General features: G+C 62.2%; 46 protein-coding genes, 2 tRNA genes and 1 riboswitch (1 of these 49 running past the window's edge). Of the genes, 24 read left to right on the top strand and 24 right to left on the bottom strand.

What is annotated here, in order from left to right:
* Positions 1-2,903, bottom strand: partial view of a BTAD domain-containing putative transcriptional regulator gene (locus AC3EA7_RS14025; RefSeq protein WP_488614683.1) — the 5' portion only. Its footprint begins 535 nt before the window's first position; the window shows 2,903 of its 3,438 coding nt (coding positions 1-2,903); its start codon is at positions 2,901-2,903; the stop codon falls past the left edge of the window.
* 300 nt (positions 2,904-3,203) lie between these two features.
* Between AC3EA7_RS14025 and AC3EA7_RS14020 the strand changes: the two genes are divergently transcribed.
* From AC3EA7_RS14020 to AC3EA7_RS13995, 6 genes are all read left to right on the top strand, one after another.
* Positions 3,204-3,278: transfer RNA gene (locus AC3EA7_RS14020), tRNA-Gly, on the top strand.
* A gap of 172 nt (positions 3,279-3,450) precedes the next feature.
* Positions 3,451-4,005, top strand: a complete 555-nt coding sequence (locus tag AC3EA7_RS14015; protein WP_488614682.1) for a CvpA family protein — start codon at positions 3,451-3,453, stop codon at positions 4,003-4,005.
* 45 nt (positions 4,006-4,050) lie between these two features.
* Positions 4,051-6,558, top strand: a complete 2,508-nt coding sequence (locus AC3EA7_RS14010) for an endonuclease MutS2 (protein WP_488614681.1) — start codon at positions 4,051-4,053, stop codon at positions 6,556-6,558.
* Positions 6,559-6,565: 7 nt separating this feature from the next.
* Positions 6,566-7,198, top strand: coding sequence for a LysM peptidoglycan-binding domain-containing protein (locus tag AC3EA7_RS14005; RefSeq protein WP_488614680.1), 633 nt, complete (start codon positions 6,566-6,568; stop codon positions 7,196-7,198).
* Positions 7,195-7,710, top strand: coding sequence for a YcxB family protein (locus AC3EA7_RS14000; RefSeq protein WP_488614679.1), 516 nt, complete (start codon positions 7,195-7,197; stop codon positions 7,708-7,710). Before AC3EA7_RS14005 ends, AC3EA7_RS14000 begins: the two co-directional genes overlap by 4 nt.
* A 24-nt stretch (positions 7,711-7,734) precedes the next feature.
* Positions 7,735-8,811 (top strand): polysaccharide deacetylase family protein, encoded by a 1,077-nt coding sequence (locus AC3EA7_RS13995; RefSeq protein WP_488614678.1) that lies wholly within the window; start codon positions 7,735-7,737, stop codon positions 8,809-8,811.
* Positions 8,812-8,935: 124 nt separating this feature from the next.
* Here AC3EA7_RS13995 and AC3EA7_RS13990 read toward each other — a convergent pair whose 3' ends face one another.
* The 14 genes from AC3EA7_RS13990 to AC3EA7_RS13925 form a co-directional block, all read right to left on the bottom strand.
* Positions 8,936-10,150, bottom strand: a complete 1,215-nt coding sequence (locus AC3EA7_RS13990; RefSeq protein WP_488614677.1) for a TRAP transporter substrate-binding protein — start codon at positions 10,148-10,150, stop codon at positions 8,936-8,938.
* A 340-nt stretch (positions 10,151-10,490) separates the two neighbouring features.
* Positions 10,491-10,712 carry an Eco29kI family restriction endonuclease gene (locus AC3EA7_RS13985; RefSeq protein ID WP_488614725.1) on the bottom strand — a complete coding sequence of 74 codons (222 nt, stop codon included), beginning with the start codon at positions 10,710-10,712 and terminating at the stop codon, positions 10,491-10,493.
* A 389-nt stretch (positions 10,713-11,101) separates the two neighbouring features.
* On the bottom strand, positions 11,102-11,380 hold the full coding sequence (locus tag AC3EA7_RS13980) for an HU family DNA-binding protein (protein WP_488614676.1): 279 nt from the start codon (positions 11,378-11,380) through the stop codon (positions 11,102-11,104).
* Positions 11,381-11,508: 128 nt separating this feature from the next.
* Entirely contained in the window at positions 11,509-14,427 is a 2,919-nt protein-coding gene (locus AC3EA7_RS13975) for a type IV secretory system conjugative DNA transfer family protein (protein WP_488614675.1), read from the bottom strand.
* Positions 14,424-14,843 carry a hypothetical protein gene (locus tag AC3EA7_RS13970; RefSeq protein WP_488614674.1) on the bottom strand — a complete coding sequence of 140 codons (420 nt, stop codon included), beginning with the start codon at positions 14,841-14,843 and terminating at the stop codon, positions 14,424-14,426. The genes AC3EA7_RS13975 and AC3EA7_RS13970 overlap by 4 nt, the downstream gene beginning before the upstream one ends.
* Complete coding sequence (locus tag AC3EA7_RS13965; RefSeq protein WP_488614673.1) at positions 14,830-15,072, bottom strand: helix-turn-helix domain-containing protein; 243 nt, start codon at positions 15,070-15,072, stop codon at positions 14,830-14,832. Before AC3EA7_RS13965 ends, AC3EA7_RS13970 begins: the two co-directional genes overlap by 14 nt.
* Positions 15,073-15,830: 758 nt before the next feature.
* On the bottom strand, positions 15,831-17,120 hold the full coding sequence (eno, locus tag AC3EA7_RS13960) for a phosphopyruvate hydratase (RefSeq protein WP_488614672.1): 1,290 nt from the start codon (positions 17,118-17,120) through the stop codon (positions 15,831-15,833).
* A 316-nt stretch (positions 17,121-17,436) separates the two neighbouring features.
* Positions 17,437-18,510, bottom strand: a complete 1,074-nt coding sequence (locus tag AC3EA7_RS13955; protein WP_488614671.1) for a phosphotransacetylase family protein — start codon at positions 18,508-18,510, stop codon at positions 17,437-17,439.
* 68 nt (positions 18,511-18,578) lie between these two features.
* A complete protein-coding gene (acs, locus tag AC3EA7_RS13950; RefSeq protein WP_488614670.1) occupies positions 18,579-20,675 on the bottom strand; it encodes an acetate--CoA ligase alpha subunit in 2,097 nt (698 codons plus the stop codon).
* Positions 20,676-20,776: 101 nt separating this feature from the next.
* Complete coding sequence (gene leuS / locus AC3EA7_RS13945; protein WP_488614669.1) at positions 20,777-23,491, bottom strand: leucine--tRNA ligase; 2,715 nt, start codon at positions 23,489-23,491, stop codon at positions 20,777-20,779.
* 42 nt (positions 23,492-23,533) lie between these two features.
* Entirely contained in the window at positions 23,534-24,358 is an 825-nt protein-coding gene (locus tag AC3EA7_RS13940) for a class I SAM-dependent DNA methyltransferase (protein ID WP_488614668.1), read from the bottom strand.
* Positions 24,359-24,574: 216 nt separating this feature from the next.
* Positions 24,575-24,886, bottom strand: a complete 312-nt coding sequence (locus tag AC3EA7_RS13935) for a DUF5615 family PIN-like protein (protein WP_488614667.1) — start codon at positions 24,884-24,886, stop codon at positions 24,575-24,577.
* A gap of 20 nt (positions 24,887-24,906) precedes the next feature.
* Entirely contained in the window at positions 24,907-25,137 is a 231-nt protein-coding gene (locus AC3EA7_RS13930; protein ID WP_488614666.1) for a DUF433 domain-containing protein, read from the bottom strand.
* A 155-nt stretch (positions 25,138-25,292) separates the two neighbouring features.
* Positions 25,293-26,321: a ribose-phosphate diphosphokinase gene (locus AC3EA7_RS13925; RefSeq protein ID WP_488614665.1), complete on the bottom strand. Its 1,029-nt coding sequence runs from the start codon at positions 26,319-26,321 to the stop codon at positions 25,293-25,295.
* Between the two features lie 767 nt (positions 26,322-27,088).
* On the opposite strand from AC3EA7_RS13925, the gene AC3EA7_RS13920 reads away from it, so the two are divergent.
* A complete protein-coding gene (locus AC3EA7_RS13920) occupies positions 27,089-28,123 on the top strand; it encodes an aldo/keto reductase (RefSeq protein ID WP_488614664.1) in 1,035 nt (344 codons plus the stop codon).
* Between the two features lie 21 nt (positions 28,124-28,144).
* Positions 28,145-28,960, top strand: coding sequence for a hypothetical protein (locus AC3EA7_RS13915; protein WP_488614663.1), 816 nt, complete (start codon positions 28,145-28,147; stop codon positions 28,958-28,960).
* Positions 28,961-29,030: 70 nt separating this feature from the next.
* Here the strand turns inward: AC3EA7_RS13915 and fusA are convergent, their stop codons facing one another.
* Together fusA and AC3EA7_RS13905 are read right to left on the bottom strand one after the other, a co-directional pair.
* The gene (fusA, locus tag AC3EA7_RS13910; protein WP_488614662.1) at positions 29,031-31,136 is read right to left on the bottom strand and encodes an elongation factor G; all 2,106 of its coding nucleotides are present in this window, start codon (positions 31,134-31,136) and stop codon (positions 29,031-29,033) included.
* Between the two features lie 169 nt (positions 31,137-31,305).
* Complete coding sequence (locus tag AC3EA7_RS13905; protein ID WP_488614661.1) at positions 31,306-32,670, bottom strand: bifunctional folylpolyglutamate synthase/dihydrofolate synthase; 1,365 nt, start codon at positions 32,668-32,670, stop codon at positions 31,306-31,308.
* A 116-nt stretch (positions 32,671-32,786) separates the two neighbouring features.
* Between AC3EA7_RS13905 and AC3EA7_RS13900 the strand changes: the two genes are divergently transcribed.
* From AC3EA7_RS13900 to AC3EA7_RS13865, 8 genes are all read left to right on the top strand, one after another.
* Positions 32,787-33,098 (top strand): nucleotidyltransferase family protein, encoded by a 312-nt coding sequence (locus AC3EA7_RS13900; protein ID WP_488614660.1) that lies wholly within the window; start codon positions 32,787-32,789, stop codon positions 33,096-33,098.
* Positions 33,079-33,426: a HepT-like ribonuclease domain-containing protein gene (locus AC3EA7_RS13895; protein WP_488614659.1), complete on the top strand. Its 348-nt coding sequence runs from the start codon at positions 33,079-33,081 to the stop codon at positions 33,424-33,426. Before AC3EA7_RS13900 ends, AC3EA7_RS13895 begins: the two co-directional genes overlap by 20 nt.
* On the top strand, positions 33,423-35,516 hold the full coding sequence (locus tag AC3EA7_RS13890; RefSeq protein ID WP_488614658.1) for a molybdopterin-containing oxidoreductase family protein: 2,094 nt from the start codon (positions 33,423-33,425) through the stop codon (positions 35,514-35,516). Before AC3EA7_RS13895 ends, AC3EA7_RS13890 begins: the two co-directional genes overlap by 4 nt.
* Positions 35,513-36,055, top strand: coding sequence for a shikimate kinase (locus AC3EA7_RS13885; RefSeq protein WP_488614657.1), 543 nt, complete (start codon positions 35,513-35,515; stop codon positions 36,053-36,055). Before AC3EA7_RS13890 ends, AC3EA7_RS13885 begins: the two co-directional genes overlap by 4 nt.
* 134 nt (positions 36,056-36,189) lie before the next feature.
* The gene (locus AC3EA7_RS13880; protein ID WP_488614656.1) at positions 36,190-37,128 is read left to right on the top strand and encodes a hypothetical protein; all 939 of its coding nucleotides are present in this window, start codon (positions 36,190-36,192) and stop codon (positions 37,126-37,128) included.
* 393 nt (positions 37,129-37,521) lie between these two features.
* Complete coding sequence (aroB, locus tag AC3EA7_RS13875; RefSeq protein WP_488614655.1) at positions 37,522-38,622, top strand: 3-dehydroquinate synthase; 1,101 nt, start codon at positions 37,522-37,524, stop codon at positions 38,620-38,622.
* 100 nt (positions 38,623-38,722) lie between these two features.
* Positions 38,723-39,061: a nucleotidyltransferase substrate binding protein gene (locus tag AC3EA7_RS13870; protein ID WP_488614724.1), complete on the top strand. Its 339-nt coding sequence runs from the start codon at positions 38,723-38,725 to the stop codon at positions 39,059-39,061.
* A complete protein-coding gene (locus AC3EA7_RS13865; protein ID WP_488614654.1) occupies positions 39,058-39,396 on the top strand; it encodes a nucleotidyltransferase domain-containing protein in 339 nt (112 codons plus the stop codon). The genes AC3EA7_RS13870 and AC3EA7_RS13865 overlap by 4 nt, the downstream gene beginning before the upstream one ends.
* 280 nt (positions 39,397-39,676) lie before the next feature.
* Here the strand turns inward: AC3EA7_RS13865 and AC3EA7_RS13860 are convergent, their stop codons facing one another.
* Positions 39,677-41,728 carry an ELWxxDGT repeat protein gene (locus tag AC3EA7_RS13860; protein ID WP_488614653.1) on the bottom strand — a complete coding sequence of 684 codons (2,052 nt, stop codon included), beginning with the start codon at positions 41,726-41,728 and terminating at the stop codon, positions 39,677-39,679.
* A 797-nt stretch (positions 41,729-42,525) separates the two neighbouring features.
* Between AC3EA7_RS13860 and AC3EA7_RS13855 the strand changes: the two genes are divergently transcribed.
* On the top strand, positions 42,526-43,881 hold the full coding sequence (locus AC3EA7_RS13855) for a Stp1/IreP family PP2C-type Ser/Thr phosphatase (protein ID WP_488614652.1): 1,356 nt from the start codon (positions 42,526-42,528) through the stop codon (positions 43,879-43,881).
* A 72-nt stretch (positions 43,882-43,953) separates the two neighbouring features.
* Positions 43,954-45,846 carry a DNA mismatch repair endonuclease MutL gene (mutL, locus tag AC3EA7_RS13850; protein WP_488614651.1) on the top strand — a complete coding sequence of 631 codons (1,893 nt, stop codon included), beginning with the start codon at positions 43,954-43,956 and terminating at the stop codon, positions 45,844-45,846.
* On the opposite strand, the gene AC3EA7_RS13845 is transcribed toward mutL, so the two are convergent.
* The 6 genes from AC3EA7_RS13845 to AC3EA7_RS13820 form a co-directional block, all read right to left on the bottom strand.
* A complete protein-coding gene (locus AC3EA7_RS13845; RefSeq protein ID WP_488614650.1) occupies positions 45,839-46,549 on the bottom strand; it encodes a metal-dependent transcriptional regulator in 711 nt (236 codons plus the stop codon). The two genes, mutL and AC3EA7_RS13845, sit on opposite strands and share 8 nt — an antisense overlap.
* A 29-nt stretch (positions 46,550-46,578) precedes the next feature.
* The gene (locus AC3EA7_RS13840; RefSeq protein WP_488614649.1) at positions 46,579-46,932 is read right to left on the bottom strand and encodes a DUF952 domain-containing protein; all 354 of its coding nucleotides are present in this window, start codon (positions 46,930-46,932) and stop codon (positions 46,579-46,581) included.
* Positions 46,919-48,439, bottom strand: coding sequence for an FGGY-family carbohydrate kinase (locus tag AC3EA7_RS13835; RefSeq protein ID WP_488614648.1), 1,521 nt, complete (start codon positions 48,437-48,439; stop codon positions 46,919-46,921). The genes AC3EA7_RS13840 and AC3EA7_RS13835 overlap by 14 nt, the downstream gene beginning before the upstream one ends.
* A 131-nt stretch (positions 48,440-48,570) precedes the next feature.
* The gene (fabG, locus tag AC3EA7_RS13830) at positions 48,571-49,311 is read right to left on the bottom strand and encodes a 3-oxoacyl-ACP reductase FabG (RefSeq protein ID WP_488614647.1); all 741 of its coding nucleotides are present in this window, start codon (positions 49,309-49,311) and stop codon (positions 48,571-48,573) included.
* 30 nt (positions 49,312-49,341) lie between these two features.
* Complete coding sequence (locus AC3EA7_RS13825; RefSeq protein WP_488614646.1) at positions 49,342-50,460, bottom strand: PHA/PHB synthase family protein; 1,119 nt, start codon at positions 50,458-50,460, stop codon at positions 49,342-49,344.
* 47 nt (positions 50,461-50,507) lie between these two features.
* Positions 50,508-51,107, bottom strand: coding sequence for a hypothetical protein (locus tag AC3EA7_RS13820; RefSeq protein ID WP_488614645.1), 600 nt, complete (start codon positions 51,105-51,107; stop codon positions 50,508-50,510).
* A gap of 397 nt (positions 51,108-51,504) precedes the next feature.
* Positions 51,505-51,671, top strand: a riboswitch (M-box (ykoK) riboswitch).
* A 463-nt stretch (positions 51,672-52,134) separates the two neighbouring features.
* Here AC3EA7_RS13820 and AC3EA7_RS13815 point away from each other — a divergent pair.
* The 6 genes from AC3EA7_RS13815 (at position 52,135) to AC3EA7_RS13790 (ending at position 57,534) form a co-directional block, all read left to right on the top strand.
* Positions 52,135-52,362 (top strand): hypothetical protein, encoded by a 228-nt coding sequence (locus tag AC3EA7_RS13815; RefSeq protein ID WP_488614644.1) that lies wholly within the window; start codon positions 52,135-52,137, stop codon positions 52,360-52,362.
* A 32-nt stretch (positions 52,363-52,394) separates the two neighbouring features.
* Entirely contained in the window at positions 52,395-52,781 is a 387-nt protein-coding gene (locus AC3EA7_RS13810; protein ID WP_488614643.1) for a ferritin family protein, read from the top strand.
* Positions 52,782-52,942: 161 nt separating this feature from the next.
* The gene (locus AC3EA7_RS13805) at positions 52,943-54,958 is read left to right on the top strand and encodes an ABC transporter permease (RefSeq protein ID WP_488614642.1); all 2,016 of its coding nucleotides are present in this window, start codon (positions 52,943-52,945) and stop codon (positions 54,956-54,958) included.
* A 17-nt stretch (positions 54,959-54,975) separates the two neighbouring features.
* Positions 54,976-56,313: an ABC transporter ATP-binding protein gene (locus tag AC3EA7_RS13800; RefSeq protein ID WP_488614641.1), complete on the top strand. Its 1,338-nt coding sequence runs from the start codon at positions 54,976-54,978 to the stop codon at positions 56,311-56,313.
* Positions 56,314-56,555: 242 nt separating this feature from the next.
* Positions 56,556-57,401, top strand: coding sequence for an MgtC/SapB family protein (locus AC3EA7_RS13795; RefSeq protein ID WP_488614640.1), 846 nt, complete (start codon positions 56,556-56,558; stop codon positions 57,399-57,401).
* Positions 57,402-57,457: 56 nt separating this feature from the next.
* Positions 57,458-57,534 (top strand) — tRNA-Glu (locus AC3EA7_RS13790).
* The last annotated feature ends 137 nt before the right edge of the window (positions 57,535-57,671 follow it).

Genomic DNA, 57,671 nt, shown 5'->3' with positions numbered 1-57,671 from the left:
TCGAGCGCTTTGCTCAGCCGGTTGATCGTAACGCGCAAATTATTGATCGCCGCATCGATCTCCATGTCGGGCCAGAGCGCCTCAACCACCCGTTCGCGCGGCAGCGCCCGTCCCCGTTCCGTCAGCAGCAACTGCAACAACTGACGCGCTTTACTGCTGCGCCATTCACGGTCGCGGATCTCGTGATCGCCTCGCCAGACGGTGAAGGCGCCAAGCATACGAATGCGTAACACGTAGGGTGGGCGATACACCAGGCGGTTGAGTGCTTCTTCAGCGATCTGGCGCACTGCCGGATTGCGATCCTTGAGCAACGCCCGTAATGCCGGATAAGCGACCGCCGTGCCGGTTTCACCAAGCAGCCGCGCCGCCTGCGCACGCACCTCCGGCGACGAGTCCCCCAATGCGTCTTGCAAGAGGTCCACAGTCTCATCGCCGAGATGAAGGGGCAGGATGCGCCCAAGCACGTCCCCCCCTATCCCGGCGCGCAATGCAGCCACCGCCACATCTTTCAGGGCTGCGGCGGGCATCATGGGCAGGAAACGGCAGCGGTCCTCGCCGGCAACCGACCATCCGGTGCGGAGCCATCCATCGCGCAGCGCCGCAGCGCCGCAGCGCCCGGCAAGGTATGCGCCATAGAGGCAGGCAGACGCCAGAAACAGCCGATAACCACGATGCTGCATCTGTTGAACGGTCGTTTTCAGCAGGTCGAGCGCCTGCCGATCCTCACCCGCCTCGCCAAGCACAATTGCGAGCAGAAGACGCAGACGCAGATCGGGCGCCATGCCTTCCACTTCATCGAGACGGCGTACAAACGCAGTGGCGGCGGTGGCGGCGCGCGCCGCCTGACCGCGCCGCAGTGTGTTGTACAGTTCGATGGCTTGCAGCGACGCGAGCGGCGCCAGCGCGCCAAGGTCGTGAAAGGCGGCGCGCGCCTGCGCAATGTAGATCGCCGCTTCATCGAGACGCCCCTGCAGTGAGAGGAGCAACGCCAGTTGCGCTGCGCTCACGCCGGCCGTGCCGTCGCGGTAGTAGTCCAGCAGGTAGCGATGAGCATCGAGCGCCAGGGCAAGCGCCTCGGCGTGCTGGCCAAGGAGATAGAGCGCCATCGCCCGCTGACGCAGGAGATTCTGTCGCATGCGGTCGTTGCTGTCGATCTGCTGCAACTGGAGCGCTTCATCGACCACTGCCAGCGCATCGGCGGGACGGCCCAGCTGATTGTGGATCGACGTGACAATCATCGCCAGCAACCAGTGCCACGCCGGATTGAGCGGATGAGCGGCCGCATGGTGGGCAACGCGAAGCGCAGCCGGGAGACGCCCGCGAATAGAGAGCATCGCAGCAGCGCACGTCAGCGCGGCGCCACGCGACCAGGCATCACGCGCCTGGTTGGCGGCGCGGATGGCGCGCACGCACACGGCGGCGAAATCGGTCGGGCGCGCCTGCCAGAAGAGCAGCGCTGCAAGATCGGAGTACGCGCGCAACTCGCGTGCCGGCGCCTCCGCCCGGCGGAACAGATCGGCAGCCCGTTCGATAATCTGCGCCGCAAATGGCGGATTGGCGACGATCTGGCTGTATCCCCACATATACAACAATTCGGGGTTGGCATCGCGTCGCTCCGCCGGTATCTGTTCAATCCAGCGCCGCACAGTACTCCGACGTGGTGAATTGAGCAGGGGCCAGGCGTGTTCGAGCAGGGCGCGTTCGAGATCATCGATGCTGTTGGCGCGGGCATAATGATCGAGCGCTTCCTCGAGTTCGCCGCGCAGCTCGAACTGCCGCCCGAAGCGGCGATGGAAGGCGGCAAGGGTTTCGTCGTCTACCATCTCGTGAATATCACGCAGCAGCAATTCGCGCCAGAGCGGATGGAAGCGTAAGCGATCACTTTGCGGATCGATCGGTGTCAGCGGCAGACCCAGTGAGCGAATACGGCGCAACAGGTATGGGACATCCTCACGCAACAGCGCCTCTGCCAGCAGGTCGGCGTCGAAATGTGGCGGAAGCGCAGCAAGGCGAAGAAACTCCAGCACATCGGCAGGAAGATCGGCGAGCACCTCTGCTGCCAGATACGCCAGCAACTGCTCGCTTCCACCGCCTAATGCAGCCACGAACTCACTGCGGCGCTCAACCGGCTGTTCGGCGAGCACCCGGGCAGCAAGCTGCAAACTCAGCGCCCATCCCTCGGTACGCGCCAGCAGCGTCGTCAGCTCCTCATCCGAGAGTGTCACGCCCTGGATCGCCAGTAACTGGCGCGCCTGCTCTGGAGACAGATAGAGATCGGATTGACGCACCTCGACAATACGACCTTCCGTGCGCAGGCGCGCCAGCGGCGGGATATGCAACTCGCGTCGTGAGGCAATCACGATATGCAGAGAAGGCGGCGCGGCGCGCAGCAGATAGCCAAGAATCTGCCCGATGACCGTCGCGTCGATCACCTGATGCAGATCATCAAGGAACAGAAAGGCTGCCGACAACACATACCGCTGCAAATCGCTGCACAGCGCCCCGGCGACCAGCGGCCAGTCGCGTTCGAGATTCGCGGCGCTCGACAACACCCGCACTGCATCCTGTCCGATGGCGGGAAATGCCGTCTGAAACGCACGAACCAGGTACGCCAGAAACAATGCCGAGTCGCGTTCGCCGGCATCGAGGGTCAACCAGGCGACCGGCGCAGCAGTACGCCCCAACTCCTGCGCCCATTGCGCGATCAACGTCGTTTTCCCATATCCGGCTGGCGCTATCACGAGGGTGAGCGGTTGCAACCGCACTTCCGCCAGCAACGCCTGCAGATCGGGTCGAAGGAGAACTCCCTCGCGCAGGGGCGGGAGAGTCAGTTTGAGCGGCAGCAGCGCCTGCGCTACGCGGCTGGGATTTCTTGATTCGATGCTGTGGTCAGGCGCACCCATACCGTTCAGACTATCGTTGTGCCTGGCACAATGTCATCTCTTCATGCTCGCATGTCAACATTCGTGAGCATGGTATCACACTATGCACGATCGCGCTTCCCTGCTCCATCCGCCAAACGCACCTCGCAGTCAATGCGAGCATAGATCCTTTCTGATGCATATTGTACACGGAACGTCAACTTTTGCCTATGATCCGGGACTTAAGAACTATTTTTCCCGGCTCATGGACTACTCCCCCTGACCCAAGCGCGCATGGCGATCTTGACAGAAGTCGCCGAAACTGCTACAGTATCAGTGTACGCGGGAGTGGCGCAACGGTAGCGCATCTGCTTCCCAAGCAGAGGGCTGCGGGTTCGAATCCCGTCTCCCGCTCCACAATCAGGGCGGCACACCGGCAAACCCCACTGACCGCACAGTGGGGTTTGCATTTCGGCGGAACATCGCGTGCCGTTCGCTCCCGACCGCACTGTGTTGACATACGAGAAGCATCGCGCGTCGATATGCTATAATACGTCCTGCGCCGTCGGATAACGGATAGGAGGGCGCATTGAATCTGATCGACATTCTGTTTTTGCTTGGCGTGCTTGGCGGGCTTGCCCTGGGGTTCTTTCAGGGTACGATCCGGCTGGCGATTGCGATTGTTTCATTCTATGTCAGCATCATCCTGGCAAGTCTCTACTTCCAGGCGCTTGGGCGTTTCTTTCGTGAACGCTTCGGCACATCGTTCGATGTGGCACAGATCGTCGCGTTCGGCGTCATCCTGCTGGTTGCATTCCTGTTGATCACCACTGCCGGGCTGTACACGTTTCGCTACGCCACGATGCCGGCCAGTCTCGACTTCATCGATAAAATCGTCGGCACACTCCTTGGTCTGGTGCTGGGAGCATTGTTCCTGGGCATGCTTGCCATTCTGCTCGAGCAACTGTTTGTGTTTCGCGATACGGCAGGGACGGTGACGTTTCCGATTGTCAAGGCGATACAGAGCGGGGTGCGCGGCTCGGTGCTCGTGCAGTTCTTCGCCAATAATATTCTGCCGCTGATCTATCAGTCGGTGAAGCCCATCCTGCCGCGCGAAACCGAGATCATCTTTCTCATTCGATAATCACTCAGGCAGCGCCCTCCTGCCTGCGTTGTTGAGGTCCTTCCTGTGGCTATCGCCCTCCAGACGCTCGAAACCCTTGAGTTTCCCAAAGTTCGCCAGCAACTTGCGCGCTCCACGGCGTTCTCGGTGTCGCGCGACCTGGCGCTGACTCTGGCGCCGTCGGTCGATCCGGTCGATGTGCGCCGTCGCCTGCGCCTGACCGATGAGGCGCGTCGTTTGCTCGACGAGATGCCCGATCTCACTATCGGCGGTGCGCGTGATGTGCGCCCTGCGGCCGGTCTGGCTCGGCGCGGCGGGGTGTGCGATGCGGCGACGCTCCTCGAGATTGTCGCTACCCTTGCAAGTGCACGGCGTCTGCGCACAACATTGCTGAAACTCGACCCGGCCATGTTCCCGCTCCTCCGCAAGATCGCCGCCGATCTGCCGCTCCTGCCGGAGATCGAAGATGCGATTACACGCGCGATCGGTGACGATGGCCAGGTGCTCGATAGCGCAAGCCCGAAACTGGCGCGGCTGCGCGCCGAGGTGCGCACTGCATTCAACCGCCTGCAGGAAAAGCTCCACAATCTGATCATGTCCCACGGCGATGCGCTGCAAGAGCCGATCATTACAGTACGCAACGGGCGCTATGTCATTCCGGTGAAAGCCACACACCGACGCACTGTGCGCGGACTGGTGCATGACCAATCGGCAAGTGGCGCCACACTGTATATCGAGCCGTTGACCGTCGTCGATCTCAACAATACCTGGCGCGAATTGCAACTCGCTGAGCACGAAGAAGTCGAACGCATTCTGGCGGAACTCTCGACGCAGGTCGGCGATCACGCCGACGCGATCGTTACCGGTGTCGAGGCGCTGGCAACCCTCGATCTGGCGTTTGCCATGGCACGGTATGCCGTCATGATGCGCTGCGTCATGCCGGACATTGTCGATGCGCCTCCGCCTGATGAGCCGTTTCTGCTGCTGACCGCCGCGCGCCATCCGCTGATCGAGCCGCAGCACGTCGTGCCGATCGCTATGCGCCTCGGCGGTCCGTTTCGCATCCTATTGATCACCGGTCCTAATACTGGCGGCAAAACGGTCGCCCTCAAGACGACCGGCCTGCTGGCGTTGATGGCGCAAGCCGGAATGCACATTCCTGCGTCTCAGCCCTCGCGCCTGCCGGTGTTCCGGCAGATATTCGCCGACATCGGCGATGAGCAGAGCATCGAGCAGAGCCTCTCGACGTTTTCGTCGCATATGACGAACATCATTCGCATCCTGCGCGCACTGGAGGGTGAACCGGATGCGGAGCGCGCCGACGTATCGGAGACGGAGCGTTTGACCAACGGGCGCGCAATCGATACCGATGCCTCGCCGGGATCAGCCCCCGCCGACCGCCTGCCGGCGCTGGTGTTGCTCGATGAACTGGGCGCGGGCACCGATCCGGTGGAGGGGTCGGCGCTGGCGCGTGCCATTATCGAGCGTTTGCTCGAACTCGGCGTGCTCGGCGTCGCCACCACGCACTACGCCGAGTTGAAATCGTTTGCCTACGCCACACCCGGCGTCGAAAACGCATCGGTCGAGTTCGATGTCGAGACCCTCGCGCCCACCTACAAACTGACCATCGGTTTGCCTGGGCGCTCGAATGCGCTGGCAATCGCTGCGCGGTTGGGGCTGTCGCCGGCATTGATCGAGCGTGCCCGCGCCAGCATGGCGCGCCAGGATGTGCAGGTCGAGGATCTGTTGGCGGGCATCCATCGCGAACGCGATGCTGCTGCGGCAGAATTGCAGCGTGCGACGGAGGTGCGCATCGATGCCGAGAAGTATCGGGAACGACTTGCTGCCGAGTTGCGTGAGTTCGAGGCGCGGCGCAACGAGGCCTGGCAATCTGCACGCGATGAGATCGAAGCGGAGTTACGTCAGGCACGCAGCGAGGTGCGGCGCTTGCGCGATGAGTTTCGTTCGGTGTCGGTCTCGCGCCAGTGGCTCGAGGAGGCGGAACGGCGACTGCAGGAGACGCGCGCCAGCCTTCCCGAAACCCCGCCAGGCAAACCTGCCGAACGCACGACGATGACCGTCGTTGAGCAGGGTCCGCGCCCGCTGCGCCCCGGCGATGTCGTGCGGGTGCGTTCTGTCGGGTTGACCGGCGAGATCCTCTCGATCGACGAAGAAGAGCAAACTGCCGAGGTGCAGGTTGGCGGGTTCCGGATGCAGGCCGATCTTGCCGAACTGACGCGCGAAAAGCGGAGCGACGGGCAAGAGGGTCCGCCTGTCCGCCCCGCATACGAATCGCGTGGCACGTCGATCCCTGCGCCGCGTGACGTCTCACTTGAGCTCGACATGCGCGGTTGGCGGGCTGCCGATGTGCGTGACCGGCTCGATCACTACCTGAACGATGCCTATCTCGCTGGATTACCGTGGGTGCGCATCATTCACGGCAAAGGCACCGGCGCACTGCGGCAGGCGGTGCGCGAATTTCTTCAGCAGCATAAACTGGTTGCATCGTTCAGCAGCGCCAGTGCAACGGAAGGTGGCGACGGCGTTACCATCGTGCGTCTGCAAGAACGGTGACCCGGCTATGTCGCAGTGGATGCTGATCATACTCCTTCTGACTGCGCTCCTGTTGCCGCTGATCGGCGCTGTTGCGCTGCGCCTGACGCGGCAACGCCTCGATGAGCGGGTGCGCCTCACGCTAGCGGTCGTCATCTTTGGCGCGGCTTTTGGTACAGTCTTTGCCCTGGCGCGCAGCAATATATCGAGCCTGCGCATCGCCGATCTGACCGTTATGCAGCCGATTGCCGCTCCCGCCGAAGCGCCTGCGCTGCAGCCAACCGACGTTCTATCGCCAGAAGAGATCACCGCCACACCAGTGGCGCCAACCGCCGAGCCGACCGCGACGCCGGAACCGACCGCTGAGCCGACTGCGACGCCGGAACCGACCGCTGAGCCGACCGCGACGCCGGAACCGACTGCCGAGCCGACTGCGACGCCGGAACCGACCGCGACGCCGGAACCGACCGCGACGCTGGAACCGACCGCCACCCCCGTACCACAGGCGGGTCCACGGCGGTATGTGGTACAACCGGGAGACACGCTGCGCACGATCGCAGAACGCAACGGCGTGACCGTCGAAGCGCTCCTGCGCGCCAACAATCTGACGCCTGCCGCTGCCGACAACTTGCGGATTGGACAGGAGTTGATCATCCCATGACAGCCGCCACGCCAGTAAACGCACAACGTATGACGTTGCAGTACACCCACACACTCGATGAACAACTGCATGCCTGTCGGCTCTATCAGCGTTCGACGCGCAAGCATCTGTTCTACAAGTTCGTTGCGATTGTCGCCATCTTCACTGCTGTCTGGATTGCATTTACTGCGGGAGTGCAAGCGGCGGCGTTGCTGCTGCTGGCGCTTGGGCTGTTCACCTGGTTCGATCCTGTGCCGTTATTGCTGGTCTGGTCCACGTTCCGCAGCAGTCCAGCATTGCGCCAGCCGATTGAGACTGTCTTCGACCGGCAGGGTGTCCATTTTCGCTTCGGAAAGGAACGGGTCAGCAGAACCTGGGATCGTTATCAGTCGTTTGTAGAAAGTGACCGTGTGTTCGTCTTGATCCATGGCCGTTGGGCGTATTCGGTTGTGCCAAAACGCGCCTTTGCCGATCAGAAAGCCATCGATGAGTTTCGGGAACTTCTACGCGCAAACATCCGTCGATCTTCGTGAGAAGATCAGACACTGGTGGATGGTATGGAACAGCGCAGCACCAGTCTCCCGCTCATTCTACTGACCCTGTTGACAGGGATCGCGCTTGGTTGGTTCCTCAACGACCTGATGCGCCGCCCTGCGCCGCCGCTGGCGCTCGAGTCGCCTACGCCACTTTCCACAACGGCGCCGACCGCTATCGTGTCAGCCGGGCTGACTGCCACCGTGCCGACCGCGCCGCCATCACCGCCAACCGCGTCTCCTGCCCCCACCGTTACGCTCCCGCCGCCAACATCCGAGTCGCTGCCCACAGCCACGCCCCTGCCCCCGCCGCGCGTTGTCGGCTATGCAGGGCATCGAGTAGTTGCGGGTGAGACGCTCGCGCAGATCGCGGAACGCTATAGCAGCACTGTGGCGCTTATCGAAGCATACAACCGGCTCGATGCGCCGCCGCGTGCCGGAAGGGAACTGGTTGTGCCATTGCTCGCGCCCACTGACGCGGGTGAAGCGCTGCTGGTACAGCGCGGCGGCACGGAGCGCCCCTGGATCGCGCTGACCCTCGACGCGGGCGCCGGCGCGGCGCCGACGCCGCGCATTCTGGCGGCGCTGCGCGAGCGCGGCATAACGATCACCTTCTTCCTTACCGGACGCTGGATGCGCGCCAATCCCGATCTGGTGCGTCAGATGGTGGCGGACGGGCACGAACTCGCCAACCACACAGTGAACCATCCCGACCTGACGACGCTCGACGATGACGCCATCCGCCGCGAATTGAACGAAACCGAGGCGATTCTGCAGGAGATTGCGCCGGGAGCGACGACGCGCCCCTTCTTCCGCCCTCCTTACGGTGCATACAATGAGCGGGTGCTGCGTGTCGCGCTGGCGGAAGGGTACCTGCCGGTTTACTGGACGCTGGACAGCCTGGATTCGGTCGGTGAACCGAAGACGCCGGAGTTTCTCGTCGAGCGGGTGACCCGAAAACTCAGCCCGGACGACCTGCGCGGCGCGATCATTCTGGCGCACTGCGGCAGCGACGCAACCGCCGGCGCATTGCCGGAGATTCTGGATCGATTTGCAGCGATGGGGTTCGAGGTGCGGAAACTGTCTGATGTGCTCCGGTAATGTGGCGCCCCCCCACAGGGGGGCGCCCCTACTGAGCAGGTCGCCATATACATAGGGGCAGGACCCTGTGCCTGCCCCGTCCGCAATGGATCTGCCCCTCGTAGACGCCCACAGGGGGGCGCCCCTACTTATTGTAGACGTAGTTGGTGAAGCCGGCCTCGTTCACCTTATTCCACTCATAGATCGCCTCGCGGAATACCTTCCACTCTTCGTAGATCGCCTTGAAGTCGGCGTCCTTGGCGGCGAACTCATCGTACAGTTCAAAGGCGGCTTTCTCGGCGGCAGCAAGGATTTCCTTACTGTAGGGTTTCAGCTGCGCGCCGCCGTCTACCAGGCGCTTGAGGGCTTCGCGGTTGCGCGCATCGTACCGCGCAAGCATCGTAATATTTGCCTCAGCCGCTGCGGTTTTGATCGCCTCCTGATATGCCGCGGGCAGCTCATTCCAGCGGTTGAGATTGACCTGCACTTCGAGCGTGGGACCCGGCTCCCACCAGCCTGGATAGTAGTAGAACTGCGCTGCCTTGTTCAGTCCAAGTTTCTCATCGTCATACGGTCCGACCCACTCCGCCGCATCGACGGCGCCGGTCTGAAGCGCCTGGAAGATTTCGCCGCCTGGGATAACCTGCACTGTGACGCCGAGTTTGGTCAGCACCTGCCCGCCGAGACCAGGGATGCGCATCTTGAGACCCTGGAGGTCAGCGACAGTGTTGATCTCTTTGCGGAACCAGCCGCCCATCTGGACGCCGGTATTGCCTGCCGGGAACTGAATGACGCCGAACAGTTTGGCGTACAGCGCCTGCAGTTTCTCCAGCCCGCCGCCGTCGTACAACCATGCGTTCTGCTGCTGCGCATTGAGACCAAAAGGAAGTGTGGTGCCAAACGCTGTGACCGGGCTTTTGCCAACGTAGTAGTACGATGCAGTGTGCCCGATCGGAACCGCATCCTGCTGCACCACGTCGAGCACCTGAAGAGCAGGCGCGAGTTCGCCTGCCGCGCGCGGCGTGATCTTGAACTTCCCGCCGGTCATTGCCGCCACACGATCGGCGACTGTCTTGGCGCCGCCGAAGATCGTGTCGAGCGCGACGGGCCAACTGGTGGCCATGTCCCACTCGATGGACGGCATCTCGCTCGTCTGGGCTGGCGCCTGCGCCTGCGGTGCGGTCGCTACCGGGGCAGTCGTCGCCTGCTGGCCGGGGGCGGTCGTCGCCTCAGGTTGGCCAGGGGCAGTCGTCGCCTGCTGGGCTGGCGTCTGCGGCGCCTGACCACACGCGGCCAGTGTGGCAGCCGTCAGGGCTGCACTGCCCGCCGCAACGCTGCGAAGAAACACTCGTCGTCGCATGCCTTTTTCGCTCCTTGTTTCAGAAATCTGTTGGCCGGAAAGAGAGGTGTACAAAAAGTATACTTGATAACGTTTAGATGCGCAATAGGCAATAGGCGAGAGGCGAGAGGCGAGAGGCGAGAGGCGAGAGGCGAGAGGCGAGAGGCGAGAGGCGAGAGGCGAGAGGCGAGGGGTGAGAGGTGAGGGGTGAGAGGTGAGAGGTGAGTGAGGTTGCAGGTGGAGCGGTAATAAAGTCGCAGATTGGGCATTTCCAGGAGAGGCTGTAGTACCGCAATGTCTCTGTCAGGATGTGAAGGGTTAAGGGCGGCACGTTGAATGTTGAATGTTATAAGCAGCGAAGTCAGAGACGCGAAGTTCCCCTGCATGTGAGCGTCTGGCGCACCTCTTCAGCAACCTGCTCGGGCGTTTTCGGACAACCTTGAAGCCTTGCCGCCCATAGGCGACCGGGATGCAACGTGTCCCAAGCAGAGCGCTGCTGGTTGTACCTGCCTTTGCCGGGGTCGTGATTTCCGAATACCCGCGTAGCAAACTTTCTACGAGTGTTGTGCCGACTCCGGCGAATGGGTCCAGCACGTGAATATCTCGTCGACCAGGATCAGGAAGATAGTGCTGGAGAGCATCGCCGACGAAACCTGCCGAGAAACCGGCAATCCACGGAACCCAGCGATGGATCGCGTCCTGTTTGTTTCGCTCAAATGCCGGGTCACGTAAGAGCGTAGCATCCGACTCCGCGCCTGGAACGCTCAAGATTGAGCGAAAGCTGAGTCGCCATTATCGATCTCTCAAACATATGCTGGCTATGAACAGATGTGCGCTCAGTATACCTCAATACGACGCCTTTTTCTTCACGCGCTGACGCCGTTGAGTAGACAGATGGCACTGTAGTGATAAAATGCGTCAGCGAGACGATCGCTGACGCATAAGGCGCTACCGAATGGTCCGACGTGAACCTCAGCCTTCCTTGACGGCGTTCTTCAGCGTACTGCTGGCGCTGAAGCCAGGGGTACGGGTCGCCGGAATGTGGATCTTCGATCGCGTCTGTGGATTCACCCCATCGCGCGCCTGGCGCTGCCGCACTTCGAATGTGCCGAAGCCGGTCAGGGTGACTTTCTCACCGCGCTTCAACGCCTCGGTGATGACTTCCAGCGCCGCATCGACGATTTCCTTCGTCTCCTTCTGCGACCGGTTCGCTCGTTCGGCGACTGCCTTAATGAAGTCGGTCTTTTGCATCCTGGGTCTATCCTTTCCGCAGATCTGTCGTATGACTTTTCCTCTTCAATACGCAGTATACAGCGTTTGTCAAGTATATTTCCTCATCAGGACGCCGTGAAATGCCATCGAACGTTTTCAACTCGATTTTAAGGCTTTCTGATGCGATCCTTTTGACGCCCGCGCAGGTATTCAGCCGCAGCCAGCGCCTGTGGACGCGCTGCATACAGGCGCGAAAGCCAGCGTTGGCGCTCCAGCCGGTCGGGAATGCAGCCAGGATGATCCAGAATGTACTGGCGCTGGCAGCGCCTGATACACTCCCAGCGGCTCAACAGCCGACGCCAGTTTCCATCATCGAGCTGCGCCAGTTCTCTGGCAGCGCCAGTACTGTTGCCGGTTTCATAGACGACCCGTGTAATGAAGCGATCGGCTGGATCGCTGTCATCTGGCAGGACGCTGTGCCAATCGGGTCCGGCATAAGGTGGTGGCGGCTCTTCCTGTGCCACGGGCCAGGGAAGCGGTTGCATCGAAAACGGTCCTGCGACTGTGCCGCGACAACGCAGGACGGCGTACTGGTGGTCGTTTGGCGGTTGCCCGCTCAGGTCGGCGGCAGTGAGACCGCTGGCAGCGTAGGCGCGCGCATACATGCCTGCATCGGGTTCCTGGGTTTGCAACATAATCCGGTTACCCGCATTGATCAGCATCAGGTCGCGCAGATCGCCCAACTGCGCCAGCGCCTGGTGCGCATAGATCGCCGGGATGCCCAGCGAGCGCAGACGGGTGATGGCAATTGCCATGTCGCTTGTGTCGCTGTTGCCGATCAGCACCTGCAATTCGTCGATGATAAGCGGATAGTCGTGGCGGGTCTGGTCGCCGCCGCTCCGGCTGAACGCGGCGCGCACGAAAGCCTGAGCAATCAACATTCCGACGGCGCCTGCCAGCCCGCCAAGCGCCACATCCGGCAATGGCACAAGCACGATCATACGGTTGGCAATCATCTGCGCCAGATCGAGCGTCGGCTGCGCCTGCGCCACCAGGTAGCGCGTTGTTTCAGGGGTCAGCAGCGCATCGAACCGACGTAACAGCGCATCGCAACTGGATCGTTGCCCTTCGCCCAGGCGCGGATAGGTTTCGCGCCAGAAACTGGCGACTTCGATATTGCGCGTCGATTGGAGCAATACCTCGCGATACGCTTCGTCGAGGAGCGCCTGCTTGACATGCGCCAGCGTGGGGTGCGCTTCGCCTTCGAGCACCAGCAGCGTTGCCATGCGCGCGAATTGTTGCATGCCGGGCGAACGCTCCCATGTTCCCGGATCAATACGCGCAAAGGTTGCCAGAATCTGCCCCAATGCCAGGTCGGCGCCGCCTGGCTGCGCGACATTCACGCCAGCCAGCGGATTCAGTCCAATGGGCCAGGCGGTATCGAGCGGATCGAACAGGATCAGACGCGCTTCATCCGCTAACGGGATAAACCGGCGCACCGTATCGATCAGACTGCCGCCCCGGTCGTCGCCCTTGCCGTCAATCAGCATAAACCCGTGTGGCACGAGTTGCAGACACAGGTTTGCCAGCAGTCGGCTCTTTCCGGCGCCCATGCCGGCGGTCAGGTGAAGGATCTGCCGCAGATCGCGCAGCGTCGGTCCCACCGGCGCGCTATGTCCATCGGTATGAGCAGCGTAGCCCACCACGATACGCTCCGGGTCATTGCCGCAAAATGCGTGCGGCGGCGCTGCAATTCGGCGGCAGGGATCACACCGCACCAATCCGCTGGCGAGCATAGATGCCGGGTTCCAGAGATACCCGAGTTCCCCGGCGGTCAGAATGTCTGGTCCACGCCAGAGGCGGAACGGCAACAGGATGGCAGGCGGCGGCGCAACGAGCGGCATGCGCAGAGCGGCAACGATATCGGCTGCGTTTTCGCCGGAAACCTGGCGCGCTGATATGCGACCACGAGGGACGAGACGTTGCAAACGGCTGGCGGTACGTTGCTGAAATGCGCCAAGTGCGTCGCCGATCGCGTGCAGCGCTGTCAGAGCGTCATCGAGGCATTCGGCGACGGCGGTTGCCACAATAGTCGCTTCGAATGCCGCATCGCCGAGTTTTGCCTCGATAGCGGCAATGTCCGGCGTCAGCGCATAATCCTGGCGCTGTTCGAGCGCCAGTTTCAATGCCGTTGCGCGCGCGCGCCACTGCCGCCCCAACGCCCAACTCGTCATCCCCCCCTGAGGGCGCAATGCCACCTCCAGACCGGCATGCGCCACGCTGCCATAGGGTCGCACCGCTGCCAGCAACACGCCTGCCAGTTCGGTTTCGACGGCGACGGTCGGCGCGTGGAGCGGGTAGGCTGGCGGCAGCGCCAGCGCAAAATGCTGCCAGGCGATCCAGCGCCCTGGCAGCGCCGCAGCCAGAAGCGGGTCATCAGCAGCGTTGACCAGCGTCCCTGGCGCACTGCTACGAACTACCCCGTCCAGGACGATCATGGCGCGTTGCCGCTCCTCCGGTGCGCCGATAATCAGCGCACCCAACTCGGCAGGCAGGTCTGGCGCGCCGCTGACGAGCAGCACGTACCGTGGCGTGGCATGCGTCCAGTGACGCGATGCCATGCCGCCGTGGATTAACCGCATGAGCGAACCGGGCTTCGTGGCGAGTCCGGTGCGCTCTGTCGGGCGGATGGTCGGGCGGACCCGCAGGCAGAGCGGAGCGCTCATCGCACGCCGCGCTGCGTGGCGCGCGAGAATCGCTGCTGCCAGTGCAAACAACAGTTCACCCAAAAGAACCCACAGCGCTGCCTGCGCGCCGATGACAACGACTGAAAAGATCGCCGGTTCAAATACATAGCGTAGCAACGCAAGCGAAGCGATTGCCGGATCGTTCATCAGGCGAAGCGCCGAGAGCGCCCCCTGCGGCGGGGTGGCTACGAGCAACGGCAACGCCACAGGGCGAGTGAATGCCAGCGCAATACTGGCAAACGCCAGCGCACGTACAATGTGTAGCGGCAGATCGGGCTGCGGCGGACGACTTGCCGGCGGCGGATTGGGCGCTGTGCTGCGAAGCGCTCCCCGGTTCATAACGCCTCCATGCACACCGACCGAACCTGTGTTGCGATCCAGGCGATGTCATTACTGCAAAACGGGCGCGGTTCACGCCAGCGCAACGCTTCAGAACGCGGCTCGATCAGCACGCCTGCCCGGTCGAGCCACTCCATGAGCAGACCGGCGTGGCGGCGCTCTTCCGGCTCGAGCAGTGCAGCAATGCGCCCTTTGGTAACACCCGGCGGTGAGGCTGCCATAATCGCCGGCGCCGTCGCCAGCAACGCGATAATCGCTTCAAGACGCTCAACCGGCAGCAATGACAGATTGGAGGGCGACGAACCGCCATCGGTCGATGCGCCATCGGCGGCGCAGCCGGTCGTTACTGAATGCGCCGCATCAAGCGCACGCATCAGGGCATCAATCAACGAGTCGCGACAATCAGAAGGCATCATACTGATCACCCGGCTTTCGACGCAATGCCGCTTCGAGTTCCGCGCGCGCCACCCACGTCCGCCCGTCGCTCGTCCTGGACGGAAACGCGCCCGCGCGAATCCACGCCAGCATCGTTTCGTCGGTGACGCGGTACAGTTCTGCTGCTTCGCGCAGCGACAGCCACTCTTGCTGCCGTAGCGTGTGTCGCACGAGATCGCTCAGCGATGTCCATCGCTGTCGTTGAGCCATGGCTCACCTCCATCAGCCATTCAACAAACGTATCCCGATCACAACGCCAGACGCCTTGCGGCACGACCTGGACACCCGGCAACCGTCCGCAGCGGAGCATATCGTGGAACCAGGTTCGTCCCATGCAGGCGATGGCATCGTGAGATGTCAGCACGCCGGGTAATGCACTGCCGCCGCCAAGCGCTTCGATGCGTTCTATGGCGCGGCGCGCTCGCTGTTGAGCAGTGCGAGGAAGAGGCGGCATTGTCTACTCCTTTCGCTTTGAGCACGTGAGGATTTTTCCAAAAGGAATCATTTGCGGCCAACCGGTGGAGGATGCACGAAGCACCACACCGATGGGCCGCAGATCGGGACGTATGGTCTGCAATAGAACTGTGTTACGGACGGTAGTATAATCCTAACCTCTTCTTAACGAAAGAGGTCATCGTGTCCCTTGTTCAGTTGACAGACAGGCGTATCTCTGGTGGTACCAAAGTCATGGAGGAGTGCGAGTCTGTGAGACGATAAACAGGCTTGCAGATTCGCGCGCGGCTTCAGGAGGATCGTGCGTTGTCAGGCAGGTGATGCATGGCGACGTTGCTCTGAAGGAACGTCTGTTCTCCTTTTCCGATCAGCCGCTGTTGAAGGAGAACACAGCCGCCATCGCGTGGGCAAAATGAGACCCTCGATTTTCTGCGGTTAAGGGAACACAACGTGTGGAGAGTGTTGGAGAGGGGACGTGCGGGTGCGGCGTGTTGACGCACCCGCGCCGCCATGATTCACCGCGCAACGCGGAATGCGCCCATGCCGGCGTAATGCGCCGCAGTGTCCAGTTCTTCTTCGATGCGCAGCAGTTGATTGTACTTCGCCACTCGATCGGTGCGCGCCGGCGCGCCGGTTTTGATCTGCCCGGCGTTCGTCGCCACCACGAGATCGGCGATGGTCACGTCTTCGCTCTCGCCTGAACGATGCGAGACAACCGCTGTCCACCCGGCGCGGTTCGCCATGCTGATCGCGTCGAGTGTTTCGGTGAGTGTGCCGATCTGGTTGAGTTTGATCAGGATCGAATTGGCGGCCTGTTCGGAGATGGCGCGCGCCAGACGCTTCACATTTGTCACCAGGAAATCGTCGCCGACCAGCTGGATGCGATCTCCCAACCGCGCGCGCAGCAATTTCCATCCCTCCCAGTCTTCCTCTGCCAGCCCGTCTTCGAGTGAGATCAGCGGGTAGCGCGTGGCGATGTCCGCCCAGTATTCGACCATCTCGGCGCTGGTCAGCGAGCGCCCTTCGCGTTCCAGATGGTATTTGCCGTCTTTGTACAGTTCGGTGCATGCCGGGTCCATCGCCAGCATCACCTGCTCACCAAGTTGATAGCCGGCGCGTTTCACGGCTTCGGCGATGATCTGCAATGCCGCCTCGTTGGTCGGAAGGCTTGGCGCAAATCCGCCTTCGTCCCCGACATTGGTGCTGCCGCCGCGGTCGTGGATTACCTTCTTGAGGCTCTGGTAGATTTCACTGCCCCAGCGCAGCGCCTCGCGGAACGATGGCGCCCCGACCGGCATGATCATGAACTCCTGGAAGTCGGTGCTGTTCTGTGCGTGTTTGCCGCCGTTCAGAATGTTCATCATGGGAACGGGGAGTACGTGTGCATGCACGCCTCCCAAATAGCGATACAACGGCAATCCGTGCGCCGCTGCCGCCGCTTTCGCGCACGCCAACGAAACCCCCAGAATGGCATTGGCGCCCAGGCGCCCCTTGTTCTCGGTACCGTCGAGGTCGATCAGCATCCGGTCGATGCGCACCTGATCGGCGGCATCTTCCCCTTCGAGCGCCTCGGCGATCGTGGTGTTCACGTTTTCGACGGCTTTCAGCACGCCCTTGCCGCCATACCGTCCCTTGTCGCCGTCGCGGAGTTCCAGCGCCTCGAATGCGCCGGTCGATGCGCCAGACGGCACGATGGCGCGCCCCATATCGCCGCTCTCCAGATACACGTCCACCTCGATCGTCGGATTGCCGCGCGAGTCGAGCACTTCGCGCGCGGTGATCGCTTCAATCGTCGTGTCTGCCATGGTGTCTCCTTTTGTTTGAGCCGTTGCAATGCATTTGCACCTGTCATCCTCTCGCCTCTTGCCCGATCTTCTGAACCACAGAGGCGCAGAGGACACTGAGAGAAGCATCTTCGTACCCGATATGTGCGCAAGCGGCCCGCTTGCTCCTGGCTGGCGCCGCCGTTGGGTGCAGCATCGCCGCCGGGCGCGGCATTGCCGTTGGGCACGGCGGCGGCGTGCCCCTACGTGGCGCTGCCCTACGGTTCACGGGCGCCGCTGCCGGGCCGGCGGCGGCGTGCCCCTACCTGCAACCTTCCCACCTTCCACCTTCCAACCCTCACCCCCGCACCAATCCCAATTCATCGTACAGACGGTTGAAATCGAACGACTCGTCGAGCATTTGGGTGAAGCGGGCAATCTTCGATGCCTGTTTGAAGCGAATATGCCCGAAGACGCGCTCGCTCCGCTCAACGGTGGTCAGGGTATCGTCTGAGACGATGATGACCGGCACCTGCTGTTCCTCGGCTTTGTCGAGCACCGTCGCTGGCGGACGAATGCTGCCGGTCAGCACCAGCGCCGAGGTCGAGGTTTCGAGCGCAGCCAATTGCAGGTCGGCGCGGTCACCACCGGTGATGACGACTTTGTTGGCGCGGCGGCGGAAGTGCGACAGTGCGGCTGCGCTCCCCATGGCGCCGATCACAAGGTGTTCCACCTGGCGCTCGCACCACTCCGGTCGCCCGATCATCTGCCCTCCCAGGAATTCGTACAGGTCGGCGACGGTGACGCTGGCAAGTTGCGGGTCCTGCGGCAGCACCGCAAATACCGGCACGCCGCGCTGTTCCAAAAATGGCACAACGCGGTTCCTCACAAAATCGAGCTTCGGCGCTTCGACTTCGTTGATCAGAATCCCGAGCAGCCGGTCACCGAGGTAGCGTTGCACCGCCAGCATCGCGTCGAGCGACAGCGGCGACCGATAGAGCGTCACCAGCAGCACCGGCGCTTCCAACATGTCGGACACCTGATCGGCGGAGAGATCGACGACCGATCCTTCAGCCCAGGTGTTGGCGCCTTCCACAACCAGCAGGTCGCGGTTACGGGAGACGGCAAGGTACGCTTCGCGCAGGCGGCGTGCGAAGTCGGTCGTTGCCTGCCCGCGCATAATCTGTTCGACTGCCCCTTGCGTGACGAGCACCGGCGCAACGTGTTCCGGCGGATCGGGCAGGGCGAAGTGCTCGCGGATGAACGCTGCATCATCGTCGTGCACACTGGTTTCGGTGCGGGTCACCGAAACGCTGACCGGCTTCATGTAGCCGATGCTGAAACCGTCGCGTTGCGCGCGCGTGAGCAATCCCACGCATGTCGCGCTCTTCCCGACAAACGTTTCCGTCGATGCAACGTAGAGGGTAGCCATCGCCTGTCTCCTTGCCGAACGAAAAATGATCACGCGCTGTTGTCTGATGCGTGTTTTCCGATGCTCGCTCAACCATGCAGAATGATCCGCGCGTCCAGCACTGTGGCCCCTTCGCCGCGGTTATACACCACCAACGGGTTGATGTCCATCTCGACAATCTCGGGAAAATCGGTCACCAATTGCGACATGCGCAGAATAATCTCTTCGGCGGCAGCAATGTCGGCTGGCGGTTCGCCACGCACACCGCGCAGCAGTGGAAAGGCGCGAATGGCACGCACCTGCTCCGCCGCCTCCTGGCGCGACACCGGCGCCAGGCGGAAGGCGATGTCTTTGAGCGCCTCGACGTAGATGCCGCCCAATCCAAAGGCAATCAGCGGACCAAACTGCGGGTCGCGGCTGACCCCGACCAGCACCTCGCGCCCTTTGCGTACCTGCTCCTGCACCAGCACTCCCCAGATGCGCGCCTCGCGGCTGTATTTGCGGGCGCGGTATTCGATCAGTTCGTAGGCGTCGCGCGCGGCTGCGCTGTCGTTGATGCCGAGTTTGACGCCGCCAATATCGCTTTTGTGCAGAATGTCGGGTGATGAAATCTTCATCACAACCGGGAAGCCAAGGCGATTGGCGATTTCCGCTGCTTCCTCCGGCGATTGCGCCAGAAATGATTTTGGCAGGCGCATCCCGTAGGCTTCGATCACCTCGCGCGCTTCGAGTTCGCCAAGCTCGACTCGTCCTTCACTGCGGACTCGCGCAAAGAGTGCGCGCACCCGTTCGGTATCGACCTCGAAACGGACGTACTCACCCGGTGGACGCTCGACCCAGCGCCGTTGCGCCACCATCGCCCCCAGTGCAGCGACGGCGCGTTCGGGGAAGGCATAATTTGGGATGCGATGGTCATTCAGAATGCGCAGCGCTTCCCCAATTGTTGCTGCGCCCATAAAACTGGTCACAACCGGTTTAGCGTTTCCGTCGGCGAGATCCACGATCGTTTGCGCGATCTCCTCTGGTTTGCTGACCGCCTGCGGCGTGAACAACACGAGGACGGCATCGACATTCGGATCATCGAGCGCGGCGCGCAGCGCAACCCGGTAGCGATCGGCGCGCGCGTCGCCAATGATATCGATTGGATTGTAGACACTCGCGGTCGGCGGCAATGCTGCGCGCAGAACCTCCGTCGTCGCCGGCGTCAACTCCGCCAGTTGCAACCCGCCGCGTTCGGCAGCGTCGGTAGCGATGATGCCCGGACCGCCCGCATTCGTGACGATTGCCAGGCGATTGCCAGAGATAAGCGGCTGATAGGCGAACGCCAGCGCGAAGTCGAACAATTCCTGCATCGAGCGCGCGCGCAGCACGCCGCTCTGGTCGAATGCCGCTTCGTAGGCATGCTCGGCGCCTGCCAGCGCCCCGGTGTGTGACGAGGCAGCGCGCGCGCCCGCTTGCGTCGCGCCGCTCTTGATGGCGATCACCGGAATCTGTTTCGTCACCCGACGCGCCACGGCGACGAAGTCATCGCCATTGCCAATCCCTTCCAGGTACGCCAGAATGACCCGGTTGTTCGCTTTGTCGCACCCCCACGCTTCCAGAAGCGTCACCTCGTCTACGTCTGCTTTGTTTCCCAGGCTGACGAAACGCGAGAAGCCAATCCCCTGCGCCTTGCTCCAGTCCAGAATTGCGGTGCAGAGCGCCCCCGACTGCGACATGAAGGCAATCTGCCCGGGATGCGGATAGAGCGCCGCGAATGAGGCATTCAGACGGGTTGTGGTATCAATGACGCCCAGGCTATTGGGACCGATCATGCGCATGCCGTAGCGTTGCACGATCTCGAGCAGGCGCATCTCCAGCGCGCGCCCTTCTGGTCCGATCTCTTTGAATCCGGCGCTGATGACGACCAGACCCTTGACGCCGGATTTGCCGCATGCCTTGGCAACATCCGGCACAACCGTCGCTGGAACGACGACCACGGCCAGATCGACCGGTTCGGGAACCTGCTCGACCGATGGGTATGCTGGAAGGCTCAGGATATGCGTCGCGCCCGGGTGAATAGGGAAGATGCGACCGGGATAGCCAGCGTCGAGGATGTTCTTGAGGATGCGGTGTCCCAGTTTCGATGGATCGGGTGATGCGCCGATCACGGCGATGGAATGCGGTGCGAAGATCGCTTCCAGCATACCCTGCCTTTCTGCCCTCATCCCCCGCTCCCCTGCTCCCACGCTGCGGGAGAAGGGGGATGAGGGCGATCTGACACCTCAAACAAGCGATCTCATGGACGCTACACTACCACATTTACCAGTTTCCCAGGAACCACAACAACCTTGCGCACGGTTTTGTCACCGACAAAGCTGAGCACACGCGGGTTCGTCAGCGCCCATTCGCGCAGTTGCTGCTCATCGGCAGTGGCAGGCGCCAGGATTTTGCCGCGCAGTTTGCCGTTGACCTGCAACACGATCTCGACTTCGTCGAGCGCCAGCGCCGATTCGTCCCATTCGGGCCATCCGGCGTCGTAGACGCTGCCGGTTCCGCCGCACCAGGAGTGCAACTCTTCCGCCAGGTGCGGCGCAAAGGGCGACAGCAGCCGCGCAAACGTCGCCGCTGTCTGCGCAAACACCGGCGTCACTCCGCCTGCCTCGGCACGGTAGCGGCTCGCCTCGTTCAACAACTCCATCAATGCTGCAATTGCGGTATTGAAGCGAAACTGCTCCGTATCGAGCGTCACCTTGCGGATCGTCTCGTGCAGTTTGCGGTACAGCGCGCGTTCCTCGCCTTCAGGCGCGGCGCCGTTGCTGGAGTTCAGCGTTGCGACGATCGCGTCCCGATCGGGGCTGAACAGCGCCACAATCCGGTTCAGGAAGCGTTGCGCACCGGCAACCCCCTCGTCGGTCCATTCCATGCTATTTTCTGGCGGCGCTGCGAACAGCACGACGATCCGCGCCACATCGGAGCCGTACTGCCGCACGAACGGACCCACCGGAATACCGTTGCCGGCGCTCTTCGACATGGTGACCGGACCAGACACAGCAGTGACGCTGCCATCGCTCTCCTCTTCCAGAGTGTAGCCGCGATCTTTCAGCAACGCGCGCGCCTGATCAACGCTTTGCGCATCGGCGGGCAACTCCAGTTTGCGTCGCAGTTCTTCGGGGAAGCGCACCATCCCCGGGGCAATGACTTCGAGCGGCGTGCGAACGCGGCGCTGCACCATGCCCTGAGTAAACAACGCCCTGAACGGTTCGTCTTCGGGCACCAGCCCTTCGTCGTACAGCACCTTGGTGATAAAGCGCGAGTAAAGCAGGTGCAGGATCGCATGCTCGACGCCGCCAATATACTGATCGACCGGCATCCACTGGCGCGCCGCCTCGCGCGAGAAGATCTCGCGGTCATTCTGTGCATCGCAGAAGCGCAAGAAATACCAGGACGAGTCGACAAACGTGTCCATGGTATCGGTATCACGCCGCGCCGGTTGACCGGTCTCTGGATCGATCGTGTTGACCCAATCCTCGGCGGCTGCCAGCGGGCTTTTACCTTTTGGCAGGTAATCCTGCACTTCGGGCAACACGACCGGCAACTGATCCTCCGGCAGCGGCTTGATCGTCCCGTCCGGCATGTGCAGCATCGGGATGGGCGTCCCCCAGTAGCGCTGACGGCTGATCAGCCAGTCGCGCAACCGGTAGGTGACGGTTCCTTTCCCTTTACCGTTCGCTTCCAGCCAAGCGATGGTCGCTTTGACGCTCTGCCCTTCGCCTTTGCCAGCCGGGATGCCATTGATCGGTCCCGAATTGACCATCACACCATCGCCGGGCCAGGCTTCGGTCATGGTGTCGCCATCCAGCGTGGCATCCGGCGGTTGCACGACGACGCGCACCGGCAGACCGAACTGGCGGGCGAACTCGAAGTCGCGCTGGTCGTGCGCGGGCACCGCCATGATCGCGCCGGTTCCATACCCCATCAACACATAGTCGGCAATCCAGATCGGGATGCGCTCGTCATTGACCGGATTGATCGCGTAGGACCCCAGGAAGACGCCGGTTTTTTCGCGCGTGGCGCTGGTGCGCTCGATTTCGCTCTCCATACGCGCGCTGGCAATGTATGCTTCGACCTCGGCACGGCGTTCGGGCGCGGTCAACTTCGCCACCAGCGGATGCTCCGGCGCCAGCACCATGAACGTCGCGCCCCACAGCGTGTCGGGACGGGTGGTGAAGACGACAAGCGGCTCGGCGTCGGGAGGCGGCGGCGCGTGCGGGTCAGCATGGGGCGGCAGCGCCAGGAACGTGACCTCGGCGCCTTCGCTTTTGCCGATCCAGTTGCGCTGCATGGTCTTGACGTTTTCGGGCCAGTGATCCAATTTGTCCAGGTCGTTCAGCAGGCGCTCGGCATACGCCGTGATTCTGAAGAACCACTGCTCCAGTTCGCGTTTCTCGACCTTCGCGCCACTCCGCCAGCTGCGTCCTTCGGCATCGACCTGCTCATTTGCCAGCACCGTCTGGTCCACCGGGTCCCAGTTGACCGTCGCTTTTGCGCGGTATGCCAGACCCTTGCGATAGAGCAGCAGGAACAGCCACTGATTCCAGCGGTAGTAGTCGGGGTTGCAGGTGGTTACTTCACGCGACCAATCATACATGATGCCGGCAATCTCGAGCGACTTCTTCGATTCGGCGATGTTGCTGTAGGTCCATTCACGCGGATGGCGGCCATACTTGATCGCGGCATTTTCCGCCGGCAGGCCAAAGGCGTCCCAACCGAAGGGATGCAACACATCGTAGCCGCGAATGACATAGTAGCGGGTCAGCGCGTCGCCAATGACATAATTCTTCAGGTGACCAATATGGAGGTCACCGCTGGGATAGGGGAACATTTCGAGGATGTAGCGCCGTGGTGCGCCGGCGCGGCGCCCCGCTTTGAAGATGCCTTCGCGCTCCCAGAACTCACGCCATTTCGGCTCGATCGCCGGATCGAACCGTTCGATACGCCGCTTCGTCCCTGTGTCGCTCACGGGTCCCTCCGCTGCACAAATGATTGCAGGAATGAACAGATGTCACAACCGGTCTATCGTGGCGATATACACCAGACGTTCCGGCAATGGCGCATCATCCGCCGTGCTTTTTCCGTCCACCGCCAGGCGCTCGATGAGCGCAAGACCGTTGATGGCAAGCGCCTGACGGATCTCACCATCGCTCCAGGCGCGTTCGATATGCGTTTCCTCGCCACGCTGCCAGCGATGATCGTCACTGCGCGTCAACCAGACGATCCTGCCTTCGCCGAGACGGGTGACCGGGTTGTATGCCAACCGATGGTACACCAGACAGTCGTCGCTCTCGTCGATCACAACGTCGCGCCCGTCCCACTGTGCAAACGCCGCTTCGGTATTCACATCGAACACCACATATCCATCGGGCGCAAGGGCGCCCCGGATTCCGGCAAAGAGGCGCTGCAGGTCGCCGTCTGCGGTCAGATAGTTGATGGCATCGCCAAAACACGTGATCAACCCAAAACGATTGGCAGGATCGAATGGATGCTGTGCTGTACTGCTTCGAAGCGCGCCACCTGCGACGAGATGCTCCAGATCGCGCATATCCGCTTCGATGAACGTCACCGCCAGCCCTGCGTTGCGGGCGCGGTCACGGGCAATCCGCAGCATCGCCGGCGAACGATCCAGCCCGATTGTCGCAATCCCGGCAGCCGCGAGCGTCAACGTTGCGCCGCCTGTGCCGCACGCCAGGTCGAGCGCGTGGTGCGGCGCCACGCCGTGCGTGCGGCGCCACGCCAGCGTCAGACCTGCCAGATACGCCCCAAAGCGCTCCTGACCGATGCGGTCGTAGATTGGCGCGTATGAATCATATGCCTGGCCGGTATCAGCCATATGGCGCGCCGCCCCCTGCGTCCGATTGCGGCATTGATACGGGTAAAGTATACCACACTTGCGGGGGATGAGCCGAAGGAGAGACGATCCGCTCACCGTGTCAGCCCGCGCGGCGGCAAGATGGTATGCACCGAGAAGCCGCTGTGGATGCGCTGAATGACTTCCGCCAGCATGGGCGCAACCATGAGGAGGCGCAGGCAGGGTGAGGGCTATCGTTTATTCAAACAACTCAAGCGTACCGATAGTCGGATCGGCAGCAAAGTTGGTAATGGCCATATGCCCGTTTCGCAATGCCCGTTCGATATCACCAGTCGTGCAATTACCTGGGCGCAGCCAGAGAATCTTCGGCGGAAAGCCGAGCAACACGTTTATATCGCTGAAATCGGAGTCTTTGGTAACGATGATGTAATCGTGCGTCTGAGCATACTGCCAGACTGTTCTATCATCGGCTGTAGCGAGACCAACCAGAGAAACATGGCTGGTGTCTGAATAGAGATCAGAAAGAGAACGCACCAGACGTGGCGACATGTTGTGGTCGAAAAGCAACCTCATACATGCGCAATAAGCGATTGCCGTTCCCTATCGGCAGCGTAGCTCAGGCAAGCCTGAATATCCTCTTCCGTCAGGTAGGGGAAATCCGCAAGAATCTCTTGCGGCGTCATCCCGGCAGCAAGATAAGAGAGGACATCATAGACAGTGATGCGCATACCGCGGATCGTTGGCTTGCCGCTGCGTTTGCCTGGCTCAAGCGTGATAATTGTGTGATAGGATGCGCTCATAACGACCTCTTTGCCTCGACCAATCCGCATCTTTGTTCACGCTTCGCAATATCTGCCATTGTACCACGTTCCCGGGTTCAGGCAAGGGAGTCTCTGCGCTTTTGCGCCTTTGTGTGAGTTAGAGAGATACGCGGTCTGGTGCGCCGTACAGCCGCTCACCGCGCCAGGCCGCGCGGTGGAAAGATCGTATGCACCGAGACGCCGCTGTGGATGCGCTGAATAACTTCCGCCAGCAAGGGGGCGACCGTCAGGATGCGCAGGCCGGGCCACGCTTTTTCCGCCGGCACCGGCAGCGTATCGGTGGTTACCAGTTCACGGATGGCGCTGGCGCGCAGGCGCTCCGCCCCATCGCCGCCGAGCACCGGATGCGCGACCGCCGCGTAGATCTCGCGCGCGCCGTGGCGTTCGAGCAGTTCGGCGGCGCTTACCAGCGAGCGTCCGGTGTTCACCTCATCATCTACCAGAATGCAGCGTCGTCCGGCGACATCGCCGATCAGCGACATTGCAGCGATGCCGTTCTCGCTCTCAGCGTCGGCGCGCGCCGGGTGGCGTTTTTCGACGATCGCCAGCGGTGCGCCAAGTTGCTCGGCAAAATTGCGCGCTCGCTTGGCAAACCCGATGTCGGACGACACCACCGTCACATCGTCCCAGCCGCGATCACGGAAGTAGCGCACCAGCAGCGGCATGCTGCTCAACTCATCGACGGGAATGCTGAAGAATCCCTGAATCTGCCCAGCGTGCAGGTCGATCGTCACCACCTGTTGTGCTCCGGCGACCTGAATCATATCGGCGAGCAGTCGCGCCGTGATCGGCACGCGCGGTTGGTCGCGCTTGTCGGTGCGCCCATAGGCGTAGAATGGCAGCACTGCGGTCACCCGCCCGGCGGATGCGCGTTTGCATGCGTCGAGCATGATCAACAGTTCGAGAATGCGGTCGCTCAGCGGCGACGCCAGCGATTGAATGACAAAGACATCCTTCTCGCGGATGCTTTCATTCAGGCGCACGAAGATATTTTCGTTGGCGAAGCGGGTGATCGTGACATCGCCCAGGCGCACCCCCAGGCGACCGCAGATAGCCTGCGCCAGCGCCGGGTTGCCATTGCCCGAAAGAATGCGAAGCTCATCGAAGCGACTGCTCATAAATCCCTCCTGGCGCACTTTTGTCTGATGTACGGTGACGATCATCTGGGCGCTCCTACGGCGTGAGTCCGGGCATGAATTATCGGACGACATCCTGGCGCTGTGGGCTGCCCTTGCTCAGGTCTGTCAAGCCCCGGTGGGGTTGCCACGCGCACAGGATGGGGCAGCGGCGCGGGAAGACGGCGTTATGTTGTCCACAATCGCGCTTTTTCCTTGCCCTGACGCCTGGCGCCATACCCGACGCGCCGACGAGACTCGAAGCACACAGGTGTCGTTGTTGGGGATGCGTAGCGCCCGCTGCGCATTGCGACGCCAGCTGCTTTCATCCCTCCGCCCCCTGCTCCTCCGCCAGGAGAAGAAGAGGTTGGTAAGGCATCCTGATACCCCGAACAAATGATCTCCTCTTATGGATAGCCCCTCCGGGGCTTGCACTTGCGGTGAGCGCCGTCGAACTGCGTCCTCATGCCAGGTGGCGTTCAGTCAGACAAAATGTTCGAGCGTTCGTTGTGCAAGGCGCAACGGTCAACGCGCACCGGCAGGTGTGTCGTGGACGAATGACTGCGCCTTGGCATCAGCATCTCCTCCGGGGCTTTCACTTGCTCAGCGAGGGCTTTCGCCCGCAGCAATACGGCGTTTCGTGACAAGGCATGTCTGCGCTCCCACGACGCGCGATGCCATTGCAACAACATGATGTGCCGGGCGCCCACGGCAGGGCGCTTCTCCGGCGCGTTCCATTCCGCTTCCTTCGTGCCTGTCACCCGTGGCGACGGGCGTATTGTAGTCCAATCATCCGCCGAGAGCAACGTGGTACAATGGTGGCGTTCCACACACTGGTGCAGCGTGGCGAAGCGGCTGTGCTGCGAGAGGGGGATGTCATGCAGTACGCACGTCTTGGTCGCACCGGTCTCCGTGTGAGTCGGCTCTGCCTGGGCACGATGAACTTTGGTCCGCTCACGAGTGAAGCCGACAGTTTCGCCATTATGGACCGGGCGCTGGAACTTGGGATCAATTTCTTCGACACGGCAAACGTCTATGGCTGGAAGACCGGCGAGGGGATCACCGAGCAGATCATCGGGCGCTGGTTTGCTCAGGGCGGCGGACGGCGCGAGAAGGTCGTGATCGCTACCAAGGTCTACGGCAAGATGGGCGACTGGCCCAATGAGTCGCGGCTCTCGGCGCTGCATATCAGGCGCGCCTGCGAGGGCAGCCTGCGTCGCCTGCAAACCGACTATATTGACCTGTACCAGATGCACCATGTTGATCGGGACACGCCGTGGGAGGAGATCTGGCAGGCGATGGAACAACTGGTGCGCGAGGGGAAGGTGTTGTATGTCGGCAGCAGTAACTTCGCCGGCTGGCATATTGTTCAGGCGAACGAAGAAGCGCGCCGCCGCAACTTTATGGGGCTGGTGTCGGAACAAAGCCTGTACAACCTGTCGGCGCGCATGATCGAACTCGAAGTCATTCCCGCCTGCCAGAGCTACGGCGTCGGCATTATTCCCTGGAGTCCGCTGGGCGGCGGGCTGCTCGGCGGGGTGTTGCAGAAGGCTGCCGAAGGACGGCGCGCCGATGCACGGATGCAGGAGCGTATCGAAAAATATCGCCCGCAGCTCGAAGCCTATGAGGGCTTTTGCCGCGAACTCGGCGAACAACCGGCTGATGTGGCGCTGGCGTGGCTGCTCTGGCAACCCGCCGTCACTGCGCCGATCATCGGTCCGCGCACCGTCGAACAGTTGAATGGCAGCCTGCGCGCGCTGGAGATCGCACTGGACGACGAGGCGCTGAAACGGCTCGACGCTATCTGGCCCGGTCCGGGCGGACCTGCGCCAGAGGCGTATGCATGGTGACGACCCTTCAGGAGCAGCATTATGAGCACCCGCTTCTCACGTCCTCGCCTGATCGACGAGACCGACCAGCGCTACCGCGCGCACGTCGAGCAGATGAAACTGTTGCGCAGCAATCAACGCGCCATCCGCCCGCCGCGTGCGCGCGACCTGTTCGGCGGCGAGGCGGAAGCGGCGCTCCGCGACTGGCTGGCGCAGCAGGTCACGCTTTCGGAACGGCGTATCGTCGAATACCTGGAGCATCGCGGACGGCAGGCGGTCACCAAATACCGTGAACTCGACGCCGTGTGGCTGCCCGAACCCAAAACGATCCACGTCTTCGAGATCAAAGCCAGCATGAAGGCTGCCAGCCTGCGCCGCGCCATCCGTCAACTGCGCGACACGCAGACCATCCTGCGCATGCTGTTCCCCCGCGTCCACACCACGATTCTGCTGGTCGATACCGGCATTCCGCAGACGCCGGAAGAGGCGGCGGCGCAACTCGCCGAATGGATTGCCCGGCATCCAGAACGCCAACCACCGACCGAACCGCCGCCGACGCTCGCCGATGTCCTTGCGAGTCTGCCGCAGGTGCGCCTGTCGGACTCGCTCGCGGCGCTGCCGGATAACCCCGACCTCGTCGGGTTGATCCGGTTCTCGGTAGACGACATCATTACGCTGGCAGGCGCCGAGAACCTGCACCTCGACTGGGACGAGGACGACGAAGAGGAAGAGGAGGCGGACGCCGGGTCCGGCGAAGCCGAGCGGTACGTCTACTCCTCTGAGTCGGAGGCGGACGACGAGGACAACCCGCTCGCAGCGGCGCTGCGGAAGGCAATGCAGGATCGTGCGAAGGAATGATGCCCTCGCCCCACCGGTAAAGCCGTTGCATTGCAACGGCTTTACCGGTGGGGCGAGGGCATCATTGCGCCTAATGCCCGGAACTGTGCTCCTTCTTCTGCGCCTCGATCAGCGCCTGCATCAGGTGCGGCGGTACGTCCTCATAATGGTCGAACACCATCGAGAAGCGCCCGCGCCCCTGGGTCAGCGACCGCAGGTCGGTCGCGTACCGTAACACCTCGACCAGCGGCGCCTGCGCGGTGATCGTCGTGCGCCCGCCCTCCGCCGGCATCATGCCCAGCACGCGCCCGCGACGGGTGTTCATATCGCTGATAATGTCACCGGCATACTGCTCGGGCACGGTGATCTCGAGCTGGTAGATCGGCTCCATGATCGTCGGGTTTGCTTTTTGCGCCGCGATCTTGAACGCTTCGTGCCCGGCGATCTGGAACGCGATGTCCTTGCTGTCGACTGGGTGCATCTTGCCGTCGAACAGTTCGACGCGCACGTCGACCATCGGGTTGCCTGAAATGACCCCTTCGGTCATAGCAGCGCGCACCCCCTTTTCAACCGACGGGATGAACGCCTTGTCGATCACGCCGCCGACAATCGAGTTGACAAATTCGAGCGGATCGGTGCGGTTCGGATCGGGTGGAAGCGGCTCGATGCGAATCGTCACATCGGCGAACTGCCCGGCACCGCCGGTCTGCTTTTTGTGGCGGTACTGCGCTTCGGCTTTGCCGCGGATCGTCTCGCGGTAGGGCACGCGCGGCAGGTCGAGTTCGACATCCACGCCGAACTTGCGTTTCATGCGCTCAACGATGATCTGCAGGTGCGACTCGCCCTGCCCAGAGAGGAGACTCTCGCCGGTGATCGGGTCGCGTGAAACGCGCAGGCTTGGGTCTTCCTCGACGACATTGTGCAGCGCATTGCCGAGCTTGTCGAGATCGGCGCGCGTTCTGGGCTTGACCGTCGCCGTGAATGCCGGCGCCGGAAACGCGATTGGCGCAAGCTGGAGCGGCCGGTCGCGCGAGCAGAGGGTGTCGTTGGTGCTGACATCGCCGAGCTTGGCGGCCATGCCGATGTCGCCCGGACCGATCAGCGCAACGGCGGTTTGCTCTTTGCCGCGCACCGCGTAGAGTTGCCCGATCCGCTCTTCTTTCCCCGTCCGCGGGTTGAAGACAGTCGAGTTGGCGCTCAATTCGCCGCTGAACACGCGAATGTACGACATCTTGCCGTAAGGATCGACGATGGTCTTGAACACCAGCGCACTGAGCGGTTCGGAAGCGGCCGCCTTGAGTGTGACATCCTTGCCGGAGACCAGGTCGCGCGCCTGCACCGGCTTATACGCCGCCGAGGGGATGCTGTCGAGAATGCCGTTGAGCAACTGCGCCATTCCCGCCACCTGCAACGCCGACCCGCAGAAGACCGGGACAATCGAGCCGTTGGCGATCCCTGCGCGCAGACCCTGGTTCAATTCTTCCTGGGTCAGCGCATCGGCGCCGCCATCGAGATATTTCTCGATCAGGTCATCGTTCGTGGCTGCGATCCGATCGACCAGTTTTTCGCGCCACTCCTGTTCAAGGTCGAGCAATTCCGGCGGGATATCCGCCTCGACGAAACCGCCGTCGTGCTTTTCGGAGATCATCCAGGCGCGCTGACGGCGCAGCGAGATGATGCCGGCAAATTCGCGCTGCTCGCCAATCGGCAGTTGCATCGGCACGACCGCCTCATCGAGGATCTGCCGCGCCTGTTCGATGCAACGGAAGAAATTGGCGTTGTCACGGTCGAGTTTGTTGATGAACAGCAGGATCGGAACGCGCGCCTTGCGCGCCATTTCCCACACCAGCTCCGTGCCGACCTCAACGCCGCCAGCGGCGTCGAGCACAATGATCGCAGCATCGATCACGCGCATTGCGGCGGCCATTTCGCCAACCAGGTCGGCGTAGCCGGGAACGTCGATCAGATTGATCTTGGTATCGTGCCACTCGACCGGTGCAACCGCCAGGTTGATCGACATACGGCGTCGCTGCTCTTCCGGGTCGTAATCCGAAACGGTGTTCCCATCTTCGACGCGACCTGCGCGGGAAATCGCCCTGGCGGTGAGCAGCAACGCCTCGGTCAGCGTCGTTTTCCCGCAACCGCCATGGCCGAAGAGACCGATCGTGTGGATGAGGTCCGGTCCATATGCTCGCATAATGTCCTCCTCGACAGTCGTTGGACAGGAAGAGCGCCTGCTTGTGAGCAGAACGCATCAGATACTCGTGGGGCAGACGTGTTGCACGCTGAGGGTGACCCGCCTTTCCAGCAGAACGGTGGAAGGTTAAGTGGCAATTATACGCATTTTCACGGGCGGGTCAACCGCTTCAATCTTTCTCTTCCGCCAGTCCCAACGCCTCGCGCGCGGCAGCGACGATGAACAGCGACCCGGTGACGCAGACCAGATCGTCGGGTGTGGCAAGGGATCGGGCGCGCGCCAGCGCATCCGCCGGATCGAGCACAATGTCGATTGGCGTGTCGCTGCGCACCAGCGGCGCGAACTGCTGGCGCAGATCGTGAAGCGCCACCAGCGCGCGCGGGTGGCGTGAGGCGGTCAGCACCAGCGCATCGACCGCCGGCGCCAGCGCCGGCAGCATGCGCGCCAGGTCCTTGTCGCGCGACGCGCCAAACACCACCACGCGCTTCCTGCCGGGAAACATGCGGTTGAGCGATACGACGAGCTGGTGGATCGACTCGCCGTTGTGTGCACCATCGAGCACAATCGGCGGCGCGCCGTTGATGATCTCCATCCGTCCGGGCCAGCGCGTCTCTGCCAGACCTGCCGCAATCGCCGCGTCGCTGATCGGCGACCCCATATCACGCAGGAGCAGCGCCGCAGCGGTCGCCAGGCGCGCATTCACGATCTGGAAGGTCCCGGCAAGCGATGGCGTGAGGTCGCGCTGGAACCGCTGCTGCGGTTCGACTTCCAGATAGTGCTCAACCGGAATGCGCCATGCGCCGGGCTGAAACGGCTCATCTGGAACAGCAGGCTCTGGCGTTGCCTCACGCACCACGTAGAGCGGCGCGCCGATCTCTGCAGCGCAGCGGATCAGCACGCCAAGCGCCTCTGGATGCTGCGGCGCGCTGATTGCCGGTGCACCGGGTTTCATGACGCCCGCCTTTTCCCAGGCGATCTGCTCTAGAGTGTCGCCAAGCAGGTCCATGTGGTCATAACTGATCGGCGTGATGACGCTCAGGATCGGCGTGACCACCGCTGCGCTGTCGAACCGGCCGCCGACGCCGACTTCGAGGATCGCCAGATCGACGTTGCGTTCGGCGAAGTAGCGCAGCGCCAGCGCGAAGCCAATCGCAAACGTCACCGGCGCGCCGATGGGTCCGTTCGCCAGCGATTCGACCACTGGCCGGATCGACTCGACGGCGTGCACCAATTCGTCGCGGGTGATCGGTTGGCGGTTCACCTGAATGCGTTCGCAGTAGGTGTGCAGGTGCGGCGATGTCCACAGACCGGTGCGCAGCCCGGCAGCGCGCGCTATCGCCTCCAGAAATGCCGCCGTCGAACCCTTGCCCTTCGTGCCGGCGACGATCACCGACGGCATCGCGTGCTGCGGGTTGCCGAGCGCAGCCAGGAGGGCGCGGGTGCGCACCAGATTGAGCATTGGCGGCGGTCGCTGCGCGCCCTGCTGCCCGCCAATGAACGAGTAGAGATAGTCGAGCGCCTGCTGGTAGTCCATACGTTCTCCGTTGCGATGATGCGAGGTGACAGCATAGCGCAGCGCGGGTGCAGCGTCAAGCGTCGAAGGGAACATGCTATAATGGCATCGCTATCGAACCAGAAGAAGAGCCTGCTATGGCGGTACAGACCAGAGAACAGATTCTAGACCTTTTGCGCCAACATCAAGAGGAGTTGCGCCGCCTGGGGGTCGGGCGCTGCGGTCTTTTTGGGTCATTTGCAAGAAATACTCCACGCGAAGGAAGCGATGTCGATATTCTGGTCGAGTTTCAGCCTGGTCAGAAAACGTTCGATAATTTTATGAACCTCGCGTTCTTTCTCGAAGATCTTTTTGGGCGAAGGGTTGAACTGGTCACAACTGAGTCGCTCAGTCCCTATATCGGTCCCGCCATTTTGTCGGAGGTTGAGTATGCCTCCATCGACACATGAGTATTTCCAACACATTCTTGAAGAGACGACATACCTGTTACAATCTTCCAGAGATCTCGATAAAATGGCATTTTTGCAGAATGAAACCCTGAAACGAGCATTCGTCCGCAGCATTGAAGTAATTGGTGAAGCCGTCAAGCAGATTCCAGATACTTTTCGACAGCAATATCCGGCAATTGAATGGCGTGCCATCGCCGGCATGCGCGATCGTTTAATTCACGGCTACTTTGGCGTCGATTATGATATTGTATGGGATGTGATCACGAATAAAATACCGGCGCTTGACCACGAAGTGCGAAAGATTCTGGCGCAGGAGATTCCGCAATGACACATCCCAACAACATCCGCCTGGTTCGCGGCGCCTGCCCGCACGATTGCCCCGATACCTGCGCGACGATCACCGAAGTGCAGGGTGATCGCGCAGTTCGGTTCTATGCCGATCCCGACCATCCATTCACGCGCGGGTGGCTCTGCGCGAAAGTGCGCCCCTACCTGGAGCGGGTGTACGCCCCCGACCGCCTGCTCTCCCCGCTGCGGCGCGTCGGTCCGAAAGGCGGCGACCGCTGGGAGCGCATTTCGTGGGAGTCGGCGATTGATGAGATTGCGACCCGCTGGAAGGAGATTATCGCTCGCTACGGCGCGGCTGCCATCCTGCCCTACTCCTACAGCGGCACCCTCGGTCTGGCGCAACTCGTGATCTGCAATGCGCGCCTGTGGAACCGCATGGGCGCGAGCGGTCTGCAACGCAGCATCTGCGGCGCAGCCGCCGAAGCCGCTGTGGAAGCGACCCTCGGCGCGCGCTGGGCGCCCGATCCGGCGGACGTGCTTCACAGCAACCTGGTGCTCATCTGGGGGCACAACCCCGCCAGCACCGGTCCGCATTTCATGCCGTTTCTGCGGCAGGCGCAAAAGCGCGGCGCATACGTCGTGGTGATCGATCCGCGCCGCACCCTGACAGCGCGTAGCGCCGATGAGCATATCCGCCCGCGCCCGGCGACCGACGGCGCGCTGGCGCTCGGCATGATGCACGTCATCTTCCGCGAAGGACTGCACGACGAACTCTGGCTCGAACAGCACACCATCGGCTGGCGCGACCTGCGCGACCGCGCCGCCGATTACCCGCCCGACCGGGTCGCGGCTATCACCGGCGTGCCGGAAGAGACGATTATCGCGCTTGCCCGCCGCTATGCGACGGCGAAACCGGCGCTGCTGAAGACGGCAGACGGTGTGCAGCGGCACGGGAACGGAGGGCAGACCTTCCGCGCCCTCTGCTGCCTGCCCGCCGTCGTCGGGCAGTACGGCGTGCGCGGCGGGGGACTGGCGTACAGCACAAGCGGGTACGTCCGCTGGGACCCCGAAGCCGTCGGTCACGCCTCGGAATGCCCGCCAACGCCGCGTGTCGTGAACATGAACCGCCTCGGCGCCGCGCTCACCGGCGAAGTCCGCGATCCGCCCATCATGGCGCTGTTTGTGTTCTGCGCCAATCCGGTCACCTCCTCGCCCAACGCCGGGCTGATCATTCAGGGATTGCTGCGCGACGACCTGTTCACCGTCGTTCACGAACAGTTCATGACCGACACGGCGCGCTACGCCGACATCGTTCTGCCCGCAACCACGCAACTGGAACACGTCGATCTGCACAAGGCGTATGGGCATCGCTGCCTGCAGTACAACCATCCGGCAATTCCGCCCCCTGGCGAATGCAGGAGCAACTGGGACGTGATGCGCCTCCTGGCGAACGCCATGGGGTATACCGAGCCCTGGCTCCGCGAAGATGCCGAACAGGCGATCCGCGGCGTGCTCGACGCCACCCGCGCCCGCAATCCGTTGCTCGAAGGCGTCACGCTGGAGCGGCTGCAGGCGGAAGGCGCCGTTCCGCTCCACTTCCCGCCAGGGCGCGACGTTCCCTTTGCCGATGGGCATTTTCCGACGCCTTCGGGGAAGGTGGAGTTGCGCTGCGACGCGCTGCGCGCGCACGGTCTCGATCCGCTGCCGGAGTATGTTCCGCCCGCCGAGTTTCGCGCGGCTGGCGACCATTCGGACAACGGGCATCCGCCATCGCTGGTGCTGATCTCCGGCGCATCGCACCACTACGTTTCGTCGAGTCTTGCCAATCAGCCAAGTCTGCGTGCAAAGGAGGGGCCGCCCTTCATCGAGATCAATCCCGCCGATGCCACCGTGCGCGGCATTCGCCATGGCGATGACGTTCATATCGAAAGCGCGCGCGGTTGGTGCCGTCTGCGCGCAGTGGTGACCGACGACGCCCCGCCTGGCGTGGTGATCGCCCCCAAAGGACCATGGGCAAGCCTGTCGCCCGATGGGCGCAACGTCAACTGGGTGACGCCCGATGCGCTGGCGGACCTCGCCGGGCAGAGCACGTTCCACAGCAATCTGGTGCAGGTGCGGCGGGCAGAATGAGCGCTTTGCAGATCATTGCGCTGGTTGGACTCAGCGGCAGCGGCAAATCGACAGTGGCGCGCCTGCTGGCGGCTCGCCTTGGCTGGCGTGTGTGCGACACCGATGCACTGGTGGAACAGATGGCAGGGCGAACGATCCCTGCCATTTTTGCCGTTGAGGGAGAAGCCGCTTTTCGTGATCGGGAAACTACGGCGCTCACGGCGGCGCTCGCTGAACCGAACACTATTGTTGCGACCGGCGGCGGCATTGTGCTGCGCGATGTGAATCGCTCGCTCTTGAAAGAGAAGGCGTTTGTCGTGTGGCTCGACGCCCCGACCAATGTGTTGATCGCCCGGTTACGCACCCACGACGAGGAACGTCCATTGCTGGCGGGAGAGGACCCGGCGGCGCGGCTGGAGGCGTTGCGGACGCAGCGAGTGGCGCTCTACCGCGAGTTGGGGCGCCTGGCAATCGATACGTCGGGGGCGGCGCCGGAGGATGTGGCGGAGCGGATTGTTGGCGCGCTCGTCCAGAACCGAGAACTGAGAACTGAGAACTGAGAACCGAAAACTGAGAACCGAGAACCAGGAACGTAATACATTGCCCGATCCGTCTGAGTCCGTCTCGACCAGTCCAAATCCGCGGTCTATCACAAGCCAGGCTCACAAGGGCTTATACTGAGGGAGGCGCTGCTATGAACATCCGAAATCTTCTGCTGGTCGCCTCGCTGGCGCTGGCGCTTGCAGGGTGCGGCATCATCGGTGCAGCGCCAACGCCGACGCCTGTTCCGCCGACGCCGACGCCTGTTCCGACTCCCACGCCGCGCCCGACAGCCACCCCGCTGCCGACGCCGACGCCGCCTCCGGCTGCGGCATCCGCCGATGTCATTCAGGGCGGGATGCTCGCTGCCACCCAAGCCGACTCGTACCGGATCGAGGTCTCCATCAAGATGAAGGACACTACTGGCGAGGGGGCGCCAATGGCATCGCCGGACGGTATGATCGAGGTCATCAGCATGAAGGGCGAGGTCGCCGGCAAGAACTCGCGTGTGGAGATCGGCGGCTTCTTTGCCGTACTCCTGTCCGGTGATCCTGAGAAGAGCGTCCAGTTTCTGACCGTCGATGGCAAGTCGTACATTCGCGGTCCGGCGCCATTGTTTGGCGCGCCCGACGACGCCTGGTACGAGTTGCCTGCCGACCAGTCATCCCCGGCAGGAACGGTTTCTCCTGATCAGGTAACAGCGCCATTGCAGCAGAGCGGCAATCTCGATCTCGCCAGCTTCACCTCCGGCGGCTTCGAGACGCTCGACGGTCAGCGCTGTGCGATCTTCATCGGCGACAAAGAGACCACCATCCGCTTCCTGAGCGGCTTCGACCAGCAGGGCACGCTGCCGTCCACGCTCAAACCGGAAGAGATCGATCAGGCGGAAACGCGCCTCTTCATCTGCGAGGACGGGCGCCTGCACAAGATGACGATCGACATGACCGGAACCCCGGCGGGGGAAACAAAACCAACGTCGTTCAGTATGCTGCTCCGCCTGTATGATATCAACAGCGCCATCCGGATCGTCGCGCCCGCAGACGCACGGCCGCTGGCGCCGCCATCGTTCGCTCTGCCGACGCCCACGCCGTGAACTGAGAACTGAGAACTGAGAACTGAGAACTGAGAACTGAGAACCGAGAACCGAGGACTGAGGACTGAGGACTGAGAACTGAGGACTGAGAACTGAGGACTGAGAACTGAGAACTGAGAACCGAGAACTGAGAACCGAGAACTGAGAACTGAGAACTGAGAACCGAGAACTGAGAACTGAGAATCGAGAACTGATACTCATGCGTTGAGCACATCATCCGGTCGCGCCCGGTGCAGCCTGCGCAGGCGGGCTTGGCAACCGCAGCCTGCGGCTTCAGCTGCCGGGCGGACTGCCAACGCGCGTTGTGGATCGTTACGCCTTGCGAGCCGGACGCGCGAACATCTTGTCTGACTGACTGCACGTTAGTATGAGAACTCAAGATGGACAGGAACAATGACGCACTCCGCTGATCATCTGCATGTTACGACGCCGGGCGGCAGCTACGAGGTCATTGTGGCGCACGGCGCGCTGGAGCGCCTGCCGGAACGTCTTCAGCACATTGGTTTGAACGGTACTGCGTGGATCATCAGCGACGACCAGGTGTTTCCGCGCTACGCCCCGGCGCTGATCGAGCGCCTGCACGCCGCCGGGTATGCTGTGCACGGGTACGCTGTGCCTGCCGGTGAACCGAGCAAAGACCTGGCGACGGCGGCGCGCCTCTACGACTGGCTGATCGGCAATGGCGTCGAGCGGCGCGATGTCGTGCTGGCGCTCGGCGGCGGCGTCGTCGGCGACCTGGCGGGGTTCGTGGCGGCGACCGTGCTGCGCGGCATTGCCCTCGTGCACCTGCCGACCACCCTGCTGGCAATGGTCGACTCGGCAATCGGCGGCAAAACCGGCGTGAACCATCCGCTTGGCAAAAACCTGATCGGCGCGTTTCACCAGCCGCGCCTGACGCTTGCCGATACTGCGACGCTGGCGACCCTGCCGCCGCGCGAACTGTGCGCCGGATGGGCGGAGGTGATCAAGCATGCTGTCATCCGCGACGCTGACCTGTTCGTGCATCTCGAAGCGATTGCCGATCCGTCGGCGCTCCGGGGCGAGGCGCTGGCGGCGGTCATCCGGCGCGCCGCCAGGGTCAAGATCGACATTGTGAATAGCGACGAACGCGAAACCGGTGAACGCATGCTCCTCAACTACGGGCATACCCTGGGACACGCCATCGAAGCCGCCTGTGGCTACGGCGACCTGCTGCATGGCGAGGCGGTCGCCATCGGCATGCACCTGGAGGCGCTGATCGCCCATCGTCTGGGGATGGTCGAAGCAGGGTTCGTCGAGCGCCAGCAGCGCCTGTTGCGCGCATATGGGCTGCCAACCGACCTCCCGCCCGGCATGCCTGTCGATGACCTGATCGAACGCACATTGCGCGACAAAAAGGTGCGGGCAGGCAGGGTGCGCTGGGCGTTGCCGCAGCGGATCGGCGCGGCGACCGTGCGCGACGATGTGCCCGAAACAGTGGTGCGCGCCATTCTCGAGAAGGCGACCGAAGGATAGCCGCACAAAATCAAGAGGGACCTGTATGACTGAACCGGACGTGCGCTGGATTCAACGGCTCAACCATTTCACCAGAGCATTGCGTTAACTTGAAAAATTCATCGCCAAAGGGGAGTTGAACGAACTTGAAGAACAGGGTTTAATCCAGGCATTCGAGTATACCTTCGAGCTAGCCTGGAATGTCATCAAGGACTACTTCGAGTTGCAGGGCGATACCGGCATTCTCGGCAGCCGCGACGCCTTTCGTCTGGCATTTCGGCGCGGATTGATCGAACACGGCGATGTTTGGATGAGTATGATCAAAAGTCGCGCATTGACCAGCCATACGCATAATGAGGAGATAGCGCAACAGGTTGCTTCGGCGATTGTAAGTCAATACTACCCTGAGTTTGTCAGACTGCACGAAACGTTGACAAAGCTGAAAGGCAATGGGGCATGACGCTGCGATTTGGCTTGAAAGAGTCGGTCATTGAAAGCATCTGCGATGTCCTTGCCCGTCATCCTGAGGTTGAGAAGGCGATCATCTACGGTTCACGCGCCAAAGGGACGTACAAGTACAACTCGGATATCGATCTGACACTTATCGGCGATGACCGCCTGACCTTTCTGGCGCTCACAAACATAATGGACGAACTCGACGACCTTTTGCTTCCCTACATGATCGACCTTTCCGTGCTGCGCCACATCGGCGATCCTGATGTTATCGACCATATTCGACGTGTCGGGACCGTCTTCTACGAACGGAAGAAGTCTGAATGCGCCGGGATGGGTTAGAGCGTGTCCGGAAACCCGCCTCATGAGGCGCCGTTGGGTGGGTGAAGGCAACGTTGGCTGAGCCTGTCGAAGCCAACGTCCGCCGCGCCTGTCGAAGCCAACGCCGATCACGAGATCGTCTCATAATCCGGTTGATCTTCCTATGAGAGAGGCGCCCGGCAAAAACAGGCGCGAAGACGCACAGGCTATCGCACTGATTGCAGCGCTTTGCGCCTTTGCGCCTTCGCGTCAACCTGTTCGAGACAGTCGAAGATGTTCCTTTCGCCGAACCTGTCGCCTGTCACCGCACGATCAACGGCAGAACCACGCGCTCAGTCAGACAGATGGCGTTGAAATCGTGGTTGACCCCATCGGGCGGCACGGTCACTGTGCGCTGGACAGGCGCAATCGTGCAGCCTGGTGCGCTGGCAGTAAGCGTGTAGATGCCAGCCGGGAGATTGGTCATCGTGTAGAACCCGTCGGCATCGGTGGCGGCGCTCTGCTCGCCTGCCCGCACCACCGCGCCCGCCACGCCGCGCCCTGCCCTGTCGGTCACGCGCCCGCTGATGCGATAGGTCAGCGGCGCGGCGCTGAAATCCTGTCCGCTCACATCGCCGGTGAGCGTGACGGTGCGGCTGACCGGCGTGACCTGATACCCGCTGAGCGCTGCGGTAAGGGTGTAGGTTCCCGTCGGCAGCCCGCTCAGCGTGTAGAACCCGTCGGCATCGGTGGTGGCGCTCTGCTCGCCTGCCCGCACCGTCGCGCCCGCCACGCCGCGCCCCGCCCCGTCGGTCACGCGCCCGCTGATCGTGCAGCGAGCGGGGTTCAGGAGAAGGACGTACAGGTTGGTCTGCGACGTTATAAATGCCTGACCGCAGATCATCGCGCGGGCGAATGCCAGTTCCGGCAGAACCTGGACAGTTCCCGCCGCAGTGCCGTCTGATCGCCAGAAACCGCCCGGTAAGGGGACAACAGGCACTGCATTGACATTGAAGAACAGGCTGGTATGCAGCGATGTCAGGTTCCAGGAGTCCAGGCTGCTTGGCCAGCCCGGATGAATATCCCTGACCATGACAGTGCCCTCGACAGTGCCGTCGCTCCTCCACAATTCGCGCCCGTAAGCTTCGCTGTTCGCTGCAAAGAAGATCGTCTGTCCCATAACAGTGAAAGGGTCCGGACTAAGCGAGGATGCGCCACCCGGATAGATATCTCTGAGCATGACAGTGCCGTCGGCAGTGCCGTCGCTCTTCCACAGTTCGCGCCCGTGGATATGGTCATCAGCCTGGAAGAAGAGCGTATTATTCACAACTGTCAGGAACGTGTAATAGCCGAGCGAGCCGCCGCTCAACTCGGAATTATTAATCCTTTTGACCATAAAAGTGCCCGCTGAAGTCCCATCGCTGCGCATCAACTCGTATTTGCACATCACTGGGAACTCGATAAAACCGCCGACAAAGAAGAGCACGTCGTTCATTACCGCAAAGTGCGCTGGTGAGTAAGTCGAGACACAGAGATTGTCTCGTATCATGACTGTGCCTGCTGGCGATCCGTCACTTTTCCAGAGACTGTCGGAAGTCGCAATAAAGAGGGTGTTGCCGTGGACGATCAGTCTCCCACTCCCACCGAATGATCCGAATCTGGAACGTTCCCTCTGTTGTCCCGTCGCTGCGCCACACGCCAGCGCCGGAACTGCCGCTGTAGGCAAAAAAGTAGAGCGCGCCGTCATAGCGACCAGTTGCCCATTATCATACTGGAATGCACTCTCTGCACCGGGATAGATGTCGCGCACCAGCCGCGCGCCGGGCGTCGTCACGTCGCTGCGCCATAATTCGCGCCCGTGCACGCCGTCATCGGCGGTGAAGAAGAGCGCGTCGCCTAGCGCGAGCATTGGAACATCCTGGTAAGTGTACATCGAAAGACTTCCCTGACTCCCGGCGCGAATGTCTTCGACCATGAACGTGCCGTCGGTTGTGCCGTCGCTGCGCCATAATTCGTGTCCGTGAACCCCGTCATTGGCAACGAAGAAGAGCACATTGCCGATAACGCGAAACCGCGAGAGATCGGCGCTATCGCCGCCGGGGCGGATGTCCTTCACCAGGCGCGTGCCGTCCGGCGTGCCGTCGCTGCGCCACAACTCAAGACCATGGATCCCATCATTGGCGATGAAGAAGAACACGCCACTGACAACCGCGACGTCGCGCCTGCTACCGTCATACGCGCGCTGAAACGACTTCACAAGGGTCGGTTCGTCCGCATGGGCGAACGGCGCCGGCGCGAGCAGGGAGAGGAAAAGGAACGTGGTGATGAGCGCACAAGAGACGAGCGAACGACTGTGTCGATGACTGCGATGCATGGTACATCCTCCTGATTTGGTGATTGTAGTACGGCAACGTTGCTGGAAGACGGCTCTTCGCTCTTGTTAAGTCGTCTCATGTAACGCATACAAGCGCCGGAGGTTGCACGTTGCTCCTGTCCTGGCGTCTCGCGGAACGCAGGCGCCTGGCATGCTGTGTCCGGCAGTCCGCACGTCACGCCGCCCGTCGCAGAACCGTCGGGAGAAACACACGAAGGGTGATCCTGCACCCGCTGCGCCGGGCAATCCTGCGCCAGAGGGCTTCGTGCGCTAAGCGAGGGCGTTCGCGTCCACACAGGGGCGATCCTCACGAGTGGAGAGTTTTTATAGAGCGATCAACCAAAACCTGGACAATATAAGGACATGGAGTGGCAGACGTTGGCTTCGACAGGCTCAGCCAACGTCTGCCGCAGGACGGTCAATGATTGTGCAACATCCGGTTGATCGCTCTCGTGGATGCGAAGTGCGTTTTTGCCGTCCCAATGACCGTTTTTCCCCTCTTCCCCCCGATCCCCTTCTCCCACGAGGAGAGAAGGGGGCGTCAGGACGCGGCGCCGCCTCGCCCGTACCGGCATTCTGATGCCCGGAACGACCGGCAGCATGAGCGCGCATCGTCATCAGCAGTCCCAGCAGGGCTTCCCTTGCAGTGAGCACGGTCGAACCGCGTCCTCAGCCCACAACGAGACGAGGTTTCCCGCCCCATCAAGATTGCACCCGGACGCGGCGGAGGTTGCACCTGATCAGCGATCATGGTATACTTTTGCGTCACTAATGGATGCCTCCTGACGGAGGAGCCTATGAAACTGCGCCATAGCGCTCGCACAGACGTCGGCAAAACGCGGGATCATAATGAGGACGATTTTGGCATTGGCGAAGGCGCAGGGGTCGATCAGTACGGTGAGTTGCTCGTCGTATGCGATGGGATGGGCGGGCACGCCGCTGGAGAGGTCGCCAGCCGTCTTGGTGTCGAAACCATCCTCAGCACCTACTACAGCGACAGTTCTTCCGACCGTATCGATGTGCTGCGCCGGGCGTTCGAGCGCGCCAATGAGTGCATCCACGCCGAAGGACGCGGCGCCATGGGCACCACCGGCGTTGCAGCGCTGTTCTACAATGGCATGCTGCACGTCGCTAACGTCGGCGACAGTCGCGCCTACCTGATCCGTAACGACGATATCTGCCAGATTTCACGCGACCACTCGCTCGTCGGCGAGCAGGTGGCGGCTGGCGTCATCACCGCCGATCAGGCAAAATCCAGTTACTACCGCAATGTCATTACCCGCGCTCTGGGGTATCAGTCGGAAGTGCAGGTGGACATGTTCCACCTGCCGTTGCAGGTCGGCGATACGGTCGTGCTCTGTTCCGATGGGTTGCACGGGCTGGTCAGCGATGAGGAGATCGGCGAGATTGCCCGCTCGATGCCCCTCGCCGACGCGGTCGATCGGTTGATTGACCTGGCGAATGAGCGCGGCGGCACTGACAATATCACGACGATTATTGCGCACGTTGACGAACTCAACGCTGCTGCAACCGTCGTTGATCCGTCCGACTCCGCCCGCACCACTGTCGAATTTCCGACGCCGCTGGCGTCGGAAACCATCGAATTTCCGGCAACTGTCAGCCTGACGCCAGCCGATGCCGATCCGGTCACGGAACGCACTGCGCCGCAGCCTGTTGCTCCTCCCGCTCCGCCGCCGGTCGCTGCTCCGCCGCCGCACGACGCCCCTGCGCCGCGCCGGATGAACTGGATCGGCGCAACGCTCGCTGCTGTTCTGTTCACCGGGCTGGCGCTGGTGACGCTGTTCGTCGCCTATCCGATGGTGCTGGCGCCGGGTCAGGCAACTCCCGCCCCAGCCAATATACCGGCGACGACAGCACCCACCGACACACCGCCAACCATCACGCCTCCTCCTACTCAACCGCTCACTCAGGCGCCTGTCATTGTCCCTGTGGTGACCGAAACACGTGTGCCGACGGCATCACCAGACGCAACCACAACTGTACCCTCGTCTCCGGTCGCTACCAGCACGCCGACGCCTGCGGCGGCGCCGGCCGTCACGGCCACGCCAGGCGCATCGCCGTCAACACCTATCGCAACCGCAACCCGCACTCCTATTCCGCTAACGCTACCGGTGCGCACGCCAACGCCATGATTCCCGCTCCATGGTCTGGTAAAGCGTGGTACAATACTCGCATACGTGTTCGTATGTTGAAGTGGAAGCGCGATGCCGATACGGGTGCTTGATGCAACGGTTGCAGCACAGATCGCTGCTGGCGAGGTAATTGAACGGCCAGCCTCGGTGGTGCGCGAACTGGTCGAAAATGCGCTCGACGCGGGGGCGCGCCGTATTGTGGTGGAAACGCGCGGCGGCGGGTTGCGCGAGATTCGAGTGCAGGACGATGGGTGCGGCATTCCCGCCGATGAGGTCGAGCTGGCATTTGCGCGCCACGCGACCTCGAAACTGTCTACTGCCGATGATCTGTGGTCGATTGCAACGCTTGGCTTTCGCGGCGAGGCGCTCCCGTCGATTGCAGCAGTGGCGCAGGTGATCTGCATCACTCGTGCGGTCAATGCCAGCGTCGGCGTCGAACTGCGGATCGCCGGCGGCGAGGTGCAGGCGATCTCGCCGCGCGGATGTTCGCCAGGCACGACGATCAGCGTGCGCAACCTGTTCTACAACACGCCGGTGCGGCGCGAATTCCTCCGTTCCGATGCGACCGAGTCCGCCGCGATTACGTCAGTCGTCACCCAGTATGCGCTTGCCTATCCCGAAGTGCGCTTCAGCCTCTCCATCGACGGGCGGGCGACGTTGCAGACCAGCGGCAACGGCGATCTGCGCGCTGCCACGATCGAGGTGTACGGGATCGATGTGGCGCGCCAGTTGCTGGCGGTCGATGCCACTGTCGGCGAAGGCGTTGATCGCGTCCATATCTCCGGGTTGGTATCGCCGCCCGGGCTGACCCGCAGTTCACGCGCGGCTATTCACCTGTTTGTCAATCGCCGCGCCATTCAACCACGCGGACAGATCGCCATTGTGCTCGAAGAAGCGTATCACGCCCTGCTGATGAAAGGTCGCCATCCGATGGCGATCCTGAATATCAATGTGCACCCCGCAGCAGTTGATGTCAATGTCCACCCGACCAAGAGCGAGGTGAAGTTCCGCAACACGACGCAGGTCATGAGCGTGCTGGGGCGCGCGGTGCGCGCAGCGCTGCTGGAGAGCGGCGTGCGTCCCTGGGGAGAGCCGGGCATTCCGGCGTCGCTCGATACAGCGCAACGTCGCTTTGACCTGCGACGTCTCGGCACATCCCACGAAAGCGCATGGGATGCGCCGCCCTGGATGCTGTCCGGCGCCGAAACAGGCACAGCGGCGCCCTTCGACAATCTCAGCGCGCCGCTCCAGATGAGCGGCTGGCGCGACGATGGGCGGTTCGACGATCTCACCGCTTCGCAGGGCGGCGCATGGCAACGCGAGGCGGCGGAACTACCCGAAGCGCGATGCGCTGAGCCTGCCGAAGCGCCGACGACGAAACACTCAAAGCTTCCAATGTTGCGGATCGTCGGGCAGATCGCCCAATCCTACATCGTCGCCGAGTCGCCGGACGGCATGTACCTGATCGACCAGCATGCGGCGCACGAGCGGATCACCTACGAGCGCCTGATGGCGCAGCGCGGCGCCGGCGCGGTTGAACGCCAGGAACTGCTCATTCCGCAGGTGGTCGATCTGCCGCCAACGGCGCAGGATGTGCTGCTGGCTGCCGCTGATCAGTTGGCGGAGTGGGGGTTTGCCATCGAGCCGTTTGGTCGGAGCCTGCGCATTCGCGCTATTCCGGCAGTGCTCTATCCCGGCGATCTGGCAACAGCGCTGCTCGAAATTGCCGATCACCTGAGCGGTCGCGGCGGAACGACGCCGCGCGACTGGCGCGAAGCGATGCTGACCACCCTGTCGTGCCACACGTCGGTGCGCGCCGGGCAGACCCTTTCGTTCGACGAGATGCGTGGGCTGGTGCTGCAACTCGAGCAGTGCGCATCGCCGCGCACCTGCCCCCACGGTCGCCCGACGATGATCCTGCTGACCACCACCCAGATCGAGCGTCAGTTCGGCAGGATCAAGTAACCGTCACGTCACCCCACAGGTACGCAGCAATCTGCGGCGAAAGCGTGATCTGTCGGTCGTCGCGCTGAAGAGTAACGCCATACACCCGTGATGTATCGACAATGGCGAACTGTTCCCCCGGCACGAGACCGCTGTTCTGCAAGTAGCGGATCAGGACGGTATCTTCTTCCGCCTCTTCGGCAATGCGCCGTAGCGTAAAAACGCCTTCCGGCGTCGCCTGGTCGAGGCGCACCGCACCCGCATAGACAGTGCAGCGACCGGGGATCGGGTTCCCATGCGGGCATGTGGTCGCATCGCCGACCAGTTCTTCAATCCGCTCTTCCAGGCGCGGCGAGAGCGCGTGTTCCAGGCGCACCGCTTCCTCATGGATTTCGTGCCACTGCATTCCCATTACATCAACCAGGAAGCGTTCCAGGATGCGGTGCCGCCGCACCATCGCCTCCGCTAGCCGAAACCCTTCATCGGTCAGCGAGATCTCGCCGCGCCCGTCGCGCACGATATAGCCGCGATCCTCCATGCGGCTCACCATATCGGCGACAGTCGGAGGGGTCACGTGCATCCATTCTGCGAGGCGCGCGCTGATAACCGGTTCTCCGCGCGCTGCCAGGTAATAGATGACCTCCAGATATTCTCGCATCTTTTCGGTCGGCCCGGCGTCGCCCGGCTTGCGCCGCACTCTGGCATGTCGGGGTGTGTCAGCCATAATCATTTCCTTGCCTGATGATACGTTGATTATAGCAGAAACGAGCCGTCAGCGTCACGCTCGATGCGTCGCACCTCGATGATCGCCGCTTGATCGATTGGTCCATAGACGTGCGGGAAGAGCGGCGCCAGGTCTGCGCCGGAGGGACGCTCCCAGCGCACCGGTGCAGTCAATTGTGCCGCATCGATGACCAGCAGCACGAAATCGCCCGGCATCTCACGGTAGAGCGTATTGGCGACGCGCGCCATCAGTTCGGCGCCTTCGGTGCAATGCACGAACCCATCAACGGCAAACTCCGCCGGAACATATGGTTCGTGGGCAGGCCACGTCTCCCAGCGTTCAGCCGGCGCCATATGGAACATAATCGTGTTATTCCAACTCATAGAGTGCTGTGTGCACCGGCGCCAGCGCTGGCGCCAGGCGCAGAAACGCTGTACGGTAGATGCGCTCGTACTGTGCGTGGAGTGTTTCATCGGGCATAACCGTTCGTTCACGCATCTGCACTGCGCCAACCGCTTCGTCCTCGCTGCGGTACACGCCCGCGGCAATGCCGCCAAGCAACGCAGCGCCCAGGGTAACGCTTTCGTCCATATCCAGCACCTGGATCGGTCGCCCCAGCACATGCGCCTTGATGCCAAGCCAGACCGGCAGGCGCGTGCCGCCGCCAATCGCCCGGATCGTCCTGGCGCGCACCCCCAGCATTTCCTCGATATTGTCGAGCAAGTGCCGCCACTCGAACGCCAGACCTTCATAGACGGCGCGCGCCAGCGCCGCCCGCCCGCTGCTGACGGTCAACCCGACGAACGCCCCGCGCTCGCCGGCGGTCAGATGCGGCAGAAACAGCACACCAAGGCTGCCCGGCGGCGCTGAGGCCGCCAGCGCTTCGACTTCCGCCGCGGCTGCGTCGAGCGGCGCGCCTGACGCCACGAGGGTGCGCATCCATTCGACCGCCGCGCCGCTGCTGAACAATCCGTCCATCGCATAGTATCGGTCGCGCGCCACATGCGCGCCAAAGGTGACGTGCGTCCCGGACGACATATTGGCAATGAACAGCCGCTCATCGAGCGGAATATCATCGAGCGGCAGGAAGGCGGCCTCCGCCGTGCCCATCGAGTCGAGGCAATCGCCAACGTGGCGCACATCGGCGGCGAGCGCGCCGCACACATGGTCGTGCCCGCCGGCACCCACGGCGGTTCCCGGCGCCAGGCCCGTCTCCGCCGCCGCTGCCGCCGTCACCGTGCCAATGCGCGTGCCGCTGGCGACCGGTTCAGGCAGCAGATCGCCACGCAGCCCGGCGTGGTCGATCAGCGCATCCGACCAGCGGCGCGCCCGCAGATCGAAGAGCATGCTGCGTGACGCCAGGGAGTAATCGGTTGCGCGCGCGCCACACAGGCGAAACGCAATATAATCGGCGACATGCAGCCAGGTTGTTGCAGCGGCATACCCTTCCGACTCATAATCACGCAGCCATTGCAGCTTGAAAACCCCATAGATCGGCACAGGCAGCATGCCGGTCAACCGAAACGTCTCCAGCGGGTCATCGTGTGCATTCCAGCGCTGCACATAGGTCGCAGTGCGCCGATCATACCAGGCGATGATCGGTGTCAGCGGCTCGCCACGCGCATCGAGCAGCACGCCTGCTTCACCGACGCTCGCCACTGCCAGCCCGCGCACCCGCCGGGGATCATCAATAGCCGCCAGAGCGCGGCGGATCGCAGCGACAACGGACTCCCAGAGGATGTAAGGATCGTGTTCCGCCCATCCCGGCTGTGGTCGTTCGGTGGGAGTGGCAACGCTGGCAGACGCCGCCGGTGCGCCGCTCGTGGTGAAGACGATCACTTTGATGTTGGTCGTCCCAACATCGATGCCAAGGAGCAGATCATCCGCCATACCTTGCTCTCAGGAAAAAACCGGTGCGGCAATCATAGCACAAACCGACGATCCAGAAAAACAGCGACGCCGGATGTCGCCATCCAACGTCGCTGCCAGAGCGGCACGGACATGTCAGCAGAAGAGCGCAGTTACCAGAGCAGACCGCCGTCTACCTGAACGACCGAGCCGGTCACGAAGCTCGAGTCATCGGATGCAAGGAAGATGTACACCGCAGCGACCTCTTCCGGCTTACCGAGGCGGCGCAGCGGCGTGCGTTCCTGAACGGTCTGGATCACCTTTTCCGGGATTGTGCCGATCATCTCGGTTGCAATGAATCCTGGAGTCACGGCATTGACGCGCACGCCGGAAGGACCAAGTTCACGCGCCCAGGTCTTGGTCATGGCAATAACGCCGCCTTTAGTTGCGGCATAGTTCGACTGGCCAAAGTTGCCGTACAAACCGACGATCGAGCTGACATTGATGATCGACCCGCTGCCTTGCGCCGTCATATGCGGCGCCACGGCGCGCGTACACAGCCAGACGCCTTTGAGATTGACGTTGATCACCGCATCCCACTGTTGTTCGGTCATCTTCACCAGGCGCGCATCGCGCGTGATGCCAGCATTATTGAGCAGGACATCGATCCGGCCGCCCCATGCCAGCACGGTCTCGACCATCGACTCTACCGACGCCGCCTGAGAGACATCGGCCTGAACGGCGATCGCGCGCCCGTCCTGTCTGGTAATCTCAGCCACCGTCGCTTCGGCGCCGGCCATGTTGATGTCGACGACCGCAACGCGCGCTCCTTCGCGCGCGAAGGCAATCGCAGTCGCTTTACCGATCCCATGGCCCGCGCCGGTTACAATTGCAACCTTATCTTTCAGGCGCATCGTCTTGTCTCCTCATTGCTGATAACCGTTTTAGATCGACCGATCGGCAAGCCAGGCATCGATCTGCGGCCACAGACCACGACGCGCCCCGCTGCCAGCCATAATGCCAATATGACCGCCAGGCATAATGATCTGGTGTTTATCGGTGCTGCTCACCCGATCCAGAATGGTTTCCGACTGACACGGCGGCACGATGTGATCCTGCCGGGCGATGATGTTGAGCAATGACGCTTTGATGTCTCCCAGATTGACCGGGCGACCGCGCATGATCCACGTACCCTTCATCAACCGGTTTTCGCGGTAGAGATCGACGACCAGTTGACGGTACGCAGCGCCGGCAAACGGCACGCCATCGCTCACCCAGGTATTCATCGCCTGCCACGACTCGACGATCTTCGGATCATCGAGGTTATCGAGCAACCGCAGGTAATTACCGACCAGATTTTCGACCGGCTTGAGCAGTTTGCTGCCGGTATCGATCATCTCGCCGGGGTAATTGCCGGTTTGCTCCAGAATGGCGTCGAGGTTGAAATATTCCTCTTTCAGCCATTTGGGGAAGGGACCGATGGCCCCCTTGTTGGAGAAATCGATCGGCGCGGTCAGCAGGATCAGATTGCGCAGCCCGTTGTTCGGGCGCATTGCCGCATAGATCGCCGAGAGCGTCGCGCCAATGCACCAGCCGAGCATGCTGAAATCGTGCTGCCCGCTGTGCATCTGCATACGACGAACAGCGCGCGGCAGATATTCGAGCGCATAATCGTCGAAGGTCAGATGCGCATCCTCCGGACCCGGAGCGCCCCAGTCGACCAGGTAGACGCTGTACCCCTGCTGGACCATGTACTCGACGAAGCTATTCCCCGGGCGCAAATCGAAGATGTAGGGCTTATTGATCAACGCAAAGACGAGCAGCAACGGCACACGTTTGCGTTTCTCCACCGGCGCCTGCGGGTAGTAGTGATACAGCGTCGTCTTATTCAGCGTCCAAATTGCTTCTTTGGGCGTCTGCGCCACTTTCGCTTTCTGCTTGCCCGTGGCGACCTTGACACCCATCTCATAGGCTTTCCCCAAACGCTCAACTTCGGCGTACAGATTCTTCGCTACTGTCGCCGGATCTACGGGAAAGAGCGTCGTTTCAGGCGACGTCGTCATCGACCTACTCCTTACTACTTACAGGCGGCACATGCCGCATTCTGAGGCTAGAATCCTTCGATAGCGTGATCTTCCTTCACCTCTTCGGGTGTCGCCGGCTCGGGTGGCGGAACCTGGCGCGGCGCTTTGCGGCGCTTCTGGGACGCATCCACCGGCTCAAGCGCTGCCTGCTGCAGTCGTTCGATCAATTGCAGCATCTGATCGGCTTTGTGATCGAGCGCTGCCAGGCGCTGCTCCATGCCGTTGAGTTCTGTGCCTTCCTGCTTGTTCTGTTCGAGTTGTTCGGTGAGCATCTCGACGATCACCGGCGTCTGGGTGCGCAGCGCGTGCGCCAGTTGATCCAGTTTGATCTCGATGTCGTCCAGGCGCATTTCGATGTTTGTCACCCGGCGCGCCAGGGTGGTCAGTTCCTCGCGCGACGGAAGGTTCAGGCGCGCCAGCGATGTCTTCATCGAGGTGTTGATCAACTGCTGTAACGGCGCCGACGCGATCAGGTACGAGTCAAGCGTCGCTCCGACCCAGCGTGCAAACGTCTCGGTGTTGACCAGGTCGATCATCGCCTTGGCCCATGCGTCGAGCGTTGCATCGCGAGCCTTGCGCAGATTGCCAATTGGATCGTTCGGATCGAAGCCGTCTTTCTGGCCCATGAGCGTCTCCTTCGACATGTACGCCCGGCAAGGGCGGGTTGGGTTCTGGGGGTCTGTGCTGTGCAACACGGCGCTTTCGGGCGCGCGTTCACATAGGGGATAAAAAAGACGCGCCCTGCGCAACCGTTTCTGTCATGAGGGTAGTCGGAACAGTTACAGAGAGGATACACCATCCCGACACGTATGCGCCGCGGTCAACGAACGAGACGTTGTCATAATGGGGCACGGATGGACACGGATGCGACAGATTCGCGCGGATGTGTGAAACGCGATCGATCCGTGTTCGTCCGTCTCAATCCGTGCGAATCCGTGTACTCGCACGCACCATGCAACTGGACGGCAACTTGGGTCTTGACGACCTGTGATTTGTGAGATATTATATCCATGGTTCTGAGAAGTTGCTCCCTGGTAAGCGCGGCTTTACACAAACACAGGTTACTGCTCCGGCCCGTCGAAAGACGCTCAGGGGCGTACAGCAGGCTCGGCTTAAGGGCTTTGCCAAAGTAACTGCGGCGCTGCCGCTACGTTGTGTGACAGCTTAAGCTCAACCGGAGGGGGAGCGTTCGTGAGAGCGTTCAACCCCTCCGGCGTTACCGGGGGGGTTTCTGTTTGGGGTGAAATGATGGACGAAGGCGGTCATCGTAGTCAGCGGCGCAGCGCCGCAACAGCATTCCCGGACGCATCTCCTCTCGCCAGTGTCGCGTAGCGTTGTCTGCGTTTCCTCTGTGACACCCTGGCGAGCGTGCTGCGCCAGGGTTGTTTGTTGAGCGCGCGCCCGATGTGCCCGGCGCACATCCGTCATCTCCGGCGTTGCGCTGCTGTCTTCCAGGTTTCAGGCAACAATCTGTTGTGCACTGTGCAGCCGTCTGTCCGTCGCCGACAGACGGAAGGGTGAGGTTTGCTCTGCACTGCACCTGATGCCAGTCGGCGCCGATCTCCTGATCGTGCGCATGGTTTGTTGCGCCCTGCAACAGACCAGTATCTCGTTTGTGAACGCTGTACTGGAAGGCGAAAGGAGGAACCCGCGATGCTGACGATTCGCTGGACGATGAACAAAGACGGGCGCCTGACGGCGACCTTCGTGCGCCCGCAGACGCTGCGCCCGCTCTCGCTGGCGCCCACGACGCCAAAACTGCTGCCGGTCAATGCGCGCCGGATGCAACCCGCTGCAACGCCGCAGCGCGCCGCGCCCGGGCGCATGCTGGAACCAGAGCCTGAAGCATCAGCCCGGTTGATCCTGTTGATGGATCGGTAGTCATCGGCGAACTGAGCATGGAGGAAAAGCGTATGCTGGCAAACCTGCTCTTCTCCCGCCAGGCGACGCTGCGCTGGATGGTGATCGACGCCATGCAGCGCGCCTGGCGCCGCCATCAGGTGATCGTGCCGCTCTATCGGCGCCTGGCGACCCTGGCGCCCGATGAGCAGCGCGAAATCGTGTTGCTGCGGATGGCTGAACGCGAACGCCTCCATCAGCAGCAGTATGCGCGCATGCTGTCGCGGCTGCGCGCGCCGTTGCCTGAAGATCGCGCCATGTTCGACCGCGCCTGGCTCTGGTTGCTGCCGCGCTGCGGTCCAACGATTGCGCTGCGCTGGGCGGCGTGGATCGAGCAGCGCGATGCGCGGGCGATTCTGGAAGCGGCGCTGTTGCTGAACAACCAGGCTCGTGTTCGCTGAACCATACGTTGCTCGCCGTGCGGCGGGCATGGGCTGCGACCGGCTCAGCCGCCACAGGCTTCGGCAGGCTCAGCCGCCGCAGTGGGCATTTTGACAACGATGAGGTTGCCATCAATTCAGCACTGGAGATCGCTTTTCATTCGTATGTCAGGAGGCTGCCCATGCGCACGACCTTTCCCGACGCTGGCGTGCTGCGCCCGCGACTCAAACTTACACCGTGGGATGCTGTCGTTGTTCCGCTGATCATCGTCATCATTCTCTTGCTGACCATCGCCTTTCAGGGCGCGTCTCAGCCGTTCGACGTCGCCACGACGCCCGATCTGACGGTCAGCCTGGATCCGATCAATCTCCCTTACTACGGGCTGCGGACGGTGTTCCGCATGTTTCTGGCGGTGCTGTTGAGCCTGCTCTTCACGTTCACGGTTGCGACGTGCGCCGCCAAATCGCGGCGCGCCGAAATGGTGATTATTCCGGCGCTGGACTTTCTTCAGTCGTTGCCGATTCTAGGCTTTCTGACGGTGACAACCGCGATTTTTCTCGGCGTGTTCCGCGGCAGCCTGCTTGGGCTTGAGGCTGCCAGCATCTTTGCGATCTTCACCTCGCAGGTCTGGAACATGGCGTTTAGTTTTTACCATTCGTTGATCACAACCCCCAGGGAACTGCGCGAGGCTGCGGCGGTGCTGCGCCTCTCACCCTGGAAGAAGTTCTGGAAGCTTGAAGTGCCGTTTGCCATGCCGGGGCTGATCTGGAACACGATGATGTCGGTGTCGGGCGGCTGGTTCTTCGTCGTCGCCTCGGAGGTTATCGCGGTGGTCGGGCGTGACAATGACCAGTACCTGCCAGGGGTCGGCTCGTACATCGCCCTGGCGATTGAACAGGCGAATATTACCGCTATGGTCTATGCCGGTCTGACGCTGCTGATCATTATTCTGATATACGACCAGTTGATCTTCCGCCCGATCGTCGCCTGGTCGGAAAAGTTCAAGTTCGAGCAGTCCGAAGCGCAGGAAGTGGCGCAGTCGTGGATGCTGCGCCTGTTACAGCGGTCGGGGTTCGCCAGCAGCCTGAACGCCGTCGGCGCTGCAGTTCGGCGCAGCATTCCAACGATCCCGGTTCGAGAAGCGTCCGGGTCGCGGGTTGAGGTGCAATCTGACCCTCAGCCGATTGATTGGGCGATTGACCGGGTCTGGTACGGGATGGTGATTGCCGTGACATTGTGGGCCGTCTGGTTTCTGGCGACCTTCATGTTCGGTCCGGGACTGGGATTCGAGAACGGGCGCGTGCTGGCGGCAAACCCGAATGTGAATACCGATCTCGACCCGGAGATCGCCCGCCAGTTCGCCGCGTTTGGGGTGACGGCAAACCCGGATCAGACCGTCTGGCTGTCGGATGTGTGTGCGGCAACCGCTGGCGGGACGCAGGTGAGCGCAGAGCTGGCGGCGTTGGTGCGCAACGAGCGCGTCGGAGCGCCGGACGACCTGGCGGCTGCCTGCGCTGTGCCGATGGCGCCAGCCGGCAAGGTGGCATGGTCGGAAGTGCTGGAGTGCCTCTGGCTCGGCTTGCTCACGACAATGCGCGTGGTGATCTGGATCGGCATCTCCACGCTGGTATGGACGCCGATTGGCGTCTGGATCGGGCTGCGCCCGCGGGTGGCGCAATTTGTGCAGCCGCTGGCGCAGTTTGCGGCGGCGTTCCCAGCCAACCTGCTCTTCCCGGTTGCGGTGGCGCTGATTGCCACATATGCGTTACCGCAGAACCTGTTCCAGGCGCCGCTGATGATCCTGGGAGCGCAGTGGTACATCCTGTTCAACGTCATCGCCGGCACGGTCGGCATCCCGAACGATCTGAAAGAAGCGGCGCAGGTTTTGGGGCTGCGCGGTTGGGCATGGTGGCGCAAACTGATCATTCCGGCCATCTTCCCGGCGTTCGTCACTGGCGGTATCACGGCATCGGGAGGCTCGTGGAACGCCTCAATCGTCTCCGAGGTCGTGTCGTGGGGCGCGACGACCCTCACGCTGAGCGGGTTGGGCGCCTATATCGCCTACTGGAGCACCGGAGAGTTCAACCCGCACGTCGGGCTGGGCATGCTGGTGATGGGGTTGCTCGTGCTGGCGTTCAACCGCCTGTTCTGGCGCCGGCTCTACATGCTGGCTGAGACGCGCTTCCGCCTGGATTAGTCGAAAGGAGAACTTCGATGGCGACCACTTTTGTTCAGAAGACGACCGCGAGCGTCGGGAAAGTCATCCTGAGCGCCCGCAATCTGCATAAAATCTTCAAGACGCCGGAAGGCAACGATCTGCTGGTGCTCGACAACATCCATCTGGATCTGGCGGAGAGTGAGATCGTCGCCCTGCTGGGGCGCTCCGGCTCTGGCAAATCGACGTTGCTGCGCTGCCTGATCGGGCTGATCTCCCCGTCGAGCGGCGAAGTGCGCTACCGCAACCGGCCCGTGACCGGACCGATGCCGGGGATGGCGATGGTCTTCCAGTCGTTTGCGCTCTTCCCCTGGCTGACGGTGCTGGAGAACGTCGAACTTGGACTGGAGACGCAGGGCGTTCCGGAAGGCGAACGGCGGCGGCGGGCGTTGGAGGCGATTGACCTGATTGGTCTCGACGGGTTTGAAAGCGCATATCCGAAGGAACTATCGGGCGGTATGCGCCAGCGGGTCGGGTTTGCCCGCGCTCTGGTGACCAACCCCGACGTGCTGTTGATGGATGAGCCGTTCTCGGCGCTCGATGTGCTGACTGCCGAGAACCTACGCACCGAACTGCTCGATCTGTGGGAGGAGCGGCGCATTCCGACCAAAGCCATTCTGATGGTCACACACAACATTGAAGAGGCGGTTCTGATGGCTGACCGGGTGCTCATTCTCAGTTCCAATCCGGGACGGATCATCAGCAACCAGCGGATCGACCTGCCGCGCCCGCGGGATCGCAACAATCCAGCGTTCATTGCCGTCGTCGAGACGATCTACCGGGCAATGACGACGCCGGAAGCGGCTTTTGTCGGCGCCGCAGCGGCTGAGATCGATCACGCCAGCCTGGGCATGTGGCTCCCCGAAGCGGAAGTGGCGCAGATCATCGGCCTGATCGAACGGGTGGAAGCCGGTCCGGATCGCGGGCGCGACGATCTGCCGGCGCTGGCGGCGGAGATGCAACTCGATGCGGACGATCTCTTCGTCATCACCGATGCGGCTGAGTTGCTGGGCTTCGCGCAGACCCGCGAAGGGGACATCACCCTGTTGCCGGAAGGCGTGAAACTGGCGCGGAGCGATATTCAGGAGCGCAAGGTTCTTTTTGCCGAGCACCTGATGAATCGTGTGCCGCTGGCGGCGCATATCCGGCGCGTGCTCGCCGCCCGGCCCGACCATCGCGCGCCGCGTGAGCGGTTCCTGACGGAACTGGAAGATTTCATGGGGGCTGAAGAGGCGGCGCGCACGCTCGATACGGCGATTGACTGGGGGCGCTACGCCGAACTCTTCGAGTACGACGCGCGCGAGGGGCGGCTGCGCCTGCCGGAGAACGGCGGGTGACATATTGCCAAATCGCGCCATTGTCTCACGATCTACGTTTATCATACGATATGTGAGGCGCTGCGCTGGAGGACACGGGAGAACACGGATTCGCACGGATCAGGACGGATGTACACGGATCGGCGGACGTCCATCACAAACAGACCCGTGTGAGTCTGCTGCATCCGCGTCAATCCGTGTGCTCATTCCGCCACATGGCGCCCGGACCCGGAAGCGGAGAGGAGACGAACGGAGAGGGTGTTATGCAGGATGTTGTCACCGAACTCATGCGGTTGCTGGGACCGGTCAACCTCGACGTCATCTTTCGACTTGTGCTAACGATGGCGCTGTGTGGGCTGGTTGGTCTCGAACGGTCGAGTCACGAGCGGGCAAGCGGGTTTCGCCCGCACATTCTGGTGGGATTGGGCGCCTGCCTGGTGACGATGGCGGGGGCGTATGGCTTCGCCGACCTGACCGGCGAGCGCGATGCGCTGCGGGTCGCCAGTTATGTGGTTTCGGGGATCGGGTTTATGGGGGCTGGCGCGATCCTGCGCCACGGCACGACGGTGCGCGGTCTGACGACCGCTGCGACCCTGTGGGGCTGCGCCGGCATTGGCGTCACGGTGGCGACGGGGCTGGGATGGCTGGCGATTGCCGGCACGGTGCTGTTCCTGTTCACGCTGACGATCCTTGAGTGGTTCGAGGCGCGGCTCAACTTCGGCGGACCGGTAAGCCGGCTCCGCATCCACCTGCACAATGATAACCGCGCCGTCGGGAAGGCGCTCGACGCGCTCACCCGCCTGGGTGCGCCGGTCAAACGCGCCACGGTGCTGCCTGGCGCCGGGACCTCGGCGTTGCTGGATGTCGAACTCAGCCGGGCGCTCACCGTCGATCAGGCGCCGCTTCTGGCAAAGCAACTGTTGACGCTCAAAAAGTATGTCGTGCAGGTCGATACCACTGTCGCGCCGCTGGATGAACCAGCCGATGACGCAGAGCCAGCGGAAGCGCAGGAGGAAGAGGTAGTGCCGCTCAACCTGAGCGACGATGACCTGCTGAAGGACCTCAACGAGCCGGACGAAAAAGAGAAAACGCCGGCGCCGCGCGCGTGAAGACCCTGGTTTCGCGTTTGCTCGCGGAACAATCTCTGGTATAATGGCGGCAGTGCGCCCCCGTCGTCTAGCGGCCAAGGACGCCACTCTTTCAAGGTGGAGATCACGGGTTCGAATCCCGTCGGGGGCGCCAGGGTTTCGATCCACGAAGGGCGCGAAGAGTCACGAAGAACCTGTCTGGTATTTGTGGCGTCAGACGTGCTTGTAGGTTTCGATCCACGAAGGGCGCGAAGAGTCACGAAGAACCTGTCTGGTATTTGTGGCGTCAGA

This window comes from Roseiflexus sp., from assembly GCF_057785375.1.
The sequence above is the reverse complement of the archived record's forward strand: the minus strand, read 5'-3'. Positions and strand labels throughout refer to the sequence as shown.

Coding starts and splice junctions, on each gene's coding strand:
- AC3EA7_RS13795 (WP_488614640.1), top strand. CDS start 56,556: ATGCAGGATGTTGTCACCGAACTCATGCGGTTGCTGGGACCGGTCAAC.
- acs (WP_488614670.1), bottom strand. CDS start 20,675: ATGCTGGAAGCGATCTTCGCACCGCATTCCATCGCCGTGATCGGCGCA.
- AC3EA7_RS13975 (WP_488614675.1), bottom strand. CDS start 14,427: ATGAACCGGGGAGCGCTTCGCAGCACAGCGCCCAATCCGCCGCCGGCA.
- AC3EA7_RS13810 (WP_488614643.1), top strand. CDS start 52,395: ATGCTGGCAAACCTGCTCTTCTCCCGCCAGGCGACGCTGCGCTGGATG.
- AC3EA7_RS13885 (WP_488614657.1), top strand. CDS start 35,513: ATGAGCGCTTTGCAGATCATTGCGCTGGTTGGACTCAGCGGCAGCGGC.
- AC3EA7_RS13800 (WP_488614641.1), top strand. CDS start 54,976: ATGGCGACCACTTTTGTTCAGAAGACGACCGCGAGCGTCGGGAAAGTC.
- fusA (WP_488614662.1), bottom strand. CDS start 31,136: ATGCGAGCATATGGACCGGACCTCATCCACACGATCGGTCTCTTCGGC.
- AC3EA7_RS13825 (WP_488614646.1), bottom strand. CDS start 50,460: ATGACGACGTCGCCTGAAACGACGCTCTTTCCCGTAGATCCGGCGACA.
- AC3EA7_RS13860 (WP_488614653.1), bottom strand. CDS start 41,728: ATGCATCGCAGTCATCGACACAGTCGTTCGCTCGTCTCTTGTGCGCTC.
- AC3EA7_RS13995 (WP_488614678.1), top strand. CDS start 7,735: ATGGAACAGCGCAGCACCAGTCTCCCGCTCATTCTACTGACCCTGTTG.
- AC3EA7_RS13805 (WP_488614642.1), top strand. CDS start 52,943: ATGCGCACGACCTTTCCCGACGCTGGCGTGCTGCGCCCGCGACTCAAA.
- AC3EA7_RS13915 (WP_488614663.1), top strand. CDS start 28,145: ATGAGCACCCGCTTCTCACGTCCTCGCCTGATCGACGAGACCGACCAG.
- AC3EA7_RS14000 (WP_488614679.1), top strand. CDS start 7,195: ATGACAGCCGCCACGCCAGTAAACGCACAACGTATGACGTTGCAGTAC.
- fabG (WP_488614647.1), bottom strand. CDS start 49,311: ATGCGCCTGAAAGATAAGGTTGCAATTGTAACCGGCGCGGGCCATGGG.
- AC3EA7_RS13920 (WP_488614664.1), top strand. CDS start 27,089: ATGGTGGCGTTCCACACACTGGTGCAGCGTGGCGAAGCGGCTGTGCTG.
- AC3EA7_RS13935 (WP_488614667.1), bottom strand. CDS start 24,886: ATGTCGCCACGTCTGGTGCGTTCTCTTTCTGATCTCTATTCAGACACC.
- AC3EA7_RS13940 (WP_488614668.1), bottom strand. CDS start 24,358: ATGGCTGATACCGGCCAGGCATATGATTCATACGCGCCAATCTACGAC.
- AC3EA7_RS13955 (WP_488614671.1), bottom strand. CDS start 18,510: ATGGCTACCCTCTACGTTGCATCGACGGAAACGTTTGTCGGGAAGAGC.
- AC3EA7_RS13865 (WP_488614654.1), top strand. CDS start 39,058: ATGACGCTGCGATTTGGCTTGAAAGAGTCGGTCATTGAAAGCATCTGC.
- AC3EA7_RS13890 (WP_488614658.1), top strand. CDS start 33,423: ATGACACATCCCAACAACATCCGCCTGGTTCGCGGCGCCTGCCCGCAC.
- AC3EA7_RS13815 (WP_488614644.1), top strand. CDS start 52,135: ATGCTGACGATTCGCTGGACGATGAACAAAGACGGGCGCCTGACGGCG.
- mutL (WP_488614651.1), top strand. CDS start 43,954: ATGCCGATACGGGTGCTTGATGCAACGGTTGCAGCACAGATCGCTGCT.
- AC3EA7_RS13895 (WP_488614659.1), top strand. CDS start 33,079: ATGCCTCCATCGACACATGAGTATTTCCAACACATTCTTGAAGAGACG.
- AC3EA7_RS13880 (WP_488614656.1), top strand. CDS start 36,190: ATGAACATCCGAAATCTTCTGCTGGTCGCCTCGCTGGCGCTGGCGCTT.
- AC3EA7_RS13845 (WP_488614650.1), bottom strand. CDS start 46,549: ATGGCTGACACACCCCGACATGCCAGAGTGCGGCGCAAGCCGGGCGAC.
- AC3EA7_RS13835 (WP_488614648.1), bottom strand. CDS start 48,439: ATGGCGGATGATCTGCTCCTTGGCATCGATGTTGGGACGACCAACATC.
- AC3EA7_RS13930 (WP_488614666.1), bottom strand. CDS start 25,137: ATGAGCGCATCCTATCACACAATTATCACGCTTGAGCCAGGCAAACGC.
- AC3EA7_RS13925 (WP_488614665.1), bottom strand. CDS start 26,321: ATGATCGTCACCGTACATCAGACAAAAGTGCGCCAGGAGGGATTTATG.
- AC3EA7_RS13970 (WP_488614674.1), bottom strand. CDS start 14,843: ATGATGCCTTCTGATTGTCGCGACTCGTTGATTGATGCCCTGATGCGT.
- AC3EA7_RS13820 (WP_488614645.1), bottom strand. CDS start 51,107: ATGGGCCAGAAAGACGGCTTCGATCCGAACGATCCAATTGGCAATCTG.
- AC3EA7_RS13990 (WP_488614677.1), bottom strand. CDS start 10,150: ATGCGACGACGAGTGTTTCTTCGCAGCGTTGCGGCGGGCAGTGCAGCC.
- AC3EA7_RS13905 (WP_488614661.1), bottom strand. CDS start 32,670: ATGGACTACCAGCAGGCGCTCGACTATCTCTACTCGTTCATTGGCGGG.
- AC3EA7_RS13965 (WP_488614673.1), bottom strand. CDS start 15,072: ATGGCTCAACGACAGCGATGGACATCGCTGAGCGATCTCGTGCGACAC.
- AC3EA7_RS13840 (WP_488614649.1), bottom strand. CDS start 46,932: ATGAGTTGGAATAACACGATTATGTTCCATATGGCGCCGGCTGAACGC.
- AC3EA7_RS13980 (WP_488614676.1), bottom strand. CDS start 11,380: ATGCAAAAGACCGACTTCATTAAGGCAGTCGCCGAACGAGCGAACCGG.
- eno (WP_488614672.1), bottom strand. CDS start 17,120: ATGGCAGACACGACGATTGAAGCGATCACCGCGCGCGAAGTGCTCGAC.
- AC3EA7_RS14005 (WP_488614680.1), top strand. CDS start 6,566: ATGTCGCAGTGGATGCTGATCATACTCCTTCTGACTGCGCTCCTGTTG.
- AC3EA7_RS13900 (WP_488614660.1), top strand. CDS start 32,787: ATGGCGGTACAGACCAGAGAACAGATTCTAGACCTTTTGCGCCAACAT.
- AC3EA7_RS13855 (WP_488614652.1), top strand. CDS start 42,526: ATGAAACTGCGCCATAGCGCTCGCACAGACGTCGGCAAAACGCGGGAT.
- aroB (WP_488614655.1), top strand. CDS start 37,522: ATGACGCACTCCGCTGATCATCTGCATGTTACGACGCCGGGCGGCAGC.